General features: G+C 71.0%; 35 protein-coding genes. 24 read left to right on the plus strand and 11 right to left on the minus strand.

All coding sequences use genetic code 11. The features are described 5' to 3' along the window. From secF to ACFWFI_RS11360, 4 genes are all read left to right on the plus strand, one after another. The coding region (gene secF / locus ACFWFI_RS11345; RefSeq protein ID WP_387387971.1) for a protein translocase subunit SecF at positions 1-824 on the plus strand (824 nt) is incomplete at its 5' end. Positions 825-942: 118 nt separating this feature from the next. Next, positions 943-1686 carry a YoaK family protein gene (locus ACFWFI_RS11350; protein ID WP_387387972.1) on the plus strand — a complete coding sequence of 248 codons (744 nt, stop codon included), beginning with the start codon at positions 943-945 and terminating at the stop codon, positions 1684-1686. A 115-nt stretch (positions 1687-1801) separates the two neighbouring features. Continuing rightward, on the plus strand, positions 1802-2107 hold the full coding sequence (locus tag ACFWFI_RS11355) for a 4a-hydroxytetrahydrobiopterin dehydratase (RefSeq protein WP_387387973.1): 306 nt from the start codon (positions 1802-1804) through the stop codon (positions 2105-2107). 126 nt (positions 2108-2233) lie between these two features. Continuing rightward, positions 2234-2992, plus strand: coding sequence for a class I SAM-dependent methyltransferase (locus ACFWFI_RS11360; protein ID WP_387387974.1), 759 nt, complete (start codon positions 2234-2236; stop codon positions 2990-2992). Between the two features lie 20 nt (positions 2993-3012). Here ACFWFI_RS11360 and ACFWFI_RS11365 read toward each other — a convergent pair whose 3' ends face one another. Continuing rightward, entirely contained in the window at positions 3013-3879 is an 867-nt protein-coding gene (locus tag ACFWFI_RS11365; RefSeq protein ID WP_387387976.1) for a Rossmann-fold NAD(P)-binding domain-containing protein, read from the minus strand. A 140-nt stretch (positions 3880-4019) separates the two neighbouring features. On the opposite strand from ACFWFI_RS11365, the gene ACFWFI_RS11370 reads away from it, so the two are divergent. Next, positions 4020-4964: an AraC family transcriptional regulator gene (locus ACFWFI_RS11370; RefSeq protein WP_387387977.1), complete on the plus strand. Its 945-nt coding sequence runs from the start codon at positions 4020-4022 to the stop codon at positions 4962-4964. Positions 4965-5096: 132 nt separating this feature from the next. Here the strand turns inward: ACFWFI_RS11370 and ACFWFI_RS11375 are convergent, their stop codons facing one another. The 3 genes from ACFWFI_RS11375 to ACFWFI_RS11385 all read right to left on the minus strand — a co-directional run bounded on the left by ACFWFI_RS11375 (position 5097) and on the right by ACFWFI_RS11385 (position 9002). Then, on the minus strand, positions 5097-5933 hold the full coding sequence (locus tag ACFWFI_RS11375) for an aldo/keto reductase (RefSeq protein ID WP_387387979.1): 837 nt from the start codon (positions 5931-5933) through the stop codon (positions 5097-5099). A gap of 147 nt (positions 5934-6080) precedes the next feature. Further along, entirely contained in the window at positions 6081-7880 is a 1800-nt protein-coding gene (locus tag ACFWFI_RS11380; RefSeq protein WP_387387981.1) for an AMP-dependent synthetase/ligase, read from the minus strand. Positions 7881-8108: 228 nt separating this feature from the next. Next, positions 8109-9002, minus strand: coding sequence for a LysR substrate-binding domain-containing protein (locus ACFWFI_RS11385; RefSeq protein ID WP_387387982.1), 894 nt, complete (start codon positions 9000-9002; stop codon positions 8109-8111). Between the two features lie 115 nt (positions 9003-9117). Between ACFWFI_RS11385 and ACFWFI_RS11390 the strand changes: the two genes are divergently transcribed. Next, positions 9118-10155, plus strand: coding sequence for a bile acid:sodium symporter family protein (locus ACFWFI_RS11390; RefSeq protein WP_387387983.1), 1038 nt, complete (start codon positions 9118-9120; stop codon positions 10153-10155). Between the two features lie 168 nt (positions 10156-10323). On the opposite strand, the gene ACFWFI_RS11395 is transcribed toward ACFWFI_RS11390, so the two are convergent. The 7 genes from ACFWFI_RS11395 to ACFWFI_RS11425 all read right to left on the minus strand — a co-directional run bounded on the left by ACFWFI_RS11395 (position 10324) and on the right by ACFWFI_RS11425 (position 17895). Further along, positions 10324-10713, minus strand: coding sequence for a hypothetical protein (locus ACFWFI_RS11395; RefSeq protein WP_387388022.1), 390 nt, complete (start codon positions 10711-10713; stop codon positions 10324-10326). A 342-nt stretch (positions 10714-11055) separates the two neighbouring features. Then, positions 11056-11232 (minus strand): hypothetical protein, encoded by a 177-nt coding sequence (locus tag ACFWFI_RS11400; protein ID WP_387387985.1) that lies wholly within the window; start codon positions 11230-11232, stop codon positions 11056-11058. A gap of 82 nt (positions 11233-11314) precedes the next feature. After that, positions 11315-12163 carry a formate dehydrogenase accessory sulfurtransferase FdhD gene (gene fdhD, locus ACFWFI_RS11405; RefSeq protein ID WP_387387986.1) on the minus strand — a complete coding sequence of 283 codons (849 nt, stop codon included), beginning with the start codon at positions 12161-12163 and terminating at the stop codon, positions 11315-11317. 5 nt (positions 12164-12168) lie between these two features. Next, the gene (locus tag ACFWFI_RS11410) at positions 12169-13029 is read right to left on the minus strand and encodes a 2Fe-2S iron-sulfur cluster-binding protein (RefSeq protein ID WP_387387987.1); all 861 of its coding nucleotides are present in this window, start codon (positions 13027-13029) and stop codon (positions 12169-12171) included. Next, positions 13026-14963 carry an NAD(P)H-dependent oxidoreductase subunit E gene (locus ACFWFI_RS11415; RefSeq protein ID WP_387387989.1) on the minus strand — a complete coding sequence of 646 codons (1938 nt, stop codon included), beginning with the start codon at positions 14961-14963 and terminating at the stop codon, positions 13026-13028. Before ACFWFI_RS11415 ends, ACFWFI_RS11410 begins: the two co-directional genes overlap by 4 nt. Continuing rightward, positions 14954-16909 carry a molybdopterin oxidoreductase family protein gene (locus ACFWFI_RS11420; protein ID WP_387387991.1) on the minus strand — a complete coding sequence of 652 codons (1956 nt, stop codon included), beginning with the start codon at positions 16907-16909 and terminating at the stop codon, positions 14954-14956. Before ACFWFI_RS11420 ends, ACFWFI_RS11415 begins: the two co-directional genes overlap by 10 nt. Beyond that, positions 16906-17895 (minus strand): 2-dehydropantoate 2-reductase, encoded by a 990-nt coding sequence (locus ACFWFI_RS11425; protein WP_387387992.1) that lies wholly within the window; start codon positions 17893-17895, stop codon positions 16906-16908. The genes ACFWFI_RS11420 and ACFWFI_RS11425 overlap by 4 nt, the downstream gene beginning before the upstream one ends. Positions 17896-18172: 277 nt before the next feature. Here ACFWFI_RS11425 and ACFWFI_RS11430 point away from each other — a divergent pair, with 277 nt between their 5' ends. The 18 genes from ACFWFI_RS11430 to ACFWFI_RS11515 all read left to right on the plus strand — a co-directional run bounded on the left by ACFWFI_RS11430 (position 18173) and on the right by ACFWFI_RS11515 (position 40534). After that, positions 18173-19123 carry a beta-ketoacyl-ACP synthase III gene (locus tag ACFWFI_RS11430; RefSeq protein WP_387387994.1) on the plus strand — a complete coding sequence of 317 codons (951 nt, stop codon included), beginning with the start codon at positions 18173-18175 and terminating at the stop codon, positions 19121-19123. Between the two features lie 74 nt (positions 19124-19197). Further along, the gene (locus ACFWFI_RS11435) at positions 19198-19875 is read left to right on the plus strand and encodes a GntR family transcriptional regulator (RefSeq protein ID WP_387387996.1); all 678 of its coding nucleotides are present in this window, start codon (positions 19198-19200) and stop codon (positions 19873-19875) included. 131 nt (positions 19876-20006) lie between these two features. Further along, complete coding sequence (locus tag ACFWFI_RS11440) at positions 20007-20423, plus strand: hypothetical protein (protein ID WP_387387997.1); 417 nt, start codon at positions 20007-20009, stop codon at positions 20421-20423. Between the two features lie 159 nt (positions 20424-20582). Further along, complete coding sequence (locus ACFWFI_RS11445; RefSeq protein ID WP_387387999.1) at positions 20583-21764, plus strand: ROK family transcriptional regulator; 1182 nt, start codon at positions 20583-20585, stop codon at positions 21762-21764. A 227-nt stretch (positions 21765-21991) separates the two neighbouring features. Further along, the gene (locus ACFWFI_RS11450; RefSeq protein ID WP_387388000.1) at positions 21992-23515 is read left to right on the plus strand and encodes a sugar ABC transporter ATP-binding protein; all 1524 of its coding nucleotides are present in this window, start codon (positions 21992-21994) and stop codon (positions 23513-23515) included. Further along, positions 23512-24564 carry an ABC transporter permease gene (locus ACFWFI_RS11455; protein ID WP_387388001.1) on the plus strand — a complete coding sequence of 351 codons (1053 nt, stop codon included), beginning with the start codon at positions 23512-23514 and terminating at the stop codon, positions 24562-24564. Before ACFWFI_RS11450 ends, ACFWFI_RS11455 begins: the two co-directional genes overlap by 4 nt. Positions 24565-24664: 100 nt before the next feature. Beyond that, positions 24665-25702: a substrate-binding domain-containing protein gene (locus ACFWFI_RS11460; protein WP_387388003.1), complete on the plus strand. Its 1038-nt coding sequence runs from the start codon at positions 24665-24667 to the stop codon at positions 25700-25702. A 47-nt stretch (positions 25703-25749) separates the two neighbouring features. Then, the gene (locus ACFWFI_RS11465) at positions 25750-26970 is read left to right on the plus strand and encodes a Gfo/Idh/MocA family protein (RefSeq protein ID WP_387388005.1); all 1221 of its coding nucleotides are present in this window, start codon (positions 25750-25752) and stop codon (positions 26968-26970) included. A 12-nt stretch (positions 26971-26982) separates the two neighbouring features. Next, positions 26983-27987, plus strand: a complete 1005-nt coding sequence (locus tag ACFWFI_RS11470; RefSeq protein ID WP_387388006.1) for a sugar phosphate isomerase/epimerase family protein — start codon at positions 26983-26985, stop codon at positions 27985-27987. A 538-nt stretch (positions 27988-28525) separates the two neighbouring features. Then, the gene (locus ACFWFI_RS11475) at positions 28526-32233 is read left to right on the plus strand and encodes a ThuA domain-containing protein (RefSeq protein WP_387388008.1); all 3708 of its coding nucleotides are present in this window, start codon (positions 28526-28528) and stop codon (positions 32231-32233) included. Between the two features lie 95 nt (positions 32234-32328). Then, complete coding sequence (locus ACFWFI_RS11480) at positions 32329-33447, plus strand: inositol-3-phosphate synthase (RefSeq protein ID WP_387388010.1); 1119 nt, start codon at positions 32329-32331, stop codon at positions 33445-33447. Continuing rightward, positions 33444-34544, plus strand: a complete 1101-nt coding sequence (locus ACFWFI_RS11485; protein ID WP_387388011.1) for an SCO3242 family prenyltransferase — start codon at positions 33444-33446, stop codon at positions 34542-34544. The genes ACFWFI_RS11480 and ACFWFI_RS11485 overlap by 4 nt, the downstream gene beginning before the upstream one ends. Beyond that, on the plus strand, positions 34541-35404 hold the full coding sequence (locus ACFWFI_RS11490; protein ID WP_387388012.1) for a sugar phosphate isomerase/epimerase family protein: 864 nt from the start codon (positions 34541-34543) through the stop codon (positions 35402-35404). Before ACFWFI_RS11485 ends, ACFWFI_RS11490 begins: the two co-directional genes overlap by 4 nt. Beyond that, positions 35398-36027 carry an EboA domain-containing protein gene (locus ACFWFI_RS11495; protein WP_387388014.1) on the plus strand — a complete coding sequence of 210 codons (630 nt, stop codon included), beginning with the start codon at positions 35398-35400 and terminating at the stop codon, positions 36025-36027. The genes ACFWFI_RS11490 and ACFWFI_RS11495 overlap by 7 nt, the downstream gene beginning before the upstream one ends. Further along, positions 36027-36875, plus strand: a complete 849-nt coding sequence (locus tag ACFWFI_RS11500) for a TatD family hydrolase (RefSeq protein ID WP_387388016.1) — start codon at positions 36027-36029, stop codon at positions 36873-36875. The genes ACFWFI_RS11495 and ACFWFI_RS11500 overlap by 1 nt, the downstream gene beginning before the upstream one ends. A gap of 3 nt (positions 36876-36878) precedes the next feature. Continuing rightward, complete coding sequence (eboE, locus tag ACFWFI_RS11505; protein WP_387388017.1) at positions 36879-38054, plus strand: metabolite traffic protein EboE; 1176 nt, start codon at positions 36879-36881, stop codon at positions 38052-38054. Then, positions 38051-39436 carry a nucleotide pyrophosphatase/phosphodiesterase family protein gene (locus ACFWFI_RS11510; protein WP_387388018.1) on the plus strand — a complete coding sequence of 462 codons (1386 nt, stop codon included), beginning with the start codon at positions 38051-38053 and terminating at the stop codon, positions 39434-39436. The genes eboE and ACFWFI_RS11510 overlap by 4 nt, the downstream gene beginning before the upstream one ends. Positions 39437-39475: 39 nt before the next feature. Continuing rightward, entirely contained in the window at positions 39476-40534 is a 1059-nt protein-coding gene (locus ACFWFI_RS11515) for a sugar phosphate isomerase/epimerase family protein (protein WP_387388020.1), read from the plus strand. Positions 40535-40571 lie beyond the last annotated feature (37 nt).

Consider the following 40571-nt stretch of genomic DNA (forward strand, 5'->3'; position numbering starts at 1 on the left):
GGGGGGGGTTGGGGTTCACCCCCCCCCCCCGCCCGGTCGACGTCGAGACCGCCCGTGACACGATCGCCGCCGCGGGCTTCACCGACGCCGAGGTGACCACCGCGGGGGAGCGCGACCTCTCCGTGCGCACCGGGCAGCTGGACAACGACGGGGAACACGCCCTGCGGGCCGCGCTCGCCGAAGAGGGCGGCGCGACCACCAAGGTGCGCGACGAGCTGATCGGCCCCAGCCTCGGAGACGAACTGCGGCGCAATGCCCTGATCGCCCTGGGCGTGGCCGTGTTCGTGCAACTCGCCTATCTCGCGGCCCGGTTCCGGTGGACGTTCGCCGTGTCCTCGGTCGGGGCCCTGGTGCACGACGTCATCATTCTGGTCGGCGCCTTCGCCTGGCTCGGACGCCCCGTCGACGGGATCTTCCTGGCCGCCCTGCTCACCGTCATCGGCTACTCCGTCAACGACTCCGTGGTGGTCTTCGACCGGGTACGGGAGCTGTGGGCCCGAAACCGGCGCTCCCCGGTGGCCGATGTGGCCAACCGGGCCGTCCTGCAGACCGTCCCGCGCACCGTCAACACGGGGATGGGCGCCCTGTTCATCCTGGTCGCCCTCGCGGTGCTGGGCGGCGACTCGCTCGCGGACTTCGCGCTCGCCCTCCTCATCGGCATCTGCGTGGGGACGTACTCCTCGGTGATGACCGCCGTGCCGGCGGCGCTCCTCCTGGAGAGGAGCAGCAAGGCCCCGCCGCCGGGCCGTGAGCGGGCACCGGGCCGCAGGACCGCGGCCGGGCGGACACGCCGGGACCCCGCCGACAACGGGGCACGCGTGTAACGCGTGGACACGACGTGCCGGGCAGGGCGGATGAGGTCCTGCCCGGCGCGTACGGACCGCGCGACCGCCGGGCTGCGGCACAATCCTGACCACATCGAGTGATCGGAGCGTGCCGCTCATGCCCGTCGTGCTGCGTGAGGCCCGGGACACGCTCGTACCCGACATGAACGGCCCGCACGGTCCGCTGCCGCCCGTGCTGCTCGCCCTGACCGTGCTCACCGGCCTGGTCGACGCGTTCAGCTATCTGCTCCTCGGCCATGTCTTCGTCGCCAACATGACGGGCAACGTCGTCTTCATGGGCTTCGCCCTCGCCGGCGCTCCGACGTTCTCGACTCTCGCCTCGGCGGTGGCGCTCGCATCGTTCGCGGCGGGGGCGCTGGCCGGCGGCATCACCGTGCATCTGGCCAGGGCCCACCGGGGCCGGCAGCTGCAGCACGCGCTCCTCGTCCAGACCGCCTTCGTCACCGCCGCCATGATCGTCACGCTGGTCTCCGGCGGGCCGTACACCGGGGGCGTCCGCTTCACACTCATCGTGCTGCTGGGCCTCGGACTCGGCGTGCAGAACGCCTCTGTCCGGGCACTCGCGGTACCCGACCTCACCACCACCGTGCTGACCCGAACCCTCACCGGGGCCGTGGCCGACAGCCGGCTCGCCAGGGGGCCTGGAAGCCGGGCGGGGCGTCGCGTCCTCTCCGCCGTTGCCATGCTGGCCGGTGCGTTCCTCGGGGCGCTGGCCGCGTTGCACGTGCACCCGGCGCTGCCACTGCTGATCGCCGTGGTCCTCCTGGCCGCCGCGAGCACGACGGCCACCCTGCTGGCCCGGAGCGAGGCCCCCTGGACGCGGCCACTCGCCGGGGAGTGAGGGCCACGGGGCGGCAGCAATGGCCCTCTCCCGTGTCAGGCGCGACAGTTGGTGCGTCCGGACCGTAACGTCACGGGCACCGTCGACCGTACCGATACGCCTCAGGAGCCGTCGTATGCCCACTGAACCGCTGTCCGCCCACGACATCGAGGCCGGGCTGCGCGAGCTGCCCGGCTGGCAGCTCGACGGGGACCGGATCACCCGTACCTACCGGCTGCCGTCCCACTTCGCCGCGACCGGGCTGACCGTCCATGTCGCACAGATCCAGGAGGAGCTCAATCACCACTCGGACCTGACGCTGGGTTACAACACCGTGGCCCTCGCCGTGAACACGCACGACGCGGGTGGGGCCGTTACGCGGAAGGACCTCACGCTGGCCGCGCGCGTCGAGGCCGTCGCCGCCGGGCACGGGGCGAAGTAGCCGCTCCCGCCCGGGGATCAGGTCGCCGGTCGGGAGCGGGGATGTGCGGCGAGCCGGCGTGGACACCCACGTGCGTAAGCGCCTGTTCCACGACGGGATCCGGCCGATCGTCCTACAGTCGTACCCGTGCTGGACTACGACGTGGAAGCCGCCCGCTACGACGCCACCCGCGGGGGCAGACCGCGAGCCCGGGCCGCGGCCGAGGCCGTCCTCGCGCTCGTGCCGTCCTCCGCCCGATCCCTGCTGGACATCGGCTGCGGCACGGGCTCCGTCACGGAAGAGATCGCGCTCGCCCGTCCCGCGCTACGGGTGTTCGGCGCCGATGCCTCGCACGGCATGGCACGGGTGGCGCGCGGCCGGATCGGGGCCGTCGTCCTCGGTGACGTGGGACGGCTCCCGGTGGCCGACGCGGCTCTCGACGCGGTGAGCGCGGTCTGGTTGCTGCATCTGCTGCGAGAAGAGGGCCGGGTCCGGGAGGTGGTCGCGGAGGCAGCCCGGGTGCTGCGGCCAGGTGGGGTCTTCGTGACCACGGTGGACAAGGACGCCGGACACGACGTGGGCAGCGACATCGACGCCGTCCTCGCCCCCTGCCTCAGCTCCCAGCCCGCCGACACCGCCGGCCTCGTCACCGGCCACGCCGCGCGCGCCGGCCTGGAACGGGCCGGCGAAGCCGCGTTCGCAGGCCACGGCCAGGGGCGCTCGCCCCGGCGCACGGCCCGAGCCGTGCTGCGCGGGGACTACGCCTCCCGGCTGGCGCTGCCCGGACGGACGGCCGAGCGGCTCGCGGCGGAACTCACGGCGCTGCCCGACCCGGACCGGGCGCGCCCCGATCCCGCGTACCGGCTGCTGGCCTTCAGGCTCGCCGACGGGTCTGCCCTCACCTGATCAGGTGCCCGGTCGTCCCCTCAGCGGGACCAGGCGCCGTCCCCGGCCGCATCCCCTGCGAAAGCGGTGAAGTCACGTGCCTCCCGCCCCAGGACGCGCTTCACCCCGTCCGTCGTCACCGCGTTGTGCCCGTCCAGCAGCATGGTGAACAGGTCCGCCATGAAGCTCGCCTCGGGCGCCGGCACACCGTACGACTCCAGTGCCGCCGCGTACTCCGGTCCGCTCACCGGCACGTAGCGGACCTCGCTTCCCGTGGCACCGGTCAGTTCGGCGGCGACCTCGTCGAAGGTCAGCAGCCGAGGGCCCGTCAGTTCGTGTACCCCTCCCGCCGGGACGTCCCCCTTGAGGGCCGCCACGACCACGTCGGCCAGGTCGTCGGCGTCCACGAAAGGCTCCGCGGCGGAACCCGCGGGGAAGACCAGCTCACCCGCGAGCACTCCGTCGAGCAGCGCCCCCTCGCTGAAGTTCTGCGCGAAGAAGGCCGACCGGACGACCGTGAGCCCGACTCCCGCAGCCGCTTCGCGCAAGGCGTCCTCGGCCACCACCGCCTGCGGTTCGCCGCGTCCGGACAGCAGGACCAGCCTGCGCACGCCGCTGTCGGCCGCGATCCGCCCGAAGGCGGCCATCGCCTCCGGCGCTCCGGGCGCGGCCAGATCCGGGTAGTACGCGACGTACGCCGCGTCGGTACCCCGCAGCGCGGGCTCCCAGCCCGACTTGTCCTCCCAGTCGAAGGGAACGCCGCCGGTGCGCGAGCCCGATCGGACTTCCGTCCCCAGTGCCAGGAGCCGTTCCACCACGCGTCGTCCGGTCTTGCCCGTGCCGCTCGTCACCAGCACGGTGTCCTGCTCCGGATGGTCCGTCTTCATCTGCTGTGTGTTCGTCGTCATGCCTCAAGGCTCGCGGGGACGCCCGGCCGGGGACATCCTCCACACGCTCAACTCCATACGCGTACGTCCACGGTGGTGCTCCGGTGCGAGAGGACGACGGACGAGGCCGTCGGGGCTCTCGCCGCTCTAGGCTGGCGGGCATGGACGCACTGGCCGGACTGCTGGACGGACCACGGGCGAGAGGGGCCTTCCTGCTCCGGATGGTGATGGAAGCGCCGTGGTCGGTCCGGATCGAGGACGGGGCTCCGCTCTGCCTGATGTCCGTGACGCGCGGTGAGGCGTGGATCCTGCCGGCGGAAGGGGCGGAGCCCGTCCACCTGCGCCCCGGGGACGTCGCGGTCGTCCGCGGACCCGCCCCCTATACCGTCGCCGACGAGCCGGGGACCGTCCCGCACGCCCGTATCGGGCCGGACGGGGTCTGCACCACGCTGTACGGGGAGCCCCTGGCCGAGTCGATGCGGCTGGGCGTACGCACCTGGGGCAACGCGGCGGACGGCGCCGCGTCCATGCTCGTGGGGACCTATCTGCTCGACGGTGAGATCAGCCGGCGTCTGCTGGACGCGCTGCCGCCGCTGCTCGCCCTCCCCTCGGACGCGCGGAGCTCCCCCCTGCTTGCGTTGCTCGACGCCGAGATCTCGCAGGACGAGCCAGCCCAGAACGTCGTCCTGGACCGGCTGCTCGACCTGCTCCTGATCGCGGTGCTCCGCGCCTGGTTCGCCCGGCCGGACGCCGAGGCTCCCGCCTGGTACCGGGCGCTGGGCGACCCGGTCGTGGGGCAGGCGCTCCGACTCCTGCAGAACGGTCCGGCCCGTCCCTGGACGGTCGCCTCGCTGGCCGCGGAAACGGGGGTGTCCCGGGCAGGGCTCGCCCGTAGGTTCACCGAGCTGGTCGGGGAGCCGCCGATGGCCCATCTGACCGGGTGGCGCCTCGCTCTGGCCGCGGATCTGCTCCGGGAGACGGACGCCACGGTGGAGGCCATCGCCCACCAGGTCGGCTACGGCGGGACGTTCGCGTTCAGCGCGGCCTTCAAACGCGTCCGAGGCCTGAGCCCGCAGGAGTACCGCAGGGGGAGACCCGCCCGCTGAGAGTGCGCACGCGCCCCGGACGGCGCCGGGCCCGTATCGCCTGGCCCTGTGCCGGCGCCGACGCGCCCGCGGGAACACGGCGGCGCCCCTCACCGTGCGGAGCGGTGGGGGCGCCGTCGGGTGCGAGGTGGCTCAGGCGCCCAGGTTGAATTCGGCCGGGTCGGAGCCGAGGCGCTTGCCCTCGTCGAGCGCGGCGAACGCGGCCAGGTCGTCGGCGTCCAGCTCGAAGCCGAAGACGTCGATGTTCTCCGCGATCCGCGACGGCGTCACGGACTTGGGGATCACCACGTGGCCGGTCTGCAGGTGCCAGCGGAGCACCGCCTGGGCCGGGGTCCGGCCGTGCTTGTGCGCGACGGCTACCACCGTCGGGACCTCCAGGAGGCCCTTGCCCGACCCCAGCGGCGACCAGGCCTCGGTGACGATGCCGTGCTTGGCGTGGAAGGCACGGGACCCGGCCTGCTGGAGCTGCGGGTGCAGCTCGATCTGGTTGACCGCCGGGACGACGGAGGTCTCGCCCAGCAGGCGCTCCAGATGCTCCGGGTGGAAGTTGGACACACCGATGGCCTTGGCGCGGCCGTCGGCGAGGATCCGCTCGAAGGCCTTGTACGTGTCTACGTAGGCGTCCTTGGCCGGAACCGGCCAGTGGATCAGGTAGAGGTCGGCGTAGTCCAGACCCAGCTTGTCCAGCGACACGTCGAAGGCGCGCAGCGTGGAGTCGTAACCCTGCTCGCTGTTCCACAGCTTGGTGGTGACGAACAGTTCCTCGCGGGCCACACCGGACGCGGCGATCGCCTTTCCGGTGCCCGCCTCGTTCCCGTAGATCGCGGCGGTGTCGATGCTCCGGTACCCGGCCTCCAGGGCCGTGGCCACGGCCGTCGTGGCCTCGTCGTCCGGCACCTGCCAGACACCGAAGCCGAGCTGCGGCATCTCGAGGCCGTTGTTGAGGGTGATGGTGGGGACCTGGCTCACGAGCAGTCGATCCTTAAGTCGTCGGTTGGTACTCCCCGGGAGAACGAACGGGGCGGCCTGAGCATTCCCGGGTGACCGGATCCGGCGGACCGGGGAAAAGCACGGGAAAAGCACCCCTGGTGAGCCGTCAGGTTCTGGAGGTCACGTTCACCGGTAGAGGGCGTCGACCTCGGTCGAGTACGCCGTCTCGATCGCCTTCCGCTTCAGCTTGAGCGACGGGGTCAGCATGCCGTGCTCCTCGGTGAACTGGTGCGCCAGGATGCGGAAGGTGCGGATGGACTCCGCCTGCGAGACCGCCGTGTTCGCGGCCACCACGGCCCGCCGCACCTCCATCTCCAGGTCGGGATCGCGCACCAGGTCCGCGGCGTGCATCGGCGTGCGGCCCTGCATGGCGAGCCAGTGCTCCACCGCCTCGTGGTCCACGGTGACCAGTGCCGCGATGTAGGGCCGGTCGTTGCCGACGACGATGCACTGCGCGACCAGAGGATGCGCGCGGACCCGCTCCTCCAGGCCGCTCGGGGCCACGCTCTTGCCCCCGGAGGTCACCAGGATCTCCTTCTTGCGCCCGGTGATGGTCAGATACCCGTCCTCGTCGAGCGCGCCGAGGTCACCGGTGGCCAGCCATCCGTCGTGCAGCACGGCGTCCGTGGACTTGGGGTCGCCCAGATATCCGGAGAACACGTTGGCGCCGTGCACCCAGATCTCACCGTCCCGGGCGATGTGCACCGTGGATCCGGGGATCGGCTGGCCGACGGTGCCGTAGCGGGTGCGCTCGGGCGGATTGGCCGTGGCCGCGGCGGTCGTCTCGGTGAGTCCGTAGCCCTCGTAGACCGTGACGCCGGCACCCGCGAAGAACAGCCCGAGCTGCCGGTCCATGCCGGAGCCGCCCGACATGGCGTGCCGCACCCTGCCCCCCATCGCCTCCCGGACCTTCCGGTAGACGACCTTGTCGAAGAACTGGTGCTGCATCCGCAGTCCGGCGGACGGGCCGGGGCCGGTGCTGAAGGCACGCTCCTCCATCGCCTCCGCGTACTTCACCGCGATCTCGACGGCCTTGTCGAAGGCCCCCGCGCGGCCCTCCGACTCGGCCTTGCGGCGTGCGCCGTTGAAGACCTTCTCGAAGATGTACGGCACCGCCAGGATGAAGGTGGGCCGGAAGGACACGAGGTCCGGCATCAGCGCCTTCGCGGAAAGCTCCGGCTGGTGCCCCAGCTTCACCCGGCCGCGCAGCGCCGCGATCTCCACCATGCGGCCGAAGACATGGGCGAGCGGCAGGAAGAGCAGCGTCGCGGCCTCCTCGCCGGGCTTGGAGAGGAACACCGGATGCCAGCGGGCGACCATGGTGTCGGCCTCGAACATGAAGCTGGCATGGGTGATCACACAGCCCTTGGGGCGCCCCGTGGTGCCGGAGGTGTAGATCACGGTCGCCACCGAGTCGGGCGTCACCGCGCGCCGGTGCCGGTGGACGACCTCGTCGTCGATCAGGGCCCCGGCGTCGACGAGCTCGGTCACCGCGTCGGCGTCCAGCTGCCACAGCCGGTGCAGATTCGGCAGCCGGTCGATCACCGAGCCGATCGTCATGGCGTGGTCCTCGTGCTCGACCATGACGGCCGCGACCTCGGCGTCGTGGAGCATCCACAGGACCTGCTCGGCCGACGACGTCGGGTAGATCGGCACGGACTGGGCGCCCACCGTCCAGAGGGCGAAGTCGAAGAGGGTCCACTCGTAGCGCGTGCGGGACATCAGGGCGACCCGGTCGCCGAAGCGGACACCTTGCGCGATCAGGCCCTTGGCGAGAGCGAGCACCTCGTCGCGGAAGGCGGCCGCCGACACGTCGTGCCAGCGCCCCTCCGCGTCCTTGCGGCCGAGGGCGGTCCGGTGGGGGTCTTCCTCCGCATGATCGAAGACGGTATCGGCAAGACCGCCGACTTGAGGGGCAGCGGCCATGGGTGGGACAGTGAACTCGCGCAATGACCTGCTCCTTGTGGCGCTCCGCACGGCGCCGCGACGCTACCTCACAGCGCGAGACCGCGGGAGGGTCCGAAGTCTCCGGAAAACGTGACATCTGGCCAGGCCGACCGTAGATATCGGGCCAGATGGGCAAGGCTCGGGCGCACTTCTGACCACGGGGTAAGTAGCTCGGGCGGGAATCTCCACCGAATCTGTACGCGGCGCTTACGCCGACTCCGGGTGCGAAGGCACGACCGGCCCGCGGTGGAGGCGGTCGCCGCCTGCCAGGATCGCCGCCGCGAGGGCGTCCGCCGCTTCCTGGGCGGCGTCCCTGCGGCGCCCGTGCAGCAGCACGAAATCCACATCTCCGAGCTCCGGCAGGCCCGCCCGGGTCGGCACGGGTACGAGTCCCGGCGGGATGAGCCCCCGGGTGTGGGCCATCACCCCCAGACCGGCCCTGGCCGCCGCGACGAGTGCGCTCAGGCTCGCACTCGTACACGCGAAGCGCCAGGACCTGCCGTGCTCCTCCAGCACCTCCAAGGCGCGCGCCCTGGTGATGCCGGGGGGCGGGAAGGCGATCAGCGGGAGCGGGCGCTCGGGATCGATCCGCAGCTGCGGGGCGCCGATCCAGGCCAGGGTGTCCTGCCAGACCAGCTCGCCGTGGGTGTCCCCGGTGCGGCGCTTGGCGAGCACCAGATCGAGCCGGCCGGCCGCCAGCTGCCGGTGCAGTGCGCCGGAGAGCTCCACCGTCAGCTCGAGCTCCACCTCGGGATGCTCGCGCCGGAAGGACTCAAGGATCTCCGGCAGCCGGGTGAGGACGAAGTCCTCGGAGGCCCCGAAGCGCAGCCGCCCCCGCAGCCGTGTGCCCGTGAAGAACGCCGCCGCCCGCTCGTTGGCCTGCAGGATCGTCCGGGCGAAGCCCAGCATGGCCTCGCCGTCCTCGGTGAGATCGACCCGGTGCGTGTCCCGGCTGAACAGCTGGCGGCCGGCCTCGGACTCAAGCCTGCGGACGTGCTGGCTGACCGTGGACTGCCGGACACCGAGCCGTCGTGCCGCCTGGGTGAAGCTCAGGGTCTGGGCGACGGCCAGGAAGGTGCGGAGCTGGACGGGGTCGTACATGGGCCGAGGCTATCGCGAAACGTGATGACAGTCAGTTCGGTGTACGGGATTCCCGATCGCTGTCTTCAGGAGCACGATGGGGAGGGCACGATTCCACCGAGAGAGCACGGAGCACATGAGCCGCCGCACCAGCCGCCGTATCCCCGCGCTGCCGTCCTGGCTGCCGGTCGACCCCTACATCCTGGCGCTGATCGGCACGGTGGTACTCGCGGCGCTGCTGCCCGTGTCCGGGACCGGCGCCGAGGTGGCGGGCGGCGCCTCGACAGGAGCGGTGGCCCTGCTCTTCTTCCTCTACGGAGCGCGTCTTTCCACCGCCGAGGCGCTCGACGGCCTGAAGCACTGGCGGCTTCACCTCACCGTCCTGGCCTGCACCTTCATGGTGTTCCCGCTGCTCGGGCTCGCCAGCCACGGGCTCGTGCCCTACGTCCTGACCCCGCAGCTCCAGGACGGCTTCCTCTTCCTGTGCCTGGTGCCCTCGACCATCCAGTCGTCGATCGCCTTCACGTCGATGGCCCGCGGCAACGTGCCGGCCGCCATCTGCGCAGGCTCCTTCTCCAGCATCGCCGGGATCCTGCTGACGCCGCTGCTGGCGTCCGTGCTGCTCGGAGGGAGCGGGGGCGGGTTCTCCGCGGACTCCCTGCTGAAGATCGTCCTCCAGCTCCTGGTGCCCTTCCTCGCGGGGCAGCTGCTGCGCCGCTGGGTCGGGGGATTCATCAGCCGCCACCGCAAGGTGCTGGGCTACGTCGACCGCGGCTCGATCCTGCTCGTCGTCTACACGGCCTTCAGTGAGGGCATGGTGGCCGGAATCTGGCACCAGGTCACCCCGCTCCGGCTCGGCGCGCTGCTCGGCGCCGAGGCCGTGCTGCTGGCCGTCATGCTCGCGGTGAGCTGGTACGGGGCGAAGCGGCTGGGCTTCGGGCGGGAGGACCGGATCGCCATCCAGTTCGCCGGCTCGAAGAAGAGCCTGGCGGCCGGGCTGCCGATGGCCAGCGTCCTGTTCGGCGCGCACGCCAGCCTCGCGGTGCTGCCCCTGATGCTCTTCCACCAGATGCAGCTGATGGTCTGCGCGGTGATCGCCAAGCGCCGCTCGCGCGACCCGATGCCGAGCAGTGAGGCCGACGCCAGGCCTGTTCCGGCCGAGGCGCTGAACTGAGTGCCGGCCGCCGCTGATCCTCAGCGCGATCACGGTGGCCATGGTGCGAGGGGAGCCGTACAGGTCGAGGAGACCAGGACGTCCGTATGAGGTGACCACTGACGCAGTTCGCCGCCTACGTACGCCGTGGCGACCACTGCGGGACCAAGCCGGCCCCTCCCTCGGGGGTCAGCCTTCGACGCGGATCAGATAGGGACTCATGTCGTCATCGGCATCGCCGGCCTGAAAGCCCGCAGATCCGAGGATTGCGATCAACGTCGCGTACATCTGCTCGGTCACAGAGCTGAAATACCGGAACGCGGGCGTCTGGATCTCGCCCTTCTGCGCACTTTCCGCCGCAGCGCGACCGAGGGACGGATCGATCAGCCACTGGACGAGGACTCCTCCCCTGGAATCATCCGCCGGGTCCACCCAGACCAGCGCGCCCGGCGCGGCAGACGCCTGGTTCACGTCCTGATGCACGGTGAACCCGGCCATCGCCAACGCTTCGGCCACTCTGCGGGCCAGATCGTTCCGTTCGGTGAGCTCCGCCTCGCTCGCCTTTCCGATCTCGAACATCACTACCTGCTGTCATTTCGCGCGATGAGGTCAGGAGGAGGGGCGGCTGCCCCATCAGGTCACAGACGCCAGCGCATCCTATGAGGCTGAGCGCTGCACCGTACTTGATCCACGACATGCTCGTGATCGCCTGTCTCTTCGCCGCCTTCGCACGGTCAACCGATTTCGTCCGCATCGGATCGACGGCCTGCGCACACGTGAGCTGCCCGGTCCGACAACGGGCGTGCCGATCCCCGCGTACGCCTGCCCCACGCCGCGGTGGTCGCGAGCTGAGCGATGGGGCGACAGTTCGAGTTTGCCGCCCCGGAACGGCTGCGGATTTTCGGGGTGGGGGCGGTGCGGTCACCGTGCGCCGTCCTCCGCCGGGCGGGTGTGCTGCGTGCCCCGTATGCCGGCGAGTCCGAGGCCGGTGCGGCTGCGGGAGTCGGCCTCGGCGACGCGGACGCTCAGCAACTCGGCGGGGCCGAGCGGTCGAAGGGACTGGTCAACGGGGCCGTCGCCATATGTGCCGTGCGGCATACATGCCTGCAGGAGAGGGCCCGGCCGGCGCAGGGGGCGCTCCCCGCCGGCCGGACCCCTGCCCCGTGCAGCGGGTGGGTCGTCAGCCCTGGACCACCGACGCCTCGAGGGCGATGCGGTGGTCACCCGCGTACACGTTCATGGACTGCCCCCGCAGGAAACCGACGAGGGTGAGTCCGCTCTCGGCCGCGAGATCCACGGCCAGCGACGAGGGCGCCGAGACCGCCGCGAGCATCGGGATCCCCGCCATCACCGCCTTCTGCGCCAATTCGAAGGAAGCGCGACCGGACACCAGCAATATCGCCTGTGAGAGCGGCAGCCGGTCGTCCGTCAGGGCGCGCCCCACGAGCTTGTCCACCGCGTTGTGGCGGCCGACGTCCTCCCGGATGTCGAGCAGCTCGCCCTCCGGCGAGAACAGCGCCGCGGCGTGCAGGCCCCCGGTCCGGTCGAACACCCGCTGCGCGTCGCGCAGCCGGTCCGGGAGGGCGGCGAGCAGCGCGGGCGTCACCCGGACCGGCGGAGTGTCGGCGACCGGATGGCGGGTCGTGGTGCGGACCGCGTCGAGGCTCGCCTTGCCGCACAGTCCGCAGGACGACGTGGTGTAGACGTTGCGCTCCAGCGTGATGTCGGGGACCACGACGCCCGGGGCGAGCTTCACGTCCACCACGTTGTACGTGTTCACACCGTCGGCCGTCGCCCCGGCGCAGTACACGATCGACTGGACCTCGGAGCCCTCACCGATCACGCCCTCGCTCACCAGGAAGCCCGCCGCGAGCGCGAAGTCGTCGCCCGGGGTGCGCATCGTGATGGCGAGCGGCTTGCCGTTCAGCCGGATCTCCAGGGGCTCCTCGGCGACGAGGGTGTCGGGGCGGGTCGTGACCGCCCCGTCCCGGATGCGGATGGTGCGGCGACGCTCGGTGACCCGTCCCATAGCCGTCAATCCCGATTCTGTACGTGTTGGAAGCCGAAACGGCCCTTGATACAGAGGTTGCCATGGGTCACCGGGTTGTCGTGCGGCGAGGTGACCTTGACGATCTCGTTGTCCTGCACGTGGAGGGTCACGTTGCAGCCCACGCCGCAGTAGGCGCATATGGTCGTGGTCTGGGTCTGCGCGGGCTCGTCCCACGTCCCCGCCGCCCGCATGCCGAATTCTGTGCTGAACGAAAGCGCACCGGTCGGGCACACCTCGATGCAGTTCCCGCAGAAGACACAGGCCGAGTCGGGAAGCGCGGCATCGTGCTCGGTGGAGATACGGGTGTCGAAACCGCGCCCGGCCACGGCGATGGCGAAGGTGTTCTGCCACTGCTCACCACAGGCGTCGACGCACTTGTAGCAGAGGATGCATTTGTCGTAGTCGCGGACGTAGAGATCGTTGTCGATCTTCGGCTGTTCGTCCATCCGTGCGGCGTCCGCGCCGAATCGGTCGGGCTTCGCCTCGTACTCCTTGATCCACTCGGCCGCCCGCGGCGTCGTCGAGAGATCCGTCGACGAGGCCAGCAGTTCCAGGACCATCTTCCGGCTGTGCCGGGCCCGCTCGGTGTCCGTACGGACCGTCATGCCCGGCTCGGCGCGCCGGGAGCAGGCGGGGGCGAGCGTGCGGGCACCCTCCACCTCGACCACGCACACCCGGCAGGCGTTCTTCGGGGTGAGCGTGTCGCCCTGGCACAGGGTCGGGATGTCCTTTCCGGCCGACCGGCAGGCGTCCAGGATCGTCGAGTCCTCCGGGACCCGGGTCTCCTCGCCGTCCAGCGTGAACGAGACGAGACGGCGCGGCGGCTGAAGCGGCACAGCGGTCACTTGTAGACCCCCAGACGGTCGATGGCGGACTCCACGGCATTCCACGCGGTCTGGCCCAGACCGCAGATCGAGGCGTCCCGCATGGCCTGCCCCACCTCTCTCATGAGCGCGATGTCCTGGGCGGCCGCGGCGCCCGTACGGTCCACGATCCGGTGCAGGGCCTCCTCCTGCCGGACCGTGCCCACCCGGCAGGGCACGCACTGGCCGCACGACTCGTCGCGGAAGAACTCCGCGATGCGCAGCAGCACGCGGGGGAGCTCCACCGAGTCGTCCAGGACCAGGACCACTCCCGAACCGAGCGTCGTCCCCGCGGCGCGGGTCCCCTCGAAGGTGAGCGGGACGTCCAGCTCGTCGGGGCGGACGAAGCCGCCCGCGGCCCCGCCGAGGAGCACGGCACGCAGCCGCTCGGGCGGCCCCGCGAGGTCGAGCAGCTCCCGAAGACTCGCGCCGAACGGCAGCTCGTAGATGCCGGGGCGGGCCACCTGGCCGGAGACGCAGAACAGTTTGGTGCCGGTGGACGTCTCCGTGCCGGTCGCGGCGTACGCGGCGGCCCCGTGCTCCAGGATCGGCAGCACGTTCACGAGCGTCTCGACGTTGTTGACCGCGGTCGGCTTGCCGAAGAGGCCCTTCTCCACCGGGAAGGGCGGTTTGGAGCGCGGCTCGCCGCGCTGCCCCTCGATCGAGTTGAAGATCGCGGTCTCCTCGCCGCAGATGTAGGCACCCGCGCCGCGCCGGATCTCGATGTCGAAGGCGTACCCCTGTCCGAGGACGTCGGGGCCGAGCAGCCCGCGGGTGCGTGCGCTCCTCAGCGCGTGGTCGAGGCGTTCGTAGGCCCGGGGGTACTCCCCGCGCAGATAGATGTAGCCCTGGTGGGCGCCGATCGCGTAGCCCGCGATCGTCATCGCCTCGACCAGTGCGTACGGATCGCCCTCCATCAGCACCCGGTCCTTGAAGGTGCCCGGCTCGCTCTCGTCCGCGTTGCAGACCAGGTAGTGCGGGCCGTCGGCCTGCTGGGCGGTGGCCTGCCACTTGCGTCCGGTGGGGAAGGCGGCGCCGCCCCGGCCGACGAGCCCGGCTTCCAGCACCTCGCGGATCACCCCCGCGGGGCCGAGCTTGAAGGCGCGGCGCAGTGCGGTGTAGCCGCCGGCGGAGCGGTAGTCGTCCAGTGAGGCGGGATCCACGGTGCCGATGCGCCTGAGGAGCACGAGGGCGGGGTCGCCGGCCTGGGGGACGGCCGCACCGGCCGGAGGCTCGGCGGGGGCCGACTCGGGAGCCCGGGCGGCTGTGACGATGGCGGCCGCGGTGGCGGGCGCGAGTACGGCGGAGCACCGGACGGCGCCTGCGGCGGGCTCTTCCCCTGCCCGCCCCTTCCCGTGACCGGGGGCTCCGTCCTCGGCTCCCCGCTCCTCGAACGCCGGAGGGGCTGGTTGTGCCCCCGCCTGGAGCAGGAGCGCCGCAGGGGCCCGTTCGCACAGGCCCAGGCAGGGGCTCTCCTGCCAGACCGCGCCCTCGGCCGGGGTGCCAGGAGCCCCCAGGCGCTCGGTGAGGTCCGCGCACACGGCCGCCGAGCCGCTGGCCGCGCAGGCCAGGTCCGTACAGACGTGGAGCACCTTCGCCGGGCGCGGCCGCACCGAGAACATGGCGTAGAAGGTCGCGACGCCGTACGCCTCCGCCGGCGCCACGGTCAGCCGGCGGCAGATGTAGTTCAGCGCCCCCTCGCTGATCCAGCCCACCCGGTCGTTCACCGCGTGCAGGGCGGGCAGCAGCTGGTCGCGGCGGTCCTTGGCCGCCGAGGCGCCGCCCGTCGCCCAGCGCAGGTCCGTCTCGGTCCGGTCCTCGGCACCCTCCCAACCGGAGGGCGGCGGTCCCAGCAGACCGTCCACGGCCGCACGTTCGGCATCGGAGGGAACGGCGTCGGTGTACCTCAGGTCCATGCGGGCACCAGCTTCTCTATCCGTACGGCGGAGGCCTTGAACTCGGCGGTGCCGGCGATCGGGCAGTTCGCCTCGATGGTCAGCTGGTTGGTGTCCACCTCGTCGGGGAAGTGCATCGTCATGAAGGCCAGACCGGGCCGCAGCCCCGTGTCGACCCACACGGGTGCGACGATGCTGCCCCGGCGGGAGGAGACCCGCACCTCCTCGCCCACGGCGACGCCGTAGGCCTCGGCGTCCTCCGGGCAGAGCTCGATGTACTCGCCGCGCCGCAGCGGTGAGGCGTAACTCCCACTCTGTACACCGGTGTTGTACGAGTCCAATCGTCGCCCCGTCGTCAGGCGCAGCGGGTAGGACTCGTCGGTGAGGTCGACGGGAGGGTCGTGCTGCACGAGGCCGAACGGGGCGGCCGCGCCGCGCCGCGCCGGATCGGTCTCCCAGAGCCGGGCGTGCAGGAAGCTCGACGGGAGCTTCTCCGTGTCGGGGCAGGGCCATTGCAGGCCCTGGTGCTCGGCGAGGCGCTCGTAGGTCATTCCGAAGTGGTCCGGGGAGAGCGAGCGCAGCTCGTTCCAGACGGCTTCCGCATCCTCGAACTTCCAGTCGTGGCCGAGGCGTTCGGCCATGGCGCAGAGGATGTCGATGTCCTCGCGTGCCTCGCCCGGCGGTACGAGCGCCGCCCGGACCCGCTGCACCCGCCGCTCGCTGTTGGTCGTCGTACCGTCGGTCTCGGCCCAGCCGGCCGTGGCGGGCAGGACGACGTCGGCCATCTCGGCGGTCTTCGTCAGGAAGATGTCCTGCACCACCAGGTGGTCGAGGGAGGCGAGCCTGCGGACGGCCTGGTCGCTGTCGGCCTCGGACTGCGCAGGGTTCTCCCCGATGCAGTACACGGCACGGAGTTCGCCGGTCTCCATCGCCTCGAACATCTCGGTCAGCGTCTTGCCGTACCGGGGCTGGATGACGGCGTCCCAGGACCGCTCGAACTTCTGCCGGGACTGCGGATCGAGGATGTCCTGGAAGCCGGGCAGCTTGTTGGGGATGGCGCCCATGTCGCCGCCGCCCTGCACGTTGTTCTGTCCGCGCAGGGGCTGGACGCCGGAGCCGTACCGTCCGACGTGGCCGGTGAGCAGGCAGAGATTAATCAGCGCACGGACGTTGTCGGTGCCGTTGTGGTGCTCCGTGATGCCCAACGTCCAGCACAACTGGGCCCGTTCGGCCGTCGCGTAGGCGTGGGCGAGTCCCCTGATCGCCTCGGCGGGGACTCCGGTCACCTTTTCTGCGGCGGTCAGGGTCCAGGGCTCGACGAGTGTCACGTAGTCCTCGTAGCCGGTCGTCGCCCGGTCCACGAAGGCGTGGTTGACCAGTCCGGCGTGGATGATCTCGCGGCCGATGGCGTGGGCCAGCGGAATGTCCGTGCCCACGTTGAGCCCGAGCCAGCTCTCCGCCCACTCGGCGGTCGAGGTGCGGCGTGGGTCGACGGCATACATCCGGGCCCCGTTGCGGATGCCCCTCAGTGCGTGCTGGAAGAAGATCGGGTGGGCGAAGCGGGCGTTGGAACCCCACATCACGATGAGGTCGGTGTGCTCCACCTCCTCGTAACTGGAGGTCCCGCCGCCGGAGCCGAAGGCGGCCGAGAGTCCGGCGACGCTCGGGGCGTGGCAGGTGCGGTTGCAGGAGTCGACGTTGTTGGTGCCCATGACGACCCGGGTGAACTTCTGGGCCACGTAGTTCATCTCGTTGGTGGCCCGGGCGCAGGACAGCATCGCGAAGGCATCGGGGCCGTATGTCTCGCGGGTCTGCCGGAATCCCGCAGCGGCCCGGGTCAGTGCCTCGTCCCAGCTCGCCCGGCGCAGGACACCGTCCTCCCCGCGGACGAGGGGATGGGTGAGGCGTTCGTACGTCTTCGGCTGCCGGCCCTTGCGGTTCCTGCCGCCTGTGCGTTCGGTGTTCATGGTGTGCTCCCTGCCGGTGCCGAGGACGTGGTGGCGAGGAGATCCGCGAGCGCGTGCACGGCGCGCAGCGTCGGTACGGGCGTTCCGGCCAGCTCGGCCAGCTCGACGACGGCCGCGAGCAGCACGTCGAGTTCGAGGGGTTTGCCCTTCTCCAGGTCCTGGAGGGTGGATGTCTTGTGATCGCCGACGCGCTCCGCGCCCGCGATGCGCCGCTCCACGGAGATCTCGGGGCGGCAGCCGACGGCAGCCGCCACTGCGAGGGTTTCGCGCATCATCGACTCCACGAGTGCGCGGGTGTCCGGATGGCGGCAGATCTGGCCCATGGTGGCGCGGGCCAGCGCGCTGATCGGGTTGAAGGAGATGTTGCCGAGCAGTTTGATCCAGATGTCGTTGCGCAGATCGGACTCCACCGGGCACTTGAGTCCGCCCGCGACCATGGCCTCGCTGAAGTCCAGACAGCGTCTGGACACCGACCGGTCCGGCTCGCCGATGGAGAAGCGGGTGCCTTCGAGATGGCGTACGACGCCCGGTGCCTCGATCTCGGTGGCTGCGTAGACGACGCATCCGATGGCGCGTTCGGGCGGCAGTGTTGCGCTCACCGAGCCCGCCGGGTCGACGCTGTCGAGCCGGCGTCCGGTGTACGGGCCGGCCAGGCCGTGGAAGTACCACCAGGGGATGCCGTTCTGGGCGGCTATCACCGCGGTGTCCTGGTGCATCAGCGGGTGGACCAGCGGTCCCGACAGAGCGTACGAGTTGGCCTTGAGGCCGAGGAACACATAGTCGACGGGCCCGACGTCCGACGGATCGTCGGTGGCGGCGGGCCGTGCGGTGAAGTCACCGCGTGGACTGAGCACGCGCACGCCGTCACGGCGCATCGCCGCCAGGTGCGGGCCTCGGGCGATGAGATGGACCTCGGCGCCTGCGCGGTGGAGCGCGGCCCCGACATAGGCGCCGATGGCTCCGGCGCCGACAACTGCGACTTTCACGGGGCTCTCCGTTCGGTGAGAGGACCGAGCGAGGGTGTCAAGTCGACAGAATATTGTCTACAGTATGCCTTCGGAGAGGGTCAATACTCGTGACAGTGGGTGCCTTGTCCGTCCGCGATTCCGCGTGGCCGCCGGAGTGTCCGCGAAAGTTCCCGGGAAGCTGTTCGAGACGCTCCAACCTCGGGCCCGTATTCCTGTGGGGTTAGGTGCCCTTGTACCGGTCGGTAGCAACCAAGACTGGATAGTTCCTGCCAAACGTAGCGAGGGGAACCCGTACATGACCGGCTCACGTGTCGTGGCGCTCGGCCACTATCAGCCTGCCAAGGTCCTCACCAACGACGACCTGGCGGCCATGGTCGACACCAGCGACGAGTGGATCACCAGTCGGGTCGGCATCAGGACCCGGCACGTGGGCGGCCCCGACGAACCCGTGGACGAGCTGGCGGCGCACGCCGCGGCCAAGGCGCTCGCGTCGGCCGGCCTGCAGCCCGCGGACATCGACATGGTTCTCGTCGCCACCTCCACGGCCATCGACCGCTCGCCGAGCATGTCCGCCCGCGTCGCCGCGCGCCTGGGTATGAGCTCGCCGGCCGTGATGGACATCAACGTGGTCTGCTCCGGGTTCACCCACGCGCTGGCCACCGCCGACCACGCCATCCGCGCCGGAGCCGCCACCCGGGCCCTTGTCATCGGCGCGGACAAGATGGGCGACATCGTGGACTGGACGGACCGTTCCACCTGCGTCCTGATGGGGGACGGTGCGGGGGCCGCCGTCGTCACCGCCGACCCCGAGGGGGGTGACAGGCCCGGGATCGGCCCCGTCCTGTGGGGTTCGGTGCCCGAAATGGGCAACGCCGTACGGATCGAGGGCACGCCTCCGCGGTTCGCGCAGGAGGGCCAGTCCGTCTACCGCTGGGCCACCACGCAGCTGCCGCCGATCGCCCGCAAGGTGTGTGAACGGGCCGGTGTCACGCCAGAGGACCTCGCCGCGGTGGTGCTGCACCAGGCCAACCTGAGGATCATCGAACCCGTCGCCCGGAAGATCGGCGCGGTCAACGCGGTCATCGCCCGGGATGTGGTGGATTCCGGCAACACCTCGGCCGCGTCGATCCCCATGGCGCTGTCCAAACTGGTGGAGCGGGGCGAGGTCGAGAGCGGTGCTCCGGCCCTGCTCTTCGGCTTCGGCGGGAATCTTTCGTATGCGGGTCAGGTGATCCGCTGCCCCTGAAGCCCCCGGCGTGGCGTTGTGCTCGGTAGACTGTAGACGATAAGCAATTGCCGGGCGCCCGGAGGGGGACCGCGATGTTGTCCGCAGGACTGCCGCAAGGAACGGTGCCGAAGCTGGAGCGGCCGGGGCCGTTGCGCGAGCGCGTCTACGAGGCGCTGCTCGAGCTGATCACCACGCGCGCCCTCAGGCCCGGCCAGCACCTGGTCGAGAGTGAACTGGCCGGGCATCTGGGGGTGTCGCGGCAGCCGGTCCGCGAGGCGCTCCAGCGGTTGAACACGGAGGGCTGGGTCGATCTGCGCCCTGCGCAGGGCGCGTTCGTCCATGAGCCCACCGAGGATGAGGCGGACCAGCTGCTGTCGGTCCGCACCCTGCTGGAGGCCGAGGCCGCCCGGCTGGCCGCCGCCAACTCCGGGCGGCCGGGCATCGAGGCCCTGGAGGAGCTGTGCTCCCAGGGGGAGCGGGCCGTCGCCGCGGACGACGTCGACCTCGCCGTCGCCACCAACGCCGCGTTCCACGCCAAGGTCATGGAGCTGGCCGGCAACGTCGTGCTGTCCGAGCTGGCCGCTCAGGTGGACCGGCGGGTCCGCTGGTACTACACACCGGTGGCCCGCCAGCGCGGCACCCAGTCCTGGATCGAGCACCGTGAGCTGATCGCGGCGATCGCCTCCAGGGACGAACAGCGGGCGACCGAGATCATGCGGGCACACACGGAGCACACGCGCCAGACGTATCACCAGCGCGATCAGGCCTGATCCGCCTGTACGAGCAGGCCTGACCTTCGTCCGGCCGGAAAGGCCGGGGCGCCGCGCCCCGGCCTTTTTCGCCGCCCTTCTCGCGTCAGGCCACCCTGACGTCAAGGTGGCCTGACGGCATTCTCGGAGGCATGACGTCTCCCGATGAGCCGGAACAGCGATTCACGCTTCCCGCCGCGGTGGCCCGCTACGACGCGCTGCGCACGCGGGAGGCCCTGGCCGCTCCTCCCGGCGAGGACGAGGGCCGGGAACATCCGCCACTCACCCGATCCGAGACCCTCGGACTCCTCGCCCCGGGGGAGGTGATCTCCCGAAGGGCGGCATACGGCCGGCAGCTCTCCGTGCGGTCCGCCCGCCGGACCGGCGCCTCCTGGGCACGGATCGGGGAAGCGCCCGGCACCGGCAAGCGGGCGGCCTGGGAAGCGCACACCCGCCGGATCGGCACGCAGCCGGCCTCCGAACACCGTGGCATCGGTCAATGGGGCCTGGAGGAGGGCGAGATCGCGACGGCACGGGCCCTCGCGGATGAAGTGGAGGACGGCCGCTGAGCCGGTGGCGTCTTCCGCGAGGCGCATCTTTGTCCTGAGTGTGGAGAAAGTTGGAGCGGATTCGTGCGCAACTTCTTCCCACTCAGGTAAACCGCTGCTACGTTCCCCTCGAAAGCCCGACGGACTGGCCGATGTGGCGGGGAGGGACGCGTGAGACGCATGACGGCACGACCCGCGAACACGCACCAGGCGCGACTGCTCCGGCTGTTGCGTGACGGAGGGCCCAACTCCCGCGCACAGCTGGGCGACCAGGTCGATCTCTCGCGGTCCAAACTCGCCGTCGAGGTGGACCGGCTCCTCGAGACCGGACTCGTCGTGGCCGACGGACTCGCCGCGTCCCGCGGCGGGCGCCGCTCCCACAACATCCGGCTCGCCCCCGGGCTGCGTTTCCTCGGCGTCGACATCGGAGCCACCTCCATCGATGTCGCCGTCACCAACGCCGAGTTGGAGGTCCTCGGACACCTCAACCATCCGATGGACGTACGGGAAGGGCCCGTCGCCGTCTTCGAGCAGGTGCTGGCGATGGCGGCCAAGCTCCGGGCATCCGGTCTCGCGGACGGTTTCGACGGCGCCGGTATCGGCGTACCGGGACCCGTCCGCTTCCCCGAGGGGGTACCGGTCGCGCCGCCGATCATGCCGGGCTGGGACGGCTTCCCGGTCCGCGAGGCGCTCAGTCAGGAACTGGGCTGCCCCGTCATGGTGGACAACGATGTGAACCTGATGGCGCTGGGGGAGCAGCACGCGGGCGTCGCCCGTTCCGTGGGTGACTTCCTCTGCGTCAAGATCGGCACGGGCATCGGCTGCGGCATCGTCGTGGGCGGAGAGGTCTACCGCGGCACGACGGGCAGCGCCGGAGACATCGGCCATATCCAGGTGGAGCCGGACGGGCGCGCCTGTGCCTGCGGCAACCGGGGCTGCCTCGAAGCACACTTCAGCGGCGCGGCCCTCGCCCGCGACGCCGAGGACGCCGCCCGCGCCGGACGCTCCACGGAGCTGGCGGCACGGCTGGACGGGGCCGGAAAGCTCTCGGCCGTCGATGTGGCCGCAGCCGCGGCCGCCGGTGATCCCACGGCGCTGGACCTGATCCGCGAGGGCGGCAACCGGGTCGGTCAGGTCATCGCCGGACTCGTCAGCTTCTTCAATCCGGGCCTCGTCGTGATCGGCGGCGGGGTGACCGGGCTCGGCCACAACCTGCTGGCCAGCGTCCGCACCCAGGTCTACCGGCAGTCCCTGCCGCTGGCCACGGGCAACCTCCCCATCGTCCTCGGTGAGCTGGGGCCCGTCGCCGGAGTGACCGGCGCGGCCAGGCTCATCAGCGACCACCTGTTCTCGCCGGCCTGATGTCCGGGCCGGCGCGCCGTTCGGCACACGTTTCGAAGACACCTCCGTAAACAGCCAGTCCCGAGCTCCGCCCGCAGGACCGCACAGCACGAACACCGCAGTACCGACCAGCAGTTCCGTCAGCAGTACGGCACCGCCGGCACTGCGCCCTGCCCGCTCACCGGCCTTCCCCCGAGCTCTCGGTTCCGCTCGATCAGGGGAGACCTCGTTCGCCGAGGGGATTCGTCATGGCACCAGAACCACCCCTGCTCACGATGTCCGGCATCACCAAGTCGTTCCCCGGAGTGCGCGCCCTCGACGGCGTGGACCTGGAGGTGCTGGCCGGCGAAGTCCACTGTCTCCTCGGCCAGAACGGCGCCGGCAAGTCCACGCTCATCAAGGTGCTTGCCGGGGCCCACCAGCCCGACGGCGGCGCCATCACCTGGCAGGGCGAACCCGTCCAGCTGGCCTCGCCGATCACGGCGATGCGGCTGGGAATCGCCACCATCTACCAGGAACTCGACCTGGTGGAGGGGCTGTCGGTCGCCGAGAACGTCTTCCTCGGACACGAACCGACCAGCGCGGGCTTCGTCGTGCGGACCCGCGAAGCCCGCACCGGGGCCGCCGCGCTCCTGAAGCGCCTGGGACACCCGGAGATCGACCCCGCCCGCCTGGTCGGTGACCTCTCCGCCGCCCACCAGCAGATCGTCTCCATGGCGCGGGCCCTCTCCCACGACGTACGGCTCATTGTGATGGACGAGCCGTCCGCCGCGCTCGACCCCGACGAGGTCGACAACCTCTTCCGCATCGTCGACGGGCTCACCGCCGACGGCGTGGCCGTCGTCTACATCTCGCACCGGCTGGAGGAGATCCGCCGCATCGGTGACCGGGTGACCGTGCTCAAGGACGGCAGGGCCGTCGCCGTGGGGCTCCCCGCCAAGTCCACCCCCACGCGCGACGTCGTCGCCATGATGACCGGCCGCAACGTCGAGTACGTCTTCCCCGAGCGGCCCGCCCCCGGGGCCCGGGCCACTGCCGCTCCGGTGCTGAAGGTCGAAGGACTGTGCCGGAAGGGCGAGTTCGAGCCGGTCGACCTGGAGTTGAGGCCCGGCGAGATCGTCGGCCTGGCCGGGCTCGTCGGCTCCGGGCGCTCCGAGATACTGGAGACCGTCTACGGCGCCCGGAAACCGACGGCGGGCCGCGTCCTCGTCGACGGCACGCCGCTGCGCGCCGGCAGTGTCCGGGCTGCCGTGGCCGCCGGAATCGGCCTGGCACCGGAGGAACGCAAGGCGCAGGCACTGCTGTTGACGGAATCTGTCACCCGCAACGTCTCGGTCTCCTCCCTGTCCCGCTTCGCCCGCGCCGGCTGGCTCGACAGGGGCGCCGAGCGCGAGGCCGCCAGGACCGCGACCCGCGAACTCTCCCTGCGGCCCGACAACCCGGACGCCGCTGTCCGCACCCTCTCCGGCGGCAACCAGCAGAAAGCGGTCCTGGCCCGCTGGCTGCTGCGCGGCTGCCGGGTCCTGCTGCTCGACGAACCGACCCGCGGCGTCGACGTCGGCGCCCGCGCCGAGCTCTACGCCGTGATCCGCCGGCTGGCCGACGAAGGCCTCGCCGTTCTGCTCGTCTCCAGCGAAGTGCCCGAAGTCCTGGGCCTCGCCGACCGGGTGCTGGTGCTCCGGGAGGGCCGTGTCGTGCACACGGCCGATGCCAGGGAGCTCGACGAGCACCGTGTCCTCGACCTCGTCATGGAAGGGAGCCCGACGTCATGACACAGCCCGCACCGTCGGCGCAGCACCACGGGCCGGAGAAGGGGACCGTGCCCGGCCCCGCGGCCGCGCCGCCCTCGAAGCAGGGCGGTGGCCTGCGCGCACTCGGCCTGCGTGCCGATGTCCGCAACCTGTCGCTGCTCGGTGTCCTCGCCGTCCTGATAGCCGTCGGCGGCTTCACCGAACCGGACGCGTTCCTGGACACCGGGAACCTCCAGCTGATCCTGACGCAGTCCTCCGTCATCGGGGTCGTCACCGTCGGCATGACCCTGGTCATCATCGGCGGCGGCATCGACCTGTCGGTCGGCGCGATGGTGGCCCTCGCGTCCGTCTGGGCGACGACGCTCGCCACCCAGGACTTCGGCTTCGCGGGCATCCTCTTCACCGCCGTGATCGTCGGCCTCGCGGCCGGGCTCGTCAACGGGGTCCTCATCGCCTACGGGCGCATGGTCCCCTTCATCGCGACGCTCGCCATGCTCGCCTCGGCCCGCGGGCTCGCCCTGCAGATCACCGACGGCAAGACACAGATCGTCACCGTCCAGTCCGTCCTCGACCTGGGCCTGCCAGACAGCTACGTCCTGGGCGTCCCGCCGCTGGTCCTGGTCTTCGCGGCGGTGACCGTCGTCGGCTGGCTGATCCTGAACCGGACCACGTTCGGTCGCCGTACCGTCGCCATCGGCGGCAACGCGGAGGCGGCCAGGCTCGCCGGCATCGACGTACGACGCCAGCGGCTCTACCTCTATCTGCTCTCCGGCCTGTGCTGCGGCATCGCCGCCTTCATGCTGATCATCCTGTCCGGTTCCGGGCAGAACACCAACGGCAATCTGTACGAACTCGACGCCATCGCCGCCGCGATCATCGGCGGCACGCTCCTGAGCGGCGGCCGGGGCACCATCGTCGGCTCCGTGCTCGGGGTCCTGGTCTTCACCACGATCACCAACATCTTCGCTCTGAACAATCTGCAGAGCGACGTCCAGCAGATCGCCAAGGGCGCCATCATCGTCGCCGCGGTCCTCGTCCAGCGCCGCACCCTGCGGGGCGGCGAGACCTGAGTCACTCTCCCGTAGGAGAGCTCGGCACCACCCGCCGCAGAGCACCGATCACCCACCCGCTGTTCCGTATGCACCGCACCGGATGAAGGGTTTGACAGCCATGCCAGAAACCAGCCGTAGAGGACTGCTCTTCGGCACCGCGGCCGTCTCCGCGGGAGCCTTCCTCACCGCTTGCACCAGCAACGAGCCCAAGGAGAAGGCGCCCGCGCAGAGCAACCAGCCCGCCGCCGACGACAAGCCGGGCACGCCCGTCACCATCGGCTTCGCCGGACCCCAGGCGGACCACGGATGGCTCAACGCGATCAACGTCAACGCCAAGTCGCGGGCCGAGAAGTACTCCGAGGTGACCCTGGAGATCACCGAGGGCTCCAACGACACCGCCGCCCAGATCGGCCAGGTCAAGACCCTCATCAACAAGAAGGTCGACGTCCTCGTCATCCTCCCCGCCGACGGCAAGGCGCTCACCCAGGTCGGCCTGGAAGCCATGAAGGCCGGCATCCCGGTCGTCAACCTGGACCGCATCTTCGCCTCGCCCCAGGCCTACCGCTGCTGGGTCGGCGGCGACAACTACGGCATGGGCCTCAACGCGGGCCACTACATCGGTGAGCAGCTCAAGGACAAGGCGAACGCAAAGGTCGTCGAGCTCGCCGGCATCGACAACCTGGAACTCACCAAGCAGCGCAGCCAGGGCTTCGCCGACGCCCTGAAGAACTACTCCAACGTCAAGCTGGTGGCCCGTCAGGCCGCCGACTTCACCGTGGAGTCGGGCCAGGCCAAGATGGCTCAGCTCCTCCAGGCGCAGAAGCAGTTCGACGCGCTGTGGAACCACGACGACGACCAGGGCGTGGGCGCGCTGCGGGCCATCCAGCAGGCCGGCCGCGACGAGTTCATCATGGTCGGCGGGGCAGGCGCGAAGTCCGCGATGGACGCCATCAAGGCCGACAACAGCGTCCTGAAGGCCACCGTGCTCTACCCGCCCACGATGGCCGCCTCCGCGATCGACCTGGCGCGCGCCCTGGGCCAGAGCAAGGGCATCGCGGGCCTCTCCGAGATGGAGATCCCGACTTCGCTGACCCTGTACTCCGCCGTGGTCACGAAGGAGAACATCGACCAGTACCTGCCGACGGGCTTCAGCTGATCCAGCACCGCCGCCGCCACCGAACCACCGACGAGGAGGAAGCCCGCATGGCCCGTAGGGAAGAGACGGAGCAGGAGACCGAGGCACCGCCGCCGACGGCGACACTCGGCGTCGGCATGGTCGGATACGCGTTCATGGGTGCCGCCCACTCCCAGGGGTGGCGCACCGCGGGACACGTCTTCGACTTGCCGGTGAGACCCGCTCTGGCCGCGATCTGCGGACGCGACCGTACGGCCGTCGAGGCCGCCGCAGCCCGGCACGGGTGGGCTGCGGCGGAGACCGACTGGCGCGCGCTGATCGCCCGGGACGATGTGCAGCTGGTCGACATCTGCACCCCCGGCGACAGCCATGCGGAGATCGCCATCGCCGCGCTCGAAGCGGGCAAGCACGTGCTGTGCGAGAAGCCACTGGCCAACACGGTCGCCGAGGCGGAAGCCATGGTGGAGGCCGCGGAGCGGGCGGCGGCCCGCGGCCAGGTGGCGATCGTGGGCTTCAACTACCGCAAGGTGCCCGCCCTCACCTACGCCCGCGCGATGATCGAGGAGGGCAGGCTGGGGAGGCTGCGGCACGTACGGGCCACCTACCTCCAGGACTGGCTCGTCGACCCGGAATCGCCGCTCACCTGGCGGCTCGAGCGCGAGCGGGCCGGATCCGGCGCACTGGGAGACCTCGGGGCGCACATCGTCGACCTCGCCCAGTACCTGGCCGGGGAACCGCTTGTCGGGGTGTCGGCGGTGAGCGAGACCTTCGTACGCGAGCGGCCCGTGCTCGCCGGCGCCGCGGCCGGGCTCTCGGGCGCCGCGGACAGTACCGCACGGGGGGCGGTCACTGTCGACGACGCGACACTGTTCACCGGGCGCCTGGCGTCCGGGGCCCTCGCGTCCTTCGAGGCGACCAGGATGGCGGCGGGCCGCAAGAACGCTCTGCGTCTGGAGATCAACGGGGAACTGGGGTCGATCGCCTTCGACCTGGAACGGCTCAACGAACTCTCCTTCCACGACCAGACCGAACCCGCCACCAGCGCCGGCTTCCGCCGGATCCTCGTCACCGAACCCCAGCACCCCTATCTGGAGGCGTGGTGGCCGCCGGGTCACGGTCTGGGCTACGAGCACACCTTCGTCCACCAGGCCCGTGACGTGGTGCGCACGATCGTCGAAGGGCGCGCCCCCGTGCCCTCGTTCGCCGACGGGCTCCAGGTGCAGCGGGTGCTCGCCGCCGTCGAGGAGAGTGCCGCCAAGAACTCCGTACACACCCCGGTTCCCTTCTAGGAGGTTCCGCGCATGCCCCGTCCCTTCACTCTCTTCACCGGCCAGTGGGCCGACCTGCCGCTGGAGGAGGTCTGCCGGCTCGCCCGGGACTTCGGTTACGACGGGCTCGAACTCGCCTGCTGGGGCGATCACTTCGAGGTCGACAAGGCTCTGTCGGACCCCGGCTACATCGACGGCCGGCGACAGCTTCTCGACAAGTACGGCCTCAAGTGCTGGGCGGTCTCCAACCACCTGGTCGGCCAGGCGGTCTGCGACAGCCCGATCGACGAGCGCCACCAGGGCATCGTGCCCGCCCGCATCTGGGGGGACGGGGAGCCCGAAGGCGTACGCCGGCGGGCGGCCGAAGAGATCAAGAACACCGCCCGCGCGGCTGCCGCCTTCGGGGTCGATACGGTCATCGGCTTCACCGGGTCCTCGATCTGGCACCTGGTCGCCATGTTCCCGCCGGTCCCGCCGCACATGATCGAACGCGGCTACGAGGACTTCGCGGAGCGGTGGAACCCGATCCTGGACGTCTTCGACGCCGAGGGGGTGCGCTTCGCCCACGAGGTGCACCCGAGCGAGATCGCGTACGACTACTGGACCACGCACCGCGCCCTGGAGGCCGTGGGCCACCGGCCCGCGTTCGGGCTGAACTTCGACCCGAGCCACTTCGTGTGGCAGGACCTCGACCCGGTCGGCTTCCTGTACGACTTCCGGGACCGGATCTACCACGTGGACTGCAAGGAGGCCCGCAAGCGTCTCGACGGGCGCAACGGGCGTCTCGGCTCCCACCTGCCGTGGGGCGATCCACGGCGCGGCTGGGACTTCGTCTCGGCGGGGCACGGCGACGTGCCCTGGGAGGACGTCTTCCGGATGCTGCGGTCCATCGGATACGAGGGGCCCGTCTCCGTGGAGTGGGAGGACGCGGGCATGGACCGGCTGACGGGGGCGCCGGAGGCGCTGGCCTCGTTGAAGCGGTTCGACTTCGACCCGCCGAGCGCCTCGTTCGACGCGGCGTTCGGCGGAGGGAACTAGGACCTCTCGTTCGGATCCTGCCGGGCTCGCGTGCCCTGGTGCCGCACCTCGCCGCGTTGTCGGCAAAGGAGGGAGGCATGGCTCCGTCCTGCCTCCCTCCTCCGCCTTGCGATCCACGGCACCGGACCCCGCTCACTGATCCGGCCTGATCCAAACGAAAGACCCCAGCCGGGGCGGAGCCCCAGGGGCCCAGCGCCCCGAGCGCTGGCGGGGCTTGATTCTGCTGCAGGGTCAAGCCCCGTCGCCCCCCGACGAGGCCCGGGGGAGGCCGAGGGCAACTTCGAGCCCGGTCCCGCACAGGGGTCAGGGTGCGGTTCGCCATGCCCTGAACCCTCTTTGTCCTGCCCCGGGCAAAAGTTCAACTCAGTCCCTGCGCAAGGGCTTTCCGTAGCGGACGAACACAGCTACCGTCCCCTACGTGTACACGACATGACTCGCGTCACCGGGGCCCCACAGTCCCGGCGACGAGCGCGGCAGTCCCCGCGCGGAACGGCAGACCGCACCCGCCCGAACAACCGGCACACTCCGGAGGACGCACGTGCACAGAAGCAGCAGACGGCTCCGCGCCCGAAAATCACTCGCCCTCTTCACCGGCGGACTGCTCGCCGCCGCAACCCTCACCCTGGGCTCCTCGCCGGCCGCCACCGCCGACGCCTCCCGGGCGGCAGCCGCGCAGGACGCAGCCGAGGACTTCCAGCAGGTCACCCTCGCCAAGGGCGCAGCCGAGACCGGCGAGCCCATGTCGCTGGCGGTGCTCCCCGACCGCAGCGTGCTGCACACCTCTCGAAGCGGCGAGCTGCGGATCACGGACAGCTCGGGCAACACCCGGGTCTCCGGCACCATCCCCGTCTACTCGCACGACGAGGAAGGCCTCCAGGGCGTCGGGATCGACCCCGGCTTCGCGGAGAACCGGGCGATCTACCTCTACTACGCGCCCCCGCTGGACACCCCCGCCGGCGACGCCCCGGAGAACGGCACCGCCGCCGACTTCGCGAAGTTCGACGGTGTGAACCGGCTCTCCCGCTTCGTGCTCAACGAGGACGGCACCCTCGACAACGCCAGCGAGAAGAAGGTCCTCGACATCCCCGCCTCGCGCGGCATCTGCTGCCACGTCGGCGGAGACATCGACTTCGACGCGCAGGGCAACCTCTACCTCTCGACGGGTGACGACTCCAACCCCTTCGCCTCCGACGGATTCTCCCCGCTCGACGACCGTCCCGACCGGAACCCGGCGTTCGACGCCCGCCGCACCTCCGGCAACACCAACGACCTGCGTGGCAAGGTCCTGCGCATCAAGGTCGCCGACGACGGCTCGTACACCGTGCCCGAAGGCAACCTCTTCGCGCCCGGAACGGAGAAGACCCGCGCCGAGATCTACGCGATGGGCTTCCGCAACCCGTTCCGCTTCAGCGTCGACAAGGCCACCGGCATCCTCTACGTGGGTGACTACGGCCCGGACGCCGGCGCGGCCGACCCGAACCGCGGCCCCGCCGGACAGGTGGAGTTCGCCCGGGTCACGAAGGCCGGCAACTTCGGCTGGCCGTACTGCACCGGGGCCAACGACCCCTTCCGGGACTACGACTTCGCGACCCAGACCTCCGGCCCGGCCTTCGACTGCGCCGCCCCGAAGAACGAGTCGGCACACAACACCGGCCTCGTCGACCTGCCGCCCGCGCAGGCCGCCTGGATCCCGTACGACGGCGCGTCCGTGCCCGAGTTCGGCACCGGCTCGGAGTCCCCGATGGGCGGACCCGTCTACCGCTACGACGCGGACCTCGACTCGCCGGTGAAGTTCCCGGAGGAGTACGACGGGGACTTCTTCGCCGGAGAGTTCGGCCGGCAGTGGATCAAGCGCATCGAGCAGGACGCCGGCGGCGCCGTCCAGTCCGTCAACGACATCCCGTGGACCGGCACCCAGATCATGGACATGGCCTTCGGCCCCGACGGCGCGCTGTACGTCCTGGACTACGGCCTCTCCTGGTTCGGCGGTGACGAGCACTCGGCGCTGTACCGCATCGAGAACGCCACCGGTGGCCGCTCACCCATCGCCGAGGCCTCCTCGAACAAGACCTCGGGTGTCGCACCGCTCAAGGTGAAGTTCTCCTCCGCCGGTACGACCGACGGTGACGGCGACGCACTGACGTACGCCTGGGACTTCGGCGACGGCGGCAAGTCCACGGCCGCCGACCCCACGTACACGTACAAGAAGAACGGCACCTACGTCGCCACCGTGACCGCCAAGGACCCGACGGGCCGCACCGGTTCGGCGAGCGTGCACGTCACCGTCGGCAACACGGCGCCCACCGTCGTGCTGCAGGCCCCGGCCGACGGACAGCCGTTCGACTTCGGCGACGAGGTGCCCTTCAAGGTGACCGTCACGGACCCGGAGGACGGCACCATCGACTGCACCAAGGTCGAGGTCAAGTTCACCCTGGGACACGACAGCCACGGCCATGACATCACCACGGAGCACGGCTGCGAAGGCACCATCAAGACCGCCATGGAGGGCGGCCACGACCCGAACGCCAACATCTACGGCGGGATCTCCGCGTCCTACACCGACGGTGGCGGCGGCGGACAGGCCGCACTGACCGGCCGTGACGGGGCGAAGCTCCAGCCGCGCCACCGCCAGGCCGAGCACTTCGACAACTCCTCCGGCATCACCACCCCGAGCAAGACGAGCGCCCACGGCGGCAGGACCGTCGGCGACATCGACAACGACGACTGGATCTCCTTCACCCCGTACATCCTCGACGGCTCCACCAAGCTCACCGCCCGTACCTCCTCGGCCGGCGCGGGAGGCTTCCTCGAAGTGCGGGCCGGATCGCCCACCGGAAAGATCCTCGGCTCCGCGCCCGTCCCGGTGACCGGCAGCTGGGACACGTTCCAGGACATCGACGTGCCGCTGCGCGGCGCACCGAAGAAGGCCACGGAACTCTTCCTGGTCTTCAAGGGCGGGGCGGGAGCCCTGTACGACGTGGACGACTTCGAGCTCTCGAACAGCCCCGTCGACCGGACCGCCAAGCGCGTCCTCGTCTTCTCCAAGACGGGCGGCTTCCGGCACGACTCGATCCCCGAGGGCATCGCCGCGCTGAAGGAGCTCGGCAAGGACACCAACATCACGGTCGACTCCACGGAGGAGGCGGGCCAGTTCACCACCAGCAACCTGGCCCGCTACGACGCCGTCGTCTTCCTGTCCACGACCGGTGACATCCTCAACGCCGACCAGCAGAAGGCCTTCGAGAACTTCGTGGCCACCGGCGGCGGCTACATGGGCGTCCACGCGGCCGCCGACACCGAGTACGACTGGGAGTTCTACGGCGGTCTCGTCGGGGCCTACTTCGACTCGCACCCGCAGATCCAGCCCGCGACCGTCCGTGTGGAGAACCACGACCACCCGGCGACCGCGCACCTGGACGAGGCCTGGGACCGTACCGACGAGTGGTACAACTACCGCACCAACCCCCGGGACAAGGCGCAGGTCCTCGCCACCCTGGACGAGACCACCTACACCGGCGGCAAGATGAAGGGCGACCACCCGATCTCCTGGTGCCAGGCGTACCAGGGCGGCCGCTCCTTCTACACCGGCCTCGGCCACACCAAGGAGTCCTACGCCGAACCCGCCTTCCGCCAGCACCTGACGGGCGGTCTGCGCTACGCGGCCGGACAGGTGAAGGCCAACTGCAAGCCGGACACCGGCTACCGGTCGATCTTCAACGGGAAGACGCTCGAAGGGTGGAAGCAGGCCGGCCCGGGGAAGTTCGCCGTGGCCGACGGTGAGCTGCGCTCCGAGGGCGGCATGGGGCTGCTGACCTACCAGGCCAAGGAGCTGAAGTCCTACTCGCTGAAGCTCGACTGGAAGATGGCGGGCGATGACAACTCCGGTGTCTTCGTAGGGTTCCCCGAGTCGGACGACCCGTGGTCCGCGGTGAACAACGGCTACGAGGTCCAGATCGACGCCACCGACGCGGCGGACCGCACGACCGGCGCGGTCTACACCTTCAAGTCCGCGAACATCAAGGCCCGTGACCAGGTTCTGCGGCCGCCCGGCCAGTGGAACAGCTACGAGATCAAGGTCCAGGGCGAGCGGCTCCAGGTCTTCCTCAACGGGGTGAAGATCAACGACTTCACCAACACCGACCCGGCCCGCAGTCTCAAGGACGGCTACATCGGTCTCCAGAACCACGGAGCCGACGACCAGGTGTCCTTCCGCAACATCCAGCTGAAGGAGCTGCCCTCGACGTAGGGCGGCCACCTCCTGCGCCGGCGGTGGGCGGGGAAGCACGGTTCTTCCCCGCCCACCGTTCACCACCCCTCTTCATCCCCCCTGGGAGGCAGCCCGTGACCGCACATGCCGTTCGTACCGGAGTCTGGTTCATAGGAGCACGCGGCTCCGTCGCCACCACCGCCACCGCGGGGTGCGCGGCCGTCGCGGCCGGGCTCCACCCGCCGACCGGCATGGTCACCGAGACACCACCCTTCACCGGCACCGGGCTGCCACCGCTGACCTCCCTCGTCTTCGGCGGCCACGACACCCTCGACTGCCCGCTGCCCAAGCGGGCCGAGGCCCTCGCGGCCGGCGGAGTGCTCCCGTACGGGCTCCCCTCGGCCGTCGAGGCCGAACTCGCCACCGCGGACGCGGAGATACGCCCCGGCGGCCCGCTCCCGGGTGACACCCGCACCGACAAGGAACTCATCGCGGCCTTCGCCGCCGACATCCAGGACTTCGCCCACCGCCACGGACTGGCCCGCACGGTCGTCATCAACGTCGCCTCGACCGAACCGGCCCCCGGCGAGGACGACTCCAGGCTGCCGGCCAGTTCCCTCTACGCGGCGGCCGCACTCCGCGCGGGCTGCCCGTACGTCAACTTCACCCCGTCCACAGGGCTGCGCAGCCCGCACCTGAAGGACGCCGTCGACTCCTGCGGCCTTCCCCACGCCGGACGCGACGGCAAGACGGGCCAGACGCTGCTCCGTTCCGTGCTCGCGCCGATGTTCGTCCAGCGCGCGCTGCCGGTGCGTGCGTGGTCGGGCACGAACCTCCTGGGCGGCGGGGACGGGGCGGCGCTGGCCGACCCGGCCGCGGCGGCCGCCAAGAACGCGGGCAAGGAGCGCGTACTCGCAGACACCCTCGGCGCGGCCCCGGAGGGCGAGGTCCACATCGACGACGTACCGGCGATGGGGGACTGGAAGACGGCGTGGGACCACATCGCCTTCGACGGATTCCTCGGCTCGCGGATGATCCTCCAGACGATCTGGCAGGGCTGCGACTCCGCCCTCGCCGCACCGCTGGTCCTGGATCTGGCCCGGCTGCTGGCCCGCGCCCACGAGACGGGCCTGACGGGACCGCGGCCCGAACTGGGCTTCTACTTCAAGGACCCGGACGGCGGCCCGGCCGGGCTGCCCGAGCAGTACGCGGCACTGCTGGCCTTCGCCGAACGCCTGCGGGCGGCGCGATGAGGCCCCTCCGGCTGCTCGCGGCCGTGACCGGCTCCCCGCGGCTGCTCGGTGCCGGCCCCGTGGCCGCGGCCACCCCCGTACGGGTCCCCCCAGACAGCCTGTCCGGTGCGAGCGGGACTGCGCCCGCACCGGACAGGCCCGGCGCCCGGGCGCGCCTGCGGGCCTGGGCGGAACTGCTCCGTGTGTCCGCGCTGTTCACCGTGCCCGGTGACGCGCTCGCCGGGGCGGCCGCCGCGGGTCGGCGTCCCGGCCGGGGCACCGCACTCGCCGTCGGCGCGTCGTTGTGCCTGTACGAGGCGGGCATGGCGCTCAACGACTGGGCGGATCGCGAGGAGGACGCCGTCGACCGCCCGCACCGCCCGATCCCCTCGGGCCGTGTCGCACCGGGGGCCGCCCTGGCGGCAGCGGGCGCACTGACGGCGGCGGGTCTGGCCCTGGCCGCCCGCGCGGGCCGGCCCGCCCTGGCCGTGGCATCCGGCCTGGCGGCCACGGTCTGGGCCTACGACCTGCATCTCAAACACACGAAGCTGGGACCGGCCGCGATGGCCTCGGCCCGCACCTTGGACCTGCTGCTCGGCGCGACAGCGTCTGCGGCCACGGCCACAACCATGACGGCCGCCCGGTCCGCCACCGGCGGGCGGCCGGTCACCGCCCGCGCCCGCTCCGCCGCGCTCCCCGCCGCCCTCGCGCTCGGAGCGCACACCTACGCCGTGACCGCCGTATCCCGGCACGAGGCGCAGGGCGGCTCCACGGCCGCACCGCTGGCGGCGTTGGCCGGTGTCGCGGGACTCGCGGCCGCAGTCCTGCGCGGCCGGCCGGCGCCGGGGGAGCCACCCCGCACTCCCGCCGCGGCCGAACGGATCCTGCTCCCCGCCTTCGCCGCCGCCTACCTCCGTACCTCCGCGGTCCCCCTTCTCCATGCCGCCCTCAACCCCTCCCCGCCCCTCACCCAACGCGCGGTCGGCGGTGGTATCCGGGCGATGATCCCGCTGCAGGCCGCACTCGCGGCCAGGGCCGGGGCGCCCCTCGTCGGGCTCGCGGCCATGGGGCTCGTACCCCTCGCCCGCGCGCTCTCCCGGAAGGTGAGCCCCACATGACCCTCCGCCTCGGCTACGGCACCAACGGACTCACCGACCTCCGGCTCGACGACGCCCTCGGCCTCCTCGCCGACCTCGGCTACGACGGGGTCGGCCTGACCCTCGACCACATGCACCTCGACCCGCTCGCGCCGGACCTCGCCGCCCGCACCCGCCAGGTCGCACGCAGGCTCACCGGACTGGGTCTCGGAGTCACCGTCGAGACCGGCGCGCGCTACGTTCTCGACCCCCGGCGCAAACACGGTCCGTCCCTCCTCGACCCCGACCCCGACGCCCGCGCGGCCCGCGCGGCACTGCTCGTCCGCGCCGTCGAGGTGGCCGCCGACCTCGGTGCCCACGCCGTGCACTGCTTCAGTGGCATCACCCCGCCGGACACCACCACCGACACCGCCTGGAAGCGGCTGACCGGCGCACTCGCCCTCGTACTGGACGCCGCCGACCGCGCGGGCATCCCCCTCGCCGTCGAACCGGAACCCGGGCACCTCCTCGCCACGCTCGCCGACTTCCACCACCTCCGCACCCTCCTCGGTGACCCGGGCCCGCTCGGGCTCACCCTCGACATAGGCCACTGCCAGTGCCTGGAGCCCGCCTCACCCGTCGACTGTGTGAAGGAAGCCGCCCCCTGGCTGCGCCACGTCCAGATCGAGGACATGCGGCGCGGTGTCCACGAGCACCTGCCGTTCGGTGACGGCGAGATCGACTTCCCGCCGGTGCTCGAAGCGCTCGCCTCCACCGGATACGCCGGCCTCACCGTCGTCGAACTGCCCCGGCACTCCCACGCGGGGCCCGAACTCGCCCGCACCTCCATCGACTTCCTGCGCCGGGCCACCGGGACGACGAACGGAGCCGCACCGTGCTGATCAGCCGCAAGGAACTCGACGACCTGCTCCGAGGGGCGGAGAGGGCCTGGCTCGACGAAGCGCTCGCCGAGGCCGCGCACGCCGCGGCCCACCCCGACGCGGACAGCGGTAACCCACCCTGGGAGCTGCGGTTCGCCTCGGCGGGAAGACACTGCGGACTCGAACACGCCGATTCCGTGCGCGCGCTGCTGCTGGTCGAGGCCCGGGCGGGGCTGCCCGCCGTGACGAGGCTCTACGAGCAGGGCACCGCCGCCGAACGCCGCGCCGTCCTCCTCACCCTGCACAGGCTCGACCTCGGCGCCACCGCACTCCCGCTCGTCGAGGACGCCCTGCGCACCAACGACACCCGGCTGGTCGCCGCGGCCGTCGGCCCGTACGGCGCGGCTCACCTCGACGCGCACGGCTGGCGGCACGCCGTCCTCAAATGCCTCTTCACCGAGGTCCCCGTCGAGGCCCTCGACCGACTCGGTGAGCGATCCAGCGGGGACGCCGAACTGGCCCGAATGCTGGGCGACTTCGCAGCAGAGCGCACAGCGGCGGGGCGTGCCGTCCCCGCCGGTCTGCGGACCGTCCTCGACCTCACGGCCCCGGCGCCCGCCCCCGCCCCCACGGAGGAGTCCTGATGCGTATCTTCGACCCCCACATCCACATGACCTCCCGCACCACGGACGACTACCAGGCGATGTACGACGCCGGGGTCCGCGCCCTCGTCGAACCCTCCTTCTGGCTCGGCCAGCCCCGCACCTCGCCCGCCAGCTTCTTCGACTACTTCGACGCCCTCCTCGGCTGGGAGCCCTTCCGCGCCTCCCAGTACGGCATCGCCCACCACTGCACGCTCGCCCTCAACCCCAAGGAGGCGAACGACCCCCGCTGCACCCCCGTCCTGGACGCCCTGCCCCGCTACCTCGTCAAGGACTCCGTCGTCGCCGTCGGTGAGATCGGCTACGACTCGATGACCCCCGCCGAGGACACCGCGCTCGCGACCCAGCTCCAGCTCGCCGCCGAACACGGTCTCCCCGCACTCGTCCACACCCCCCACCGCGACAAACTCGCCGGGCTGCGCCGCACCATCGACGTCGTCCGGGAATCCGACCTCTCCCCGGAGTTCGTACTGCTCGACCACCTCAACGAGACGACCGTGAAGGACGCCCTGGACAGCGGCTGCTGGGCCGGCTTCTCCATCTATCCCGACACCAAGATGGACGAGGACCGGATGATCACGGTCCTGCGGAACCACGGCACCGACAGGATCCTCGTCAACTCGGCCGCCGACTGGGGAAAGAGCGACCCGCTGAAGACCCGCAAGGTCGCCGACACCATGCTGAAGGCCGGATTCGACGAGGACGAAGTCGACAAGGTGCTCTGGCGCAACCCCGTCGCCTTCTACGGGCAGAGCGGCCGTCTCCAGCTCGACACCGCCGCCCCCGCCGCGCTGCACGAGGGCAACTCCATTCTCCGCGGCGGGGAGTGAAGCATGCGCTTCCGCCACCCGGACGGCTCCACGGTCCACCTCGCGTACTGCACCAACGTGCACCCGGCCGAAACCCTCGAAGGAGTCCGCGCCCAACTGCGCGACCACTGCGAGCCCGTGCGCAAACGGCTCGGCCGGGACCGCATCGGCATCGGCCTCTGGCTCGCCAGGGACGCCGCCCGCGCCCTGATCAACGACCCCGCCGCGCTGCGCTCGCTGCGCGGCGAGCTCGAACACCGCGGTCTCGAAGTGGTCACCCTCAACGGCTTCCCCTACGAGGGCTTCGGGGCCCAGGAGGTCAAGTACCGCGTCTACACACCGGACTGGACCGATCCCGAGCGGCTCGCCCACACCACCGACCTGGCCAGGCTGCTCGCCGCCCTGCTCCCCGACGACGTCACCGAAGGCACCATCTCCACCCTGCCCATAGCCTGGCGCACTCCGTTCGCCGACGACCCCACGGCGGCCGGCACGGCCCGTAAGGCACTCAGCACGCTGGCACAGCGGCTCGACGCCCTCGCCGAGCTGACCGGCAAGGCCATCAGGATCGGCCTCGAACCCGAGCCGGGCTGCACCGTGGAGACCACCGCCGACGCCATCGGCCCCCTCACCGAGGTGAGCCACGACCGCATCGGCATCTGCGTCGACACCTGTCACCTCGCCACCTCCTTCGAGGACCCGGACACCGCTCTCGACGCCCTGCGCGCGGCCGGGATCCCCGTCGTCAAGGCCCAGCTCTCCGCGGCGCTGCACGCCGAACACCCGCACCTGCCCGAGGTGCGCGAGGCGCTGGGTGCCTTCGCCGAACCCCGCTTCCTGCACCAGACACGGACCCTCACCACGGCGGGCCTGCGCGGAACCGACGATCTCGAGGAGGCGGTGTCCGGCGGCGTGCTCCCCGACAGCACGCCCTGGCGCTCCCACTTCCACGTCCCCCTGCACGCGCCACCCGCACCCCCGCTCACCTCCACACTCCCCGTTCTCCAGGCCGTGCTGAACAGGCTCGTCGGCGGGCCCGCGCCCCTCACCCGGCACCTCGAGGTCGAGACGTACACCTGGCAGGCGCTCCCCGCCGAACTGCGGCCGCGCACCCGCACCCAGCTCGCCGACGGGATCGCCGCCGAACTCACCCTCGCCCGCGACCTGCTCGCCGACCTCGGACTCAAGGAGCTCCCGTGACCGCACCCGGCACGCACCCCACCCCGCTCCTCGTCCTCGACGTCGTCGGCCTCACGCCTCAGCTGCTCCAGCACATGCCGAACCTCCGGGCCATGGCCGGATCGAAGGCACCCCTCTCGACCGTGCTGCCCGCCGTCACCTGCGCCGCCCAGTCCACCTTCCTCACCGGCACCACCCCCGCCGAACACGGCATCGTCGCCAACGGCTGGTACTTCCGCGAGCTCGGTGACGTGCTGCTGTGGCGCCAGCACAACGGTCTCGTCGAGGGGGACAAGCTCTGGGACGCCGCCAGGCGCGCCCACCCGGGCTACACCGTCGCCAACATCTGCTGGTGGTACGCGATGGGCGCCGAAACCGACTGGACCGTCACGCCGCGTCCCGTGTACTACGCCGACGGCCGCAAGGAACCCGACTGCTACACCAGGCCCCCGGCGCTGCACGACGAACTGACGGAGAAACTCGGCACCTTCCCCCTCTTCCACTTCTGGGGGCCCGGAGCCGACCTCGTCTCCTCGCAGTGGATCATCGACGCCACCCGGCACATCCTCGCCACCCGCAACCCCGACCTGGCCCTCTGCTATCTGCCGCACCTCGACTACGACCTCCAGCGCTTCGGCCCCGACGACCCCCGCTCCCATCGAGCAGCGGCCGACCTCGACCGCGCCGTGGCACCCCTGCTCGACGACGCCAGGGCAGCCGGCCGCACCGTCGTCGCGCTCTCCGAGTACGGCATCACACGCGTCGACCGGCCCGTCGACATCAACCGCGCCCTGCGCCGCGCCGGCCTGCTGGAGGTCCACACCCAGGACGGCATGGAGTACCTCGACCCGATGACCTCCCGTGCCTTCGCGGTCGCCGACCACCAGCTCGCCCACGTCTACGTACGCCGGCCCGAGGACCTGGAAGCGACCCGGGAAGCCCTGGCGGACCTGCCCGGCATCGCGGAGCTCCTCGACGACGAGGGCAAGAAGGCCAACCATCTGGACCACCCCCGCTCCGGCGAGCTCGTCGCCGTCGCGGAGAAGGACGCCTGGTTCACGTACTACTACTGGCTCGACGACGACCGCGCACCCGACTTCGCGCAGCTCGTCGAGATCCACCGCAAGCCGGGCTACGACCCCGTAGAGCTCTTCATGGACCCCCAGGACCCCTATGTCCGGGTCAAGGCCGCCTCGGCGGTCGCCCGCAAGAAGCTCGGGATGCGCTACCGCATGGCGGTCGTCCCCCTGGATCCCTCACCTATCCGCGGCAGCCACGGCCGCCTCCCCACGAGCGACGACGAAGGTCCGCTCATCCTCTGCTCCACCCCCCACGCGTTCAACGGCCGAGTCCAGGCCACCGAAGTGAAGTCCTTGCTCCTCCAGCTTGCAGGACTGCACTGACAATCCTCCCCCCGCACGCTCACAAGGAGATTTGTGATCATGAGCCGCACCCCGAAGGACCCCGAGCTCGCGCGCAGACTGAGCCGCCGCAACGTCCTGGGCGTCGCCGCCGGAGCCACGGCAGCGACCCTCCTCAGCGGCGCAGCGGCCCAGGCCGCGAGCCCGCAAGGCGGCCATGGGAACGACCACGGCCACGGCAAGGGCCGCGCGGTCCTGCCCCCCGGCCGCCTCGGCATCCAGCTCTACAGCCTCCGGGACAAGGTCTCCACTCTCGGCTTCGCCCCCGTCTTCGCCGAGCTCGAGAAGTACGGCTACGACGAGATCGAGTTCGCCGGATACACCCAGGGCTCGGCCGGCGCCATCACCCTCGCCCAGCTCAAGAGGCTGGCCAAGGACCACGGCCTCAACCCCATCGGCAGCCACGTCAACTACTACGACGACAACAACCCCGACGCCTACTCCTTCGCGCAGAACCTCACCAAGGTCCTCGACGAGGCGGAGGCCCTCGGCCTCAAGCACATCGGCACGGCCTCAGGGCCCTTCCGGTACGGCTCCACGGTCGACGGCTGGAAGCGGGCAGCCGAGGACTTCAACACCTACGGCGCCGCCGCCCGGAAGCGCGGCATGAAGTTCTACCAGCACAACCACGCGGAGGAGTTCTCCTTCGCGACCGACAAGCCGAAGGTGCGCCTCTACGACGTCCTGCTCGCCGAGACCGACCCCGACCTGGTCTATCTCGAGATGGATATCTACTGGGCGTTCTGCGCGCAGTTCCGCTTCGGCAAGCGGGTGGACGGCACACCGGCGCCCTTCAACCCCATCGACTACGTGCTCAAGCAGCCCGACCGCTACCCCCTCTTCCACGTCAAGGACGGCACCCGGGACGACTCCGCCCGTGACGGCTACAACATGACGGACGTCGGTGACGGGGACATCGACTACAAGAACTTCCTGAGCCGGGTCACCGCGCGCACCCACCGCGGCCGCACCTACCACCACTGGCAGACCGAGCACGACAACCCGGTCGAGTCGTTCGCCTTCGCCCGCAAGTCCAGCGAGCACCTGCACTCGCTCCGTGAGGGCCGCTGCGGGGACTGACGCCGCAGACATACGCGTGGGGCCCGGTTCCAGGAAC

It is taken from the genome of Streptomyces sp. NPDC060209 (assembly GCF_042728155.1).
Classification (GTDB): Bacteria; Actinomycetota; Actinomycetes; order Streptomycetales; family Streptomycetaceae; genus Streptomyces.

Coding starts and splice junctions, on each gene's coding strand:
- ACFWFI_RS11445 (WP_387387999.1), top strand. CDS start 20,583: ATGACGGCACGACCCGCGAACACGCACCAGGCGCGACTGCTCCGGCTG.
- ACFWFI_RS11485 (WP_387388011.1), top strand. CDS start 33,444: ATGAGGCCCCTCCGGCTGCTCGCGGCCGTGACCGGCTCCCCGCGGCTG.
- ACFWFI_RS11450 (WP_387388000.1), top strand. CDS start 21,992: ATGGCACCAGAACCACCCCTGCTCACGATGTCCGGCATCACCAAGTCG.
- ACFWFI_RS11380 (WP_387387981.1), bottom strand. CDS start 7,880: ATGGCCGCTGCCCCTCAAGTCGGCGGTCTTGCCGATACCGTCTTCGAT.
- ACFWFI_RS11420 (WP_387387991.1), bottom strand. CDS start 16,909: ATGAACACCGAACGCACAGGCGGCAGGAACCGCAAGGGCCGGCAGCCG.
- ACFWFI_RS11500 (WP_387388016.1), top strand. CDS start 36,027: ATGCGTATCTTCGACCCCCACATCCACATGACCTCCCGCACCACGGAC.
- ACFWFI_RS11470 (WP_387388006.1), top strand. CDS start 26,983: ATGCCCCGTCCCTTCACTCTCTTCACCGGCCAGTGGGCCGACCTGCCG.
- ACFWFI_RS11435 (WP_387387996.1), top strand. CDS start 19,198: ATGTTGTCCGCAGGACTGCCGCAAGGAACGGTGCCGAAGCTGGAGCGG.
- ACFWFI_RS11515 (WP_387388020.1), top strand. CDS start 39,476: ATGAGCCGCACCCCGAAGGACCCCGAGCTCGCGCGCAGACTGAGCCGC.
- ACFWFI_RS11460 (WP_387388003.1), top strand. CDS start 24,665: ATGCCAGAAACCAGCCGTAGAGGACTGCTCTTCGGCACCGCGGCCGTC.
- ACFWFI_RS11390 (WP_387387983.1), top strand. CDS start 9,118: ATGAGCCGCCGCACCAGCCGCCGTATCCCCGCGCTGCCGTCCTGGCTG.
- ACFWFI_RS11355 (WP_387387973.1), top strand. CDS start 1,802: ATGCCCACTGAACCGCTGTCCGCCCACGACATCGAGGCCGGGCTGCGC.
- fdhD (WP_387387986.1), bottom strand. CDS start 12,163: ATGGGACGGGTCACCGAGCGTCGCCGCACCATCCGCATCCGGGACGGG.
- ACFWFI_RS11385 (WP_387387982.1), bottom strand. CDS start 9,002: ATGTACGACCCCGTCCAGCTCCGCACCTTCCTGGCCGTCGCCCAGACC.
- ACFWFI_RS11400 (WP_387387985.1), bottom strand. CDS start 11,232: ATGCCGCACGGCACATATGGCGACGGCCCCGTTGACCAGTCCCTTCGA.
- ACFWFI_RS11490 (WP_387388012.1), top strand. CDS start 34,541: ATGACCCTCCGCCTCGGCTACGGCACCAACGGACTCACCGACCTCCGG.
- ACFWFI_RS11440 (WP_387387997.1), top strand. CDS start 20,007: ATGACGTCTCCCGATGAGCCGGAACAGCGATTCACGCTTCCCGCCGCG.
- ACFWFI_RS11455 (WP_387388001.1), top strand. CDS start 23,512: ATGACACAGCCCGCACCGTCGGCGCAGCACCACGGGCCGGAGAAGGGG.
- ACFWFI_RS11395 (WP_387388022.1), bottom strand. CDS start 10,713: ATGTTCGAGATCGGAAAGGCGAGCGAGGCGGAGCTCACCGAACGGAAC.
- eboE (WP_387388017.1), top strand. CDS start 36,879: ATGCGCTTCCGCCACCCGGACGGCTCCACGGTCCACCTCGCGTACTGC.
- ACFWFI_RS11430 (WP_387387994.1), top strand. CDS start 18,173: ATGACCGGCTCACGTGTCGTGGCGCTCGGCCACTATCAGCCTGCCAAG.
- ACFWFI_RS11415 (WP_387387989.1), bottom strand. CDS start 14,963: ATGGACCTGAGGTACACCGACGCCGTTCCCTCCGATGCCGAACGTGCG.
- ACFWFI_RS11365 (WP_387387976.1), bottom strand. CDS start 3,879: ATGACGACGAACACACAGCAGATGAAGACGGACCATCCGGAGCAGGAC.
- ACFWFI_RS11350 (WP_387387972.1), top strand. CDS start 943: ATGCCCGTCGTGCTGCGTGAGGCCCGGGACACGCTCGTACCCGACATG.
- ACFWFI_RS11370 (WP_387387977.1), top strand. CDS start 4,020: ATGGACGCACTGGCCGGACTGCTGGACGGACCACGGGCGAGAGGGGCC.
- ACFWFI_RS11465 (WP_387388005.1), top strand. CDS start 25,750: ATGGCCCGTAGGGAAGAGACGGAGCAGGAGACCGAGGCACCGCCGCCG.